Below are 47,024 nucleotides of genomic sequence, written 5' to 3' on the forward strand. Positions count from 1 at the left end.
AAAGAAATTCAAGCTGCTGAGTTCACATTTTCTAAATACACAGTAGTTTCAGCAATCATCATTTAGTAAAATCTAGGTGCTGTTGGTTTAGCAGTGCCTTTTGTAAAATATGCTTGGCGAAAAAGTTATAGTTTATCATCCCGAAAGTAACTGTTTTCTTGCGGTAGGAACTATCACACAAGAATTTGAAACTGGGGATATTAGCTTTGTAGTTGAAGGCGAAATATCTAACAAAATTACTACTTGGGATCTGAATGAATGTGGCGTAATTGGTGAAAATGATCCAGAATATCCTCAGAGTATGAAACATTTCCAGAGTAGCAAAAATAATAAATCCACAGTAATGATATTTGGGAGTAGAAGCATCAACACATTGCCTAAAGAAGCGATCGCCAGTCTAGACAAAATCATTGAACTTAAATTTAATGTAATTGTTGGTGATGCACCGGGTGTTGATGATTTGGTTCAGAGGTATTTGAAGTCTAGGAATTATCAAAGTGTGACTGTTTATTATGCAAAATTCAATGGTAATGGCGTAGCAAGAAACAATAATGGATTTCCTGTTATTGGAGTAATGGGAAATTATAATCAACGTGATGCCAAAATGAGAGCAATAGCTAATAATCATTATGGATTAGCGATTTGGGATGGTGTGAGCCGTGGAACTAAAACCAGTATTGATTTGATGAAATACTGTAAAGTGATAACGATTAAATAATTCTTAACCCTGAGTTCCCATAATTCGGGGTTTTTAGTAAATTGACGCTACCGCGAAAAGAATTTGGTTTTTGTTTTTTGTATTATTAGGAGTTTCAATCATGGCTATTAAATTGGTAACAAAATCAGAACAACAACTTATCGAAATTGCAAAGAAAAAGACTACTTTGTTAGATGCAATTAGAGTTATGTCTTGGAATCAATTTAAACTTGATAATCCAGATTATAACAAAGAGTATGATGATAATTTAAAGGCTTATGCAAATGAATTTGGTAATGACTGGAAAGCAGATCCGATACATGAAAAATCTCTTGATGAATTAGTTGAATTTATCAAAATAGATTTAGGGTTTACGATTGAAGAATTACTTGAATATCGTAAAATACATTATGGTGAGAAAGCTGAAATTAAAGCTAGAGTGGAAGCTAAGGGCAACTTTTCCGTATCTGTATCTAACTATCAAGAAGCTGAAAATGATGATGAGTTTGGTTATCCTCCATACTAAAATTTGATTTTACTTAAATAGCTCTAGTCCTTATGGGATTAGGGCTTTTTTTTAGTTGTTTAGGAGTTTGAATTATGGCTATCAAAATACCACGTAAATTTGGAAGTGCTTTACCCCCAGAAGAACCTAGAGAAAAAGGTGTCAATTTCCATAAAATAAACGAGAAATTTAGGTATGAAAGAGAGAATATTCAACCACATTTAGGAGATTTATACGGATTCTATGGCGATCGCTGCGTTATCTTTAACGGAAACTATTATGTTGGGAGAAATGGCTATAGTTTTCGCAGTGGTAAGAATGAAGATTACGACAAAGTTGGTAAAATTCTAGTTCAAATATAGCGTGAAGTTTAATAGATAGCTCTGATTCCTTCTGGAATTGGGGCTTTTTTTTAGAACGCTACCGCGAGAAGAAATTAGTAATATTTTCAGGTTAACTTTATGCTTCATCTTCAAAACTATCTTTCTGAGTCTCAACAGCGCGAGATTTTACATCATTGTAGAGAAATTGGTAAGCGAGCGCCTTTATTTATTCCTACAATGAAAAACCGATCTCCATTCAATTATCAAATGACGAACTGCGGTAAAGTTGGTTGGATCTCTGATCAGAATGGGTATCAGTATATTGAAAATCATCCTGTAACTAATAAACCTTGGCAACCAATTCCAGAGGTTATCAGAAATTTAACTAAATCCCTAGCAGCAAAAGTTGGAGATTATAACTTTACACCTGAAACTTGTTTGATTAATTATTACCAAAAGGAAAATAGTAAATTAGGTATTCATCAAGATAATACTGAGATTAATAAAGCCGCGCCAATTATCAGTATTAGTTTAGGTGATGATGGAATATTTCTGATTGGTGGTAAACGCAGAAAAGATCCGACTAAAGAGATCATCTTAAAAAGCGGTGATATCCTTATTTTGCATGATGAATCTAGGATGTTTTATCACGGCATTAAAGGGATAGTTCCAGGCACATCTAATTTATTAAATTCTGGAGGAAGATTGAATCTAACTATTCGACAAGTTTACTGAAATTTTAGTTAGCAATAGCGAAACACTCCGTATAAATCGCCTTTTTAAATAAGGGCGATCGTTATTTTTTATGTCAAACTGACAGATATCAATTTGTATTATTTGTTTTGAATAAGCAAACAAATTTATTTCAAAGATATTGCTACCGCTTATAGATATTGGTTGTTATAAAAACTGAAATGAGACACATTACCCAAACAATTGAAGCTCATGGTGTGCAGGTTGAAGAATCTAAATATGAGCCAAAATATCACGACTTAGATAGTGATAAAATAGCTTGTTTCACTGGACACAGAAAAATTTCTAATAATATTATTGGAGGCATAAAGCAAGGGATTGACAAAGCGTTAGAAATGGGTGTAAATCATTTTTTTGTTGGGATGGCAAAAGGGACAGATCAATTAGCAGCAACAATTTTAATTCAGAGAAACTTACCTTGGACTGCTGTAATTCCGTGTGGAGATCAATCAAAATTATGGAGTGAGAAAGAAAAAATAATTAGCGATCGCCTTCTGAGATACGCAGATAATCAGGTAATTCTCAGACCTAAGTATACAGTAGATTGTATGCACGTCAGAAATAGATACATGATTGATCATTCTGATGTCTGCATTGCAATTTACGATGGAAAACTTACGGGTGGAACTGCAAACACTTACAGATTAGCTTTGAAAAAGAAGTTGCCAATTATTCAAATTAATCCTAGTCTCCGAAGAGTTTCAGTTTATCAGCCACCAAAACCAAAGCATACTCAATTCAGTTTGTTTTAACTATTTCTAATTTTAATGCTCCTAATTCTATTCAGAACAGAGTTAGGGGTTTTATTATGCAAATCTATCAGGAGAAGTAAATGCTCAAATCAGCTAAACTCACAACCACTACAGGGTATACGTGGGAAACCTCGATCAGCGCAACGGCATCTTATGAATCAACGATTGAGTATTTTCTTAGAAAATATTTCGATGTAGGAATTTACCCTGTTGAAAACCTAGAAAAAGTTGTGAAAGTTGAGATATTTAACGGTAAAACAACGGTGGTATGTCAACTTTGATAGCTTACATCCTACTTTATTTTTTTCAGTGCTACCGCTTAGTGAGTTTGATTGTTTATTTGCAACAAAATGAATGAATTTCTTGCAGCACTTTTAAAAGCTTATTGGAATCTAGATTACTATGATTTCCTCTTTAGAACTGGGTTTGAAGACTGTCAACATTCATTGGAGAAATTTAAGTCCTTCCAATTGGGATGCCAAAAATTGATGGAATTTGACTCTGATACTTTGCAATCAATTGTTACTTTATCGGTGAAAGAGAATGCAGAAACTACAACAATTAATCAAAACTCGAAGGGAAATAGCCAAGTTGCAGCATGAGGCTGAAGCATTAATCGAAGATGCAATTTATGAAGCCATTGAAGTTTTAGGCAATGCTGAAGGCTCAAAGCAAACTGTTTACGAGGATGATAACGGGAAAATTGTTTTGGTATTCAAAAAACAATACGCTACTCCCCAAAACGATATTACTTTAGGGAAATTAGAGGATGATATCTGTAGGATTTCTGGGAAAGTATTTCAGGAAAACCACATTGAGATTGAACAATTACAGAAAGCGATCGCTGATCTCGAAAAGAAACGGGATAAATTGCTTTCTAACAGTTACATAACAAGATTGAGAAATGAATTTAAAAAGCATCGTGAAACAACTATGTCTTTGAAGCCAACACTTTCAGTTTACTTGTAGAATTAGTGTAGGGGTTTGGCTTAATTTTTGGCTAAATCTCTGCATTAATTGGTGCTACCGCTTGGTGATTTCGCTATTTATCTAGAATGTAATGGATCAGAAAAATTATCGTTTTAATAGAAAAGATGGGAACATTTATTTGGAAGTTGGTAAAGAACTCCAAAACATAGGTTCTAGCTTACAAATAATTGTATTGAGTTCCACGAAACCTAGTTGGGAACAACCTTTTCCAAATACACCGTTCCAGTATTGGGTAAGGTTAATTTTCCTAAATAACAATGGAGATTTGTGTAACGCTTTACTAAATAATGGTACAACTAATGCTCTCACTAATTGGATGAATTATGTGGCTCAAGTCCGAATGAAATATGAACTTTATGAAATGATCACTACTATTTCACTGGTTGAAAGTGATGGTGATTACTTTGATTATAGTTTTGCGGGGATTTCTGGAAAACCTGGACTAGGAGATAGGATGAAAAAGTTGATTTCATCTTTAGCACTTAATTGAGTTACAAAATTTCAATAATTAATGATTTACTAACAACAAGGAAACTAAATCAATGGTTGCAAAAAAGACTGTTAATAATGCTGAAACTGTTAAAACTGATATTGTTGATAACACATCTGAAGTTGAAAATGATATCAGTTCAGAGTTTGAACTTGATCCTTCTCTTTTAAGTGATGAGTTTAATTGTAGAAGGCAAAGACGTTTTGCTTATGGAATCGTCGTAAATAGCGAGACATCAGGGTTATTTATTCCTGAGAAAAATTTAGCTAAATGCGGATGGTTTGCAAATTATGAATTGGTTGAAAAAGACTTATCTGGAGGAGTGGAGAAAGGAATATTTATTACTAATGCCAGAATGATCATCTTAGGAGCTATTAAGCCTTATATCAGATATAAAACTGATAAAGATAAAAACGGTGATATGGCAGGTGTAATGGTCGGATGGTATTCTAGTCAAGAACAAATTGTTAAAGAAACTATGGATGTAGTATCAGAACATCTTGTAATGTTTTTAGATACTGCTAATAATTTCTTGCATGAATCACCGATCAGAATTAGATTTAAAAATGTGGCTCTTTGGAGTCTGGTAGAATGTTTAGAAACTATTTACACTCAGGCAGAATCATCTTTTGCAAGAATGATAAATGCGAGAAATAGTTCAAAGGATGATAGATGGCGATCGCTATGTGTAATTGATGTAGTGTTCAAAGGTGTGAAAGAAGGTAATGGAGCTAATAAATCATACTGTTGTAAAATCAATAATTTTATCAAACCAGATGAAGAAAATTTCTCCGGGTTATTTCTTGGTACAAAATTCAAAATGATTGCTGCTTTAGAAAAGTACGACATAGCAATTGGATTTGATGAAAATATCAAAGCATTAGTAGGTTCTAGCCAATTAGCTTTATCAGAAGGTGAAGACTAATTAATGACTGATTAATGGGCTGGGAGAAATCCCGGCTCTCTTTCTGACAAGAGGAAACTATGAAATTACTAACAGGATTTGCACCAAAAGCATTGTTAACTAACAGGTGCTATCGTCCAATATCACCAAAACAACGGTTATTACAGGTGATTGAATTACTAGATAATCATGGGGTTTTAACTGATTATAATTCAAGATTGTTGGAGGCGATCGCAACTGCACCATTATGGGATGAAAAGGCACACAATAAATTTGAATCTTTAGGTTTAGAGATCGCTAAAGAGCAATTTTATTGGAACTGCTATGAAAGTGAGGAATATTTAGCATCCCCAGACAACCCTGATAACTGGAGTAAATAACCTAAAACCGAGTTAGTTATTACTGGCTCGGTAAAAAAAGTTGTTTTTTTGATTTTAAAATAGCAAAATGAAACTTCTGATTATTGACACAGAAACCACCGACATTTCTAGCGGGATTGTCTGTGAAATTGCTGCAACTTTGTATAACGTTGGGGACACTCCAGAAACCACAGGAGCAATTTATTCTGTTTCTACACTCATTCCCATTGAAAATAACAAAGCAGAGGCGATTAATGGAATTTCACCTCAGTTAACCCAACTCACAAAAGAGTATTCCAACATTGGGATAAATATTTTGGATGCAATTATTGATATGACTGCGATCGCCGATTATAAAGTTGCATTTATCGCTGAATTTGATGCACCAATAGTAGACAGTCTTTTAAAGCTAGAATCAGGTAATTGGATTTGTGCCATGAAGGATATTAACTGGGGATATCCGGCTAAGGCTCATGGCAGCTACAAGCTAACTGATTTGTGCCTTTGGAGTGGGATTGGTATAAGTACGGCTCATCGTGCCGGGGATGATGTGCGGCTGTTAGTGGAGTGCTTTAATAGACGCAAAGAATCTCTACCTAAAATGCTGGATGATGCAATTAAACTTTCACAATCACCAATAGTTAAAATCAAGGCTAGAGTCGAATTTGAAGAGAAAGATTTAGCTAAAAATGCTGGATTTATTTGGGATAGCGATCGCAAGATATGGATCAAGGAAATTCGAGAATGCAAAGTTAAAGAATTTGTAGAGACTTTAGGATTCAAAGTAGTAATTATCTGATTTTGGCTAGGCAGACTAATAAGTTTGCCGATGCCTTTTTTTTTTATTGCTACCGCCTAGTAAGTTTGCTGTATTCACAAAAAAAGGAAGAAATGAGCAAAGATTCTAATATTGAATGGACAGGACACACATGGCCAATTGTTACAGGGTGTGACTTTGCGGGTGAAGGCTGCCCAAATTGCTATGCTCTCAAAGACAGTTGGAGGCTATCGCATAATCCAAATTCCAAAATATCTGAACCCTATAAAGACACCGTAATCAAAGCCGCTAATGGTAAATTGCAATGGTCAGGAGTAGTGAAAGTCCACATTGATAGATTGAATTGGGTTCTCAAGTGGAAAAAGCCCGCTAAAATCTTTGTTTGCAATATGGCAGATTTATTTCATGAAAAAGTCCCCGACGACTTTATTGATTTAGCCTTTGCATATATGGCGATCGCCCAACGACATACTTTCCAGATCCTGACTAAACGCCCAGAACGGATGCAATCTTATATGAGGAATTGTAAACAAAGAATCCGTCGCGCTGCTGTTGATTTGGGAAGGGAATTAAAACTACCTTACGAAACCTATGAACCCTACGAAACTTGTGAATTTGAATGGCCACTGCCTAATGGCTGGTTGGGAGTGTCGGTAGAAAACCAAAAAGCGGCTGATACTCGGATTCCAATACTCGTAGAAACCCCAGCAAAAGTAAAGTTTCTTAGTTGTGAGCCATTGCTTGAAGAACTTGATTTATCTGAGTTTCTGAACATTGATTATTACGTTTCTGCAATGGAAACACCTTGTGGAACAGGGATTAAATATTACAATGCTATTGATTGGATTATCGCAGGTGGTGAGTCTGGTCCCAATGCCCGTGTTTGTCACGTCGAACATTTGCGATCGCTGGTTCAAGACTGTCAAAGTGCTGAAATTCCAATATTCATTAAACAACTCGGTACAAAACCCATGTTGAACAACCAACCCTATAAAATCAGCGATAGCGAAGCGCTCCGTAGGAATCGCAAGGGTGGAATCTTAACAGAGTTCCCAGAAGATTTACAACTTAGGGAGTTTCCTACCAATTAGGGTACATGATTTAAACTAAATAATAACTCAAGGCTCTTTTCTTTATGGAGAGGGTCTTTTTTTATTGAAAGGCTTTTCTAGAATTTGAATAGGCTCAACTAAAAAATCAGCAAAATAGAAATATCTAATTCCTAAATCAATTATTATAATCCCTAGCAAGTTAAATAAAACAACAAACATAAATATAGTTTTTAAACCTCCGGGAACAGAAGATACTAAATTTGAAATCATAGCAAGTTTAGCGATCGCCTCTTTGTTATCCTCTAGTTCATCCCAATTCTGATGATCTTGGTCTTGATGGGTTTCCAAAACTTTTACCCTACTAATCAAAGCTGTGCCATTGAAAAACAGAGTTTTTTCTATTTGATCAATCTTTGTAGACAAGAGAATAATTTCAACTTGCATTCCTGCTAAAACTTCAATAATTTTCTTTTCTTCTTTATCGTTGGGCTGTTCAGAATTGATACTCATAAAAGCAACTATAAAATCTCATTATATTTTATCTTTTACGATTTTGCCTCCGAAAATCCCAAGGCATAACAGGGTTAGACTGATTCCAAAATCCTAGCTTCTTAGCTTTAGCGGTCGCCTCACCATTAATCAAATAATTTTCCGTATCAGAACAATTTTTTAAATATTGCCGATATACAACGGCTTGTCCTTCCTGAACCATAATTAGATTAATATTGCGATCGCCTAAAAATATCTCTGCAACAAATCTTCCATACCTGTCTTTTTGCTTGATAGAGAATTTAACCGGTTGTCCAATTGGCAATAAATTTTTGAGCCTATCCCGTGACTTTTTCCCCCAAGGGATCTGTTTCATCTCCGGCGCATCTATGCAAGCCAATCGGATAGTTGCTTGTTGAGTACCAAACTGGGCTTTGACCGTATCTCCATCAGAAACTCTCAGTATTTTCCCTATAAGTATTGTGTTTTGGGCTGAAACCGTTGCTGTGCCTAGAGTTAAAGCTAATAAAAAAATAATTGCAGAAATAACTTTTTGATTTATAATTAAACTTGGTAATGTAAATTCGTCCAGAAAAAGTATACCTCGGTGGGACAAAGATATCTCTCCAGGACGGGGGAAAGTACCACCACCAACGAGAGAAGGACCCGATGCTGAATGGTGAGGACTACGAAAAGGGCGATCGCGCACCAAAGAACCGCGATTTTTCAACAACCCAGCCACTGAATGAATGCGAGTTACTTCCAAAGACTCAGAAAACTCTAGAGGTGGCAAAATGCCCGATAAACGCCTTGCCAACATAGTTTTTCCACTACCAGGGGGACCCACAAAAATTAAATTATGTCCCCCAGCCGCAGCAATTTCCAAAGCCCGACGGGCATGATTTTGACCCTTCACATCTTGCAAATCTGCACCATGATTAAGTATTCCTACTGTCTCCACGGATTCTTGAAATTTGACAGGTTTGTAACGTTCTGGATGATTCAGTAAATCTACTACATCAGAAATATGTTTGCAAGCATAAACCGCCAAACCTTGGACAACAGCAGCTTCCTGGGCATTATCGGCAGGTACAACTAAAGCCGAAATTCCCATTTTTTCCGCCGCCGCAGCAATAGGAAGTACACCAGCCACAGCCCTAAGAGTTCCATCTAAAGAAACCTCGCCCAAGAATAGAAAATCTCCTAATAAATCGGCGTTAACTTGTTCAGAAGCCGCCAAAATGCCCACGCTAATCGGCAAATCAAAAGACGGTCCTTCCTTGCGTAAATCTGCGGGAGTCAGATTAATTACAATCTTTCGCATCGGAAACGCAAAACCCGCATTTTTCAGCGTAGCTTTTACCCGTTCTTTAGATTCTTGAATAGCTGAATCTGGTAAACCCAAAATCACGATTCCCGGTAAACCCCCAGAAACATCTACTTCCACACCAACTTTAACCGCATCTATACCAACAATTGATGCACTCCAGACTCTAGCCAGCATTTTTTATATATGAATAAACCTTGAGAATATCAAAGCAGATTACTAGGTGGATTAACAATAAGTGAAATTACGCAAGAAACCTGTTAAACCGAAAATCCTATAATTTGCATACCATCAATGAATGTGATTCTTGTGGGGTCGCCATGATTACGCCTTCCTTAGCCTCCTTTACGTCTATCCCTACTGAGACCTACGGGAATGTAGTTCATTCAGGGCAAACGCATCTAAATTTTGTAATCCATACCCAGTAAGGATTTTAAATTTCCGTTACAAAAATAAAAAATCTCACTTAGACAAGCTCAGTGACCACTCAAATCCTCCTTCCTCTGCGTTCTCCGCGCCTCTGCGGTTAGTTAATCTGGATAATTTATTTTTTGAAAATCCCTAATCTTGCCTAAATCCTAGCTTAATTTTTCGCTGGATATCAATTGTGGAAAACAGGAAAAGTATTAAATTAAAATTGGAAATACATCTCAAATTTATTAAATAAATTAACAACGTCGCAACTGACTTAATAAAACCACAATTTCATCCATTGCTTTTCTAATAACACTTACAGGTTGTTCAGATTGATTCACCATTATACTAAAAACTAAAGGTTGATAATTAGAAACATTCACATATCCAGATAGAGAAACCACACCCATCATTGAACCCGTTTTAGCTGCTACAATTCCCTCCGCAGTGGTATTACGAAAGCGATATTTTAAAGTTCCACTTTTACCACTAACAGGTAAAGAAGCACGAAATACTTCCGATTTTGCCATGGTTTGTAAAAGTTGTACCAAAGCTTCTGGACTGATTAAATTTTTGCGCGATAACCCAGAACCATCTACTATAATATAACTATTTGGTTCAACTCCCAATTTAGTTAAAGTAGATTTTAAAACTTCTAAACCTGCATCAGCAGTAGATTGATTTTTTTCTAATTGCAGTTTATCAGCTAAACTCCTGAGTAAGGCTTCTGCATACAAATTATTACTATTTATATTTGTCTCCAGCAACAACTCACCTATGGAAGGAGATTCAACTGCGGCTAGTTCTTGTTCATTTTTACCACCATTAATATTTAAAGTCTGTTTAACAGAAATTCCTGCTGTTATTAAATTTTGACGAAACCGAGTTAAGAAATTTTCAACTGGATCAAAAACAGCTAAAGCAGTGATATCAGGTTTTGCATTTACAGCCAAATTTCCTTTAATTTTGATTATCTGTCCTTTTACATCCCGGTTAACTTCTACAAAACTCGGTTGATCTGCTTGAATTGTGATAGAATTATTTTCAATTTTCCAACGATATGTTTCTGTAGGCTCACTCCACTTAATTTGTAATGGTTTACCTAAAGTTTGCGGTAACAAAGTTAATATAGAAGCATTTTCATTGACAATTAAACTATTAACTGGTGCGCCATAATAGTATTGTACATCTTCCCATTGCCAACTAGGATGAATAACGTCACCTTGAAAATAACTATCATCAGCAATTAATTGGTTAATTTGACTAATACCTTTTTGGCGTAATTGCTTGGCTAATTCGGCTAATTGAGCATCTTTTAAACTCGGATCTCCTCTACCAACAACACGCAAAATACCATCACCATCTTGATAAATTGAAGTACGAATCCGAAAATTTGCTCCCAATTTTTCTAATGCAGCCGCAGTTGTAAATAGTTTAACATTAGATGCAGGAATAAAGTATTTTTTGGCATCTTGGCTGTAAAGAGTTTCTTGAGAAGATAAGGGTTTTACTAAAACTCCCCACCGCGCTCGACTAAATAACGGACGATTAATTACAGCATCTAGAGATGATTGGAGTTGAGCAGGACAAATTGATTTTTTACTGGTTTTTGGTAAGGTTAGAGTTTGGGCTGTGGCTATTTTCTGAAAAGTTACAATTTCCGTGGTACAAAATAATAACATTAAGCCAAGATAAATTTTTCGGTACATCATATTAATTAAATAGTTTCAAATTTGTAAATTGTTTGATAAACATCATACTTCATAGTAAATGGTGAAAAAATCCTTTCCTTCTCGGTCTATCCCGCCAGATATATGTCCCAATATTTTAGTATTAATTTTTCTATAGAGTAAATTAAAAGTCTCTATTGGTATTGAATAATGCTGACATATTTGACATAAAAAAGGATAAATCTCCCTAATTTCTAAATTGGCTTTATAGAAATTTAAATCAAAGGAGATTCTAGAATTATTTTCTTCACGGACTTCGAGATAGACTAATGAACTATCATTAATCATCTTATTGGCGACATAATTGATTATATTTTCAATTATTTGTAAAGTATTTAGATGATGATGCTCATAAATTCTTGATAGTTTGTGAAGAATCATTTTTACAGAAAGTAAAGGATAGCAAATGTATCTAGATACTACTCCCTGGGTATTATCTAAAGGATTCCATTTAAAACCTAACAGTGAAACCACAGGTTCTAATTTATTAGATTTATGATGCAGTTCATTTGTGATTTTATCCCAAAAATCTAAATAGACTTTATAATAGCAACCATTTTCATTACCTTCAAAACCAAAACCAACCATGTTAGCATCAGATAAATTGTCTTTATAAACTGCTAATAGTTGATCTGGTATATCCATTTGCTTACAGATATTTAGAAATGTTTGTTCTGTTTGTGTTTTTTTATCTATTCCGAATGTAAAGCGATTTTGAAGTAATTTTTTGTGACTGATTTTAAAAGACGCTTCAAAACTTAATTCCCTATTGATATTTTCTAGAAGATGAAAAATCAAGTTAGCTTTTTCATCTATTATTTTTTGTTGCATTATATCATTTCCTGGTCTAATGAAATACAAAATTAGCTGTGTTTAATTATTACTGCTTCTACTTAGTAACGTAAGTTGCTAGGTAGATGAAATAAGGTGCGTCAGAAACTTAAAATTAGTGATTTTAGTCTAAATTATTCTGTCTGACGCACCCTACAGGCTACCGTGTTTACATGTATCAAATTATTGCTACTTGTACTTAGTATGTTGATTTTGTCTGTTTTGGAAGGATTGTCTCGAAAATTATGGGTGTTACCGTATGATAACTAAAAAATAAAAAATGCAGTTTTGTATAATTTTTAATTATTGTATACCATAAATCTATAAATAATGCTGATTTATTTTGTATAAATCGTAGCAAAGGAAAATTTATGATCTGGGTTAAGGTTGTAACCTGAGCGATCGCTATACTAAATACATTTTCTAATATCCTTCAGTATTTTAAGTAATCCTCATCCAAAACAGTATAATCCATAACTTTCGTTCAATCATTGGCAGGGTAAAAACTTGCATAAACTTAGACAAGGATGAATAAAACCTCGATGAAAGCCAACTTAGTATTTCAAGACCTGAGCATTATTATTGCTACTAGGAATCATAACCCTCGTATTCTTACTTATGATTTTCTCAAGTGTAGTGATATTATTCCTATGGATTGGGAATTAGCACAAGAGCCGATAGTGAGTGAACAAGGGTCGCAGGTGATTTTCAGTAATGCGTTGAGTTTAGTAGCGCAACCAGAACGATTATTTTTCGTAGAAGTATTTAAAGATAAAGGGATTACGGATTTACAAGTTCCAGCGATCGCGCACAAATACGTCAAAGCATTACCTAACGTAGAATACCAAGCAGTAGGCATTAATTTACGCGCCTACGTCAGTCCCACTCAAGCAGACGGTGAAGCCGAAGTGCAGAACTATATGCAAAACTTACTAGCTCCCGGTGCTTGGCAAACAGTAGGTGATGCACCAGTCCAGCCATCTATTAAATTAACCTTCACCCTCAAACACTGCCAGTTCAACTTGAGTATTAACGAAGGTGTATTTCACCAGCAAGATCAAGAAACAAGTCCCATTATCTTATTCTCTGGCAACTTTAGCTACAACATCGAAGGTAATAACAAAGACGAAAGATTTAAATCACTCCATCAATCTTTAGATAACTGGAAAACAGATTTAGAAACCTATCAAGAAATTATCCAAACTAAATTTCTTGCCCCTCCAATACCAATTTTACAAGATGCTCCAGAAACCCTAGAGCGGGAAGTAATCAAAGCTAGATAAAGTGTTTTAGATAATATCAAAAATTCAAAAGGTTAATATATCCCCTGACTATAGGGGATTTTAGAATTTTTATTGTCAAGCTCATTATCTGAAAAATATCAAAACCAGTCCATCCAACTCTTGCCGTCAACACACAAAAAAGGAACAAACCCATGCTAGAAAATAACATTAACGAATCTTTGATTAATCCGGCTGATCTCAATTCTAACCCTTTAGACTTGGGCAATAAATCTGGAATCATCGAACCTTTAAACTTAAATACCAAAGAGATCCTTTTCATTGCTCCTGACATTGATAACTATCAGAGTTTAATAGATGGAATTAATTCCAATGTTGAAGTAATTACATTAGACCTAACCCAAGATGGGGTCTTTCAAATTAGCGAAGTTTTAAAAAGACATCAAGGAATAGATGCAGTTCACATTGCTACCCACGGTAGTGAAGGAAATTTACAATTGGGTTCTACCAATTTGAACTTCGATACACTGCAAAATTATCAAAATAACTTAGCAGCATGGGGTAGTTCCTTAACTGAAAATGCCGATATTCTCCTTTATGGATGTGACTTTGCTGCAAACGAACAGGGTATAAACCTAGTTCAACATTTGAGTCAAATTACAGGAGCAGATGTAGCTGCATCTGATGATTTAACAGGTGGTAAAAATCAAGGTGGAGATTGGGAATTAGAAGTTACAACTGGTGATATTGAAGCCATTCTCCCTTGGCAAAATCCAACCCTGGCGAATTTTGATTCTGTTTTTCACACCATTAATACCGATACCACAATTAGCGGTGAAAAAACCTATAGTGATGGGTTGATAATTTCTGGTGGCGACTTAATAATTAGTGGAGATGTCAAACTCAAAATTGATGGAGATTTCATCCTTGAAACTGGTAGAAAAATCAAAGGTGATAATGCAGGTGGTACTGATAGTTTAACCATTGAATTAACCAGACCCGGCTTTATATTAGGCGAAGATTTACTTTTAGATGACCTAGAGTATCTAGATAATGTCACCATTAAAGGTGTAATTGGTGGACTAGGACTAAACGCTATTAATATTACGGCTAAGAATATCAGCATCACTGATAGTGCCACATTACTGACTCGCCAAATTAGTGCGACAGATTTTAATGCTGGCAATTATATTTCTGCCAGTTCCATAGGCAAATCTGGTGATATCACCATGAAAGCCAGAAATATTACCATTGGTGATACAAGTACAACTGTCGTGAACGGTGCTAAGTTACTAGCTCAAGTAGAAAGTGGTAGTAACTATACAGCAGGTAATATTAAACTCGAAACCTATGACCAAGACACTCGTTTAGCTTTAGCCTTTGGTGGAACTTCTCAGCTATCGAAAATTACCCTAGATGAAGCAACTCTTAGAGGTGGAACTATTGAGATTAAATCTGCCGCTAAAGATGTTGCCTACACCAAAGATATTCCTCAAGCTGTAACAGAGGCTTTTGGGTTTTTCAACTTAGATGACTCTGTATTTTATCAACTCCAAAGCTTAGGTATACCCCTGGCTGTACAAATTCGTAAATCAGAGTCCTATATTACCGTCAATGACTCAACCATCACCAGTAGTGGAAGCATAACTATTCTTGCTGACGCGGAGGTTAATAGCTCCGTAGAAGCAATTAGTATGTTAGGCAGCGTTTCTGAGTTAGCATTATCAAGAGCGCTAGGTAAACAAATCAGATTTGCCGGTGCTGGAGGTAATGCTAAGGGTGTAGCTGAAACTTCTATTAATGGCAATACAGTCATCACTGCCGGTGGTAGTGTTAGCGTCAAATCCAATGTTAAAACAACTGCAAAAGTAGAAGCTAACGTCTTTGCGAATGCCAATACACTTCTAACTCCGAGTACAATATATAAAAAACTGGGTGATACTAAACCACCCGCAGATATTGTTGAACAGGGGTATGCTGTAGCAGTAGCAGTTACTGACACCACATCTAAAGCAAGCCTTGGTAAAGACGCGACAATCAATGCAACTGGTAATGTTAAGATTGATGCTGTTGGTTCTGTTGATAGTCAAGCCAAAGCCAAAACCTCTGTTTGGGTGAATGGAAAAGTAGGGGTTGGTGTTGCTACTAACGTAGATGAAACTGATATTACTACTACAATAAATGGCAATATCAATGCAGGTGGATTGATTACCGCCAAGGAAAAAAACAGCATTGACAAGAATAAGATTGGGATCAATACCATTGGTTTTGACAGTGATCACAATTTCAAAACAGGTGATAAATTCGTTTATAGTAATGATTTAGATCCGGCAGGATTACTCACCAAGGGAGCAATTTATGATGTTTTGGTTTTAGATAATAAAACTATTGCCCTAACTCCAGAAAATGCTTTGGATGGTGTAATTGATATTGATAATAGTCAAGTTAATAGTGGAGTTACACAAGGTTTTAGTCGTCTTGATTCAGTGACTTTTGATGGGTCTAACACTAATGAAGATGCTAACGGTAATACTATTAAGACTGTAGATGATAATGCGAATACCATTACTATCAACAATCATGGATTAGTACAGGGTCAACAAGTTATTTACTACGCTGATCAGCAGACCACTGAAGATGAAGAAATTGGTGATCTGCAAACTGGTGGTACATACTTTGTTATTGTCAAAGACAGTAATACAATTCAATTAGCGGAAACCCAAGATAGTATTGTTAGCGGGACTCCAGTTGATTTAACAGTCACTATAGGAAAAGAACATTTACTATCATTTTACAATCGCCAGCAAGTAGAAACACCCCAATTTAATGGTGCAACAGCAGTAAATATTGCTAATGATACTATTACTATTGCTAACCATGGCTTATATACTGGTCAACTTGTTACCTACAATAATAATGGTGGGACTTCCATTAGCGTTTTAGGTGGTAGTGCGAATGTTGCTCTCAGGAATGGTGATAGTTATTTTGTGATTAAGGAAGACAACAACACCATTAAACTAGCCACCACTTACCAAGATGCGATCGGATATGATACTGATACTGATACAGGAACTATTGTTAATATCAGTGCCGTCGGTTCAGGTAATCATAAATTCAGCTATGAAACTGCTGCCTTTACCTTTGATCCTCAAAATAGCAGTATTATTGATAGTGATAAGAATATTTTTACTGTTACCAACCATGGTTTCAGTACGGGCGATCGCATTCTTTATGAAGCTGATCCCACCGTAGCAGATCCAGTAGAAACATTAACTTATATCACCTTTGAACCAAAAGACCAAACGGATTTAAGTAGCTTTGCTAATGCTATAGATAACTCAATTACCGTTAATAATAACAGCTACACTAATGCTCAAGCAATTACTTACAAAGAACTGGTTGACTTGGGAATCCCCACCAACACACTCTACACAGACAGAACAACTTCTGAATTTACGCTAAATACAAATAGTCAATATTATGTAATTAAAAATAGTGATGACTCATTCAAATTGGCACTTACCCAAGATGATGCAAATAAAGGTATTGCCATCAACCTAACTAAAACCCAAGCTAGTAATGTTGTAGATATCACTACAGATCTCATTACCAAAACTGCCCACGGTTATACTACTGGAAATTCGATTAATCTGAGTGATTTAGGAAATATCGTTAATACTACCACCACAAGCTATGGTGGAGTGTTTAAAGACATATCTCTCAATCAAAATAGCCAGTATTATGTGATTGTTGTTAACAAAAATACGATTAAACTGGCGCTTACTCCCAACGATGCCAATTATGGTGTTGCTATCAACCTTAACAATACAAAATCTAGCAACGTCAATTTGCTCTCCGATGCCATTACCGTCTTAAACCACGGCTACAAAACTGGCAATACCATTAATTTAGGTGCCTTAGAAAATCTCCTCAACTCTGGTACTCCCCTCAACAAAAACAGCCAGTATTATGTCATTAAAACTGGTGATGATACCTTTAAACTGGCACTTACTCAAGCTGATGCCACTAACGGCAATGCTATTGATTTGATTGATACAAAATCAGTTAATGAAGTTAATACCAGTACAGATATCATTACTAAAACCGCTCACGGTTATAACACTGGAACTGCTATTGACCTGACTACTTTAGCTGCTCTTTTAGATACAACCACAACAACCTATAAAGACTCTTCCCAACATATTACTACAACCAGCTATAGTAAGGCTGTCACAGACTTAGCCCTCAATCAAAATAGCCAATACTATGTCATTAAAACTGATGACAACTCCCTGAAACTGGCACTTACCCAAGAAAACGCCACCAACGGTATTGCCATCAACCTAATCAATACCCAATCTAGTAATGTTAACTTAACCACAGATATCATTACTAAAACCGCTCACGGTTATACCACTGGAACTGCTATTGATCAGGCTACATTAGCAACTCTACTTAACCCTGCCACCACCACCTACAGCGCGGATTTCCTAGCACCACTCTTTAAAAATCAGACTTACTACATTATCAAAGATGTTGCTACTCCTAACAAAATTAAACTGGCATTGTCCGCGGCTGATGCTGCTGGTGGGATAGCAATTGATTTTGTCATTCCTACCCAATCAGGATTGATAGATGTCACCAATAATAAAATTACTGTTGGCAGTAATAACTATCAAACTAAGGATGAAATCACCTTTAATCAACTAGCTGATTTAGGAGTCTCTTCCAATACCCTATATGCAGTTCCCACAAATCTAGGTTTAACCCTGGATCAAAATACCCAGTATTATGCAATTCGTTTAGACGACAATTCAATTAAACTGGCACTGACCCAAGCTGATGCCACCAATGGTATTGCTGTTGATATCAGTGATACTTTTGCTAATAATATCAACACAGGTACAGATACCATTACCAGAAGTAGTCACGGTTATCAAACTGGAGCGGTAATCAACCAAGCCGCTTTAAAAGCTCTGCTAGATATCAGTTTAGATGCAAGCGATAGATACTATGTAATTCGCACGGACGATAATACAATTAAACTAGCACTGACCCAAGCTGATGCCAATAATGGCATTGCTATTGATATTGCATCCACACAAAATAGTAATGTCAACACATCTACAAACACCATTACAAAAACCGCCCATGGTTATCAAACTGGAGCGACAATTAATCGCACTGATTTAAATGCTCTGCTAGATATCAGTTTGTCCACAAACAACCAATACTATGTCATTAAAAATGATGACGACTCTATTTATCTAGCAATTTCTTCAGCCGATGCCAACAATGGCATTGCCCTTGATTTAACTGGGACGAAATCGAATAATGTTAATACCAAGACCAATACCATCATCAAAACTGCTCATGGTTATAGCACTGGAAATGTAATTGATCAGAATGCTTTAAGTGCTTTATTAGAAAGTGTCACCCTTGATCAAAATAGCCAGTATTATGTAATTAATAATGGGGATAATTCCATTAAACTGGCACTAACCTTAGCTGATGCAACTAACGGCATTGCCATTGATTTGGTTAGTACCCAATCTAGTAATGTTGATGTTAGTACGAACATTATTACTAAATCTAGTCACGGCTATCAAACTGGTGCAGCAATCAATCTCACTACCTTAGCTACAATATTGGGTACTACTGATACTACTTACAATGGTGCTAATACAACTAGCTACAGTGGTGCAGGAACAACAATTTTCCATGGTGGTGAAGATACGACAACATACAGTGCTGGATTCCTGGATATCAGCCTAGACACCAACAATGAATATTTTGTAATTGTTCATGATAGCAATTCCTTCAAACTGGCTCTGAATCGTACTGATGCTAACAATAGCATTGCCATTAATTTAATTAGTACGGCAAATAGTAGTGCTGTTAATTTGACGGATAATCTAATTACCAAAACTAACCACGGTTATAAGACTGGAGATACAATTACTTTAGCCGGGTTACAAACTGCGATCGCTCCCTCCACAACGATTTACAGAGATTCTTTCTATCTCAATTCCCCACTGTACAAAAACGAAAAATACTACATTATTAAGGATGGGAATGAGGGAATTAAACTCGCGCTATCGGAAACTGATGCTCAAAATGGTGTGGCAATTGATTTAGTTGTATCCTCTGACCTGGACTTAAAAAATGATACAATTTATCTAGCTGGTCATGGTCTAAAAACAAAAGATAAAATCACTTATCAGACAGACTTTTTGGGAGTTGAGGGAACACCAATTAAATATGATAGTAATGGCATTGATACTCCATTGGTTGCAGGTCAAGATTACTGGGCAATAGTTGAAGATAGTAATCGCATTAAACTGGCTCTGAGTGAAAGTGATGCAGAAATTGGGAAATATGTAAATTTAACTGTGGCTTCCTCCGATGTGTTGCACAGTTTTGCTGTCACAGATAAATTGACATCTGGAGATAATCCAATTCAGGGACTTTTGGATGGTCGTTATTATTATGCGATCGCTATTGATGCCAATCGCTTCATGTTGGCAGAAACTGATAATGCAGCCCTGGAAGCAGAACCAATTAAATTAAAGGGTGATGCCATTGATATTAGTACCACTGGATTAACGAGTGGTAATCATGGTTTCAGTCCAGAGAAGTTTTTAACCTTTGATGGTTCTAGTACCGCAGTTGTTAATCAAAGTAATGGAACTTTAACTATTCCTAATCACGGGTTAGTTAACGGTCAAATTGTCACCTATACCAGCGATCCCAATGGCAAAACCAGTATTGGTGAATTGACCCATAAAGAAGAGTATTTCGTCATTGTTGTTGACAGTAATACGATTAAATTGGCAGATACCATTGATGATGCAGCCATAGGTAACGCCTTAGATGTAAATACGGCGGTGGGAACTGGTCATCAATTAGCCTATGAAAAATTCATTCAGACCACAAAAGATGCTACCAATGTCAATACTGGCAGTGACACGATTACCATAACTGGCCATGGTTTATCCACTGGAGACTTTGTTACTTACAACCTTGGTAGTGGCGGTACAGCAATTAGTACAGCAAATGGTGATCTAGTTGATAAAACTGGTTATTTTGTGATTCGGGACAGCGAAAATACGATCAAGCTTGCAAACAGCTTTGCCAATGCGATCGCTGATAATCCCACAGCTATAGATTTAACTGGTGCGGGTACAGGAACTCAATCCTTCGCCTACGGTACCAGTTCCATAGCTTTTGATCCCACTAACACCCAAATAGTTGATCCGACCAAAGAAACCTTCACAATTACCGATAACGGACTCAAAACAGGCGATCGCGTCCTCTATCAAGGCAATAATCAGGTAAGCACACCCCAAACTATTGGCAATCTTACCTCTGGCGATTATTACTATGTAGTTAATCTTGGCAAAGACTTTAGAAGTGATAATCTCCGGGAATTGAAATTCAATAGTGCCAGTGAAAGCGTACTTAACTTAGACAATAACACAATTACCTTAACCAATCACGGGCTATATACCGGGCAAAAAATCACCTACAAACTCAATGGTCCGACTAGCGTTGGTAATTTAGCAGATGGAACAGATTACTATGCGATCGTTGTCGATGCCAATACTATTAAATTAGCGACAGATTACAATAGTGCAATCACTGGGAATCCGACTTCTAACCCTGCACTTGATTATCTCTATAACATCATAGATTTAAACGCCTTGGGTGATGGTAATCATAGTTTTGCGGCAACGAGAGAGTTTAATAGTGGTGATGCCAGCGTAGTTAATTTAAATGATAATAAAATCACCCTAGTAGGTCATGGGTTCTTTACTGGACAAAGAATCACCTACAAAGTGACTGGCACAAAAATTGGTGGGCTAGATGATGGAACGACCTATTTTGCCATTGTGGATGATGCCAACACTATTAGATTGGCGGCAACCTACAGTGATGCCACAGCATCTACTCCCATAGTCAAAGATCTAACTAGCTTGGGTAGTGGCGCTCATACCTTCTATAGCGTTGTTGACCCATCTCAAGACACGATTACCCTAAAAGATCATGGACTTTCCACAGGACAGAGCGTTACCTACAAACTCAATAGTGGTGGTACAGATGTTAGTGGTTTGACCAACAAGGGTAAATATTATGTGGTTGTGGTTGATGTCAATACAATTAAATTGGCGGAAACTAAAGCTAATGCTACAGCCTCTACTCCTGTAACCATAAATATCGCAGATTTAGGTATTGGTACTCACGCCTTCATCTATAACGACATCTTCAAACTAGCAGCAACCCAAGAAGAGGCCTTCTTAGCAGAACCAATCATTGGCAAACATACCTTAACAGAAGTCTCCACCGATTCTGCGGGCATATTTATCAAGGCTGACTTGAAAAAATCAACGGATGTGGCCGACTCTAAAGGTGCATTAGGTTCTAACCCCAAATGGAGAGACTTAATTAGAAATGCTCCTTTAGGCTTAATGGCTGCTGCTGGGGCAGGTTTCTTAAACATCTTCAATCCCAATAAATCCAAAGATGCCTTAAAAGGTGGTCTGGGCAAAATTGATAGCAAAGATCAAAATGCTTTGGGTTTATCTGTCAGTGTCAATATAGTTGACCACGATATTGATGCGATCGTCTCTGGTCGTTTAAATTCCGGTGCAGATATTCTAGTTAGTGCTTCAGGCAGTCAATTCTACCAAAACTTAGCTGAGGGTTCGACCAGCTTAGATGAAGGTAAACGCAATGTTGCCGTGGCCTTTTCCCTGAGTATGTTAACCAATAACGTCCAAGCCACCATTGCCGATAATGCCATTATTGATGCCGTCGGTAAACTACAAGTTACCTCTGTCTTAACTTATCCCTTCGCACCGAAAAGCTGGGCAGAAGATACCAACTCCACAGACCAAAAAACCAGATCAAAGGCGATCGGTAAATGGGCGGATTTAGCCTTTGACATTCTTTTGGGTGGCAAACTGGGATTAGATAACTTCTTCAATACTTTTGTTACGACCAAAAATAAGGGTAAGGTCAAATACACTAAAGATAAAGCAACCAAGGCCGTAACTGGTAATTCTCAAGGGGTTGACTTCGCATTGGCTCTTACCTTGGCGATGAACTTATTTGATAATGACTCAAGAGCAATCATTGGTTCTGGCGCGCAAATTAATCAAAATGTCCAAAACGACACCCAATCTGTTGCGGTAAATGCTACCACTGATATCACCCTTCTAAATATGGCAGGGATTATCAACCTGGATTTAGCCCTTGATGTTGCTTATAAAGGTGGAACAAGAAATCCTGTTGAAAAGGGAGGAAGAAAGCAGTGGGAAGAAATATTTAATATCTATGGTAATCGGGCGAAAAGTGGCTTTGGTGCATCGGTACTGTTGCAAGGCATGACAAATAAAACCATTGCCCAAATCAGTGATGCCGCTAAAGTGCATACAGGAGCATTAGGTGATGGACTGGAAGTTACAGCTCAAGAAAACGTATTTGTCCTAGACCTCAACCAAGCTGGAGGACAAGCGGATGAAAAGGGAGTAACTGGTACAGGAGGCTGGACACTACACGCCAGTGAGACGATCGCTCAAATTGGTAGTGGTGCAACTATTACTGGTGGTCCAATCTACTTGGATGCCAATAGTGATGTGAGAAGAATCAATTACTTTGGTGCTCATCAAGCCTCGGCTGGTAGTTTGGGTATAGGTGCAACAGTGGCGGTGAATAAGGTCATTCGCAACACCTTGGCAGTAATTGGCAATGAAGCCCAACTTAAAGACAGTGTGGATGTTGAAACCATTAATGATCTGTTTGCCTATCTACAAGCTGCTGCGTTCCTAGATATCTTTAACAAAACGGGAGAAATTCAAAACTTTAATACAGGTTCTAATCTCAATATTGACATTACGGGAGATAGTACCCTTCTCAATGAAAAAGGTCGTAATGTCCTAGATTTGAATGCTCGCAACAGTGGCTATATCGTTTCAGCCACCTTAGCGGGATATGTCTCCAGAGAAGCTGATGATGAAAATAATGGTGTTACATCAGGTACAAATGCGACTACTGCCCCCACTGGATTTGGTTTAGGGATTGCAGGTAGTGTATCTGTTACAGATGCCGATGAAAAAGCCCAGGCATATATCAATAGCACAGGTACGGTGAGAGTTTCCGCACCTAGTCAATCTCTGGGAGCAATTGACCTTTACAGCGTAAATGACACAGCCTTTGGGGCTGGTTCTGGGGCGACATCATTAATTAAATATCAAAAACAGACCACCAAGGTGGGATTAGCCGGTGCGGTGAGTACCAATGATGTTGAACACAACACCCGCTCCTTTATTAATGGAGCAACGGTGATCACGACCAAAGATGCCACCCTCAAAGCCGAAGAAAAGAGCCGGATTATTAGTGTGGCCGCTGGCTTGGCTGGGGCAAGAGTGCAACAAGACCCAACGTCAACAGGAGCAGCTAGCGCAAGCTTAAATACCTTCTCTGGTGTGGGTTCTGTAACTTGGAGTTTGTTTGACAATATTGTTGAAGCCTTTGCTAAAGATGCCACAATTACCTTGACCAGTGGTGATTTATCTTTAACAGCCACAGATGATTCTGAGGTAATTGGAGTGGCAGGAGCAGTTAATCTTTCCTTGGTAAGAGGGAATTTGAGTAATGCTGCTTCCGGGGCTTTTGGTCTAGCCGTGGTTGTCAACGAAATAAATAACGATGTCCGCACCTATTTGAGTAATGCGATCGTTCAAGCAGCTAGTGTGAGTTTAGATGCCACATCCACCGCCGAATTATATGCTGTGAGCATTGGTGGTACGGCTTCTGACGCTTCGTCAATGACTGGTAGTGCCTTTAGCATTAGTGGCACTGGTGCCGGTTCACAAAATAAAATTGATAGCACCATTGAGGCCTTAATCCAGGCAGATAGTAGTGTGGTGACTACAGGTGCGGTGGCACTCAGTGCCGTTGATGATAGTTATATTTTAGCGATCGCCGGTGGGTTAGCGATCGCCTCAGCCCGTGCTACGACATTATCCGGCACAGCCATTGGCTTTGGTGCATCGGCTTCCAACAATTCAATTACGACTAAAGTCAAGGCCAAGATTGATGATGCCAGGGTAACTGCTGGTGGCAATATTACCCTCAACAGCAAATCCACAGCCAAAATCGAGGCTATCAGCATCTCGTTGGCAGGTGCTGGTAGTTCATCCACAACCACCAGTGCCTTTAGTTTTGCCGGGGCTGGGGCAGGTTCTGGTAACAACATCAACCAGACCATTGAATCTATGATCCTCAATGGTAGTGAGGTAAGTGGTAACAAAGTAGAATTAATCGCCTTAAATGACAGTGAAATAGATGCCGACGCTGGTGGAATTGCCGTCGCCGTAGCCCTGGGGCAAACCAGTGGGACATCTATTTCCGTCGGTATATCCGTTGCCGATAATCAATTCGACTCAGACACCCGCGCCGAAATTGACAATTCTCAAGTTACCTCCGCCGGAGATGTCACCCTTGACGCTGAATCAACTACCCATATTAGTGCAGTGGCTTGGACTGGAGCAGTGGCCATTGGCTCATCAAGTACATCCACAGGTTTAGCCTTCACTGGTGCTGGCGTAGGAACAGGTAACAACATTGACAACATCATAGAAGCCAGAATTGATAACAATTCCATAGTGACAAGCGGTGGCAACATTACTTTAAGTGCTGTAGATGATAGCAAAATAGATGCCGATGCCGGAGCGATCGCCCTAGCTTTCTCCTTTGGTAAAGCGGGTGGTTCAGGTTCCATTGGTATCGCCATCTCCAACAACGACATCACCAACAACATCAACGCCACCATTGATGATGCCAAAGTTAGTACCACCAACGGCAAAATTGACCTTTTAGCTAAATCAACAGCCACAGTGGAGGCTCTGAGCTTGAGTGGTGGTGGTTCACTTGCTAGTAACACCACAGGATTAACTGGCACTTTTGCTGGAACTGGTTCTGGTTCAGAAAACACCATTAGAAATAGCATCACTGCCAAGATTCGCAACACCGCCGATGTTGATGCCACGGCAAATATTACAGTCCAAGCCATTGATATTTCCACAATTACCGCCGATGCCGGTGGATTTGCGATCGCTGTTTCCTTGGGTACTGGATCTAGTGGTGCTGCTAGTATTGGGGCATCCATCGCCAACAACGACATAGACAACACCATTGAGGCCTTGATTGAAGGGGCAAGTACCACAGTTGATACTACCTCTGGTGGAGTTACTGTCAAAGCCACATCCGATGCCACCATTGATAACTTCGTTTTAGCTGGTTCAATTGTTGGTGCTAAAGGGGGAAGTACATCAGTAACCTTAGCGGGAAATGGGGCTGCTAGTGATAACAAAATCGACAACATCATTACAGCCGCCATTAAAGATCAAGCCCTGGTGACAGGTAGTGGCAAAATCGAAATTACAGCCATAGATATTTCCGATATCACTTCCGAATCAGGTGGTGGGACTCTAGCAGTTTCCGGTGGTGGCAGCAGTTCAGTAGCGATCGCCATTGGGGTGGCACAGGCAACCAACACCATCAATAACCAGGTTTCCGCCTACATTGACAATGCCAAAGCCTCATCTACCAGCAACAACATAGATATCACCGCCGACTCCGATGCCACCATTACCGCTCGGAGTGTAGCCATATCCATTGCGATCGCCATTGGTAGTAGCCTAGCTTGGGGACTGAGTGGAGGGGGAGCAGATGCTAAAAACTATATCCTCACCGATACCAACGCATATATCAAAGATAGCACCATTGATAACGTCACTGATGTAACCATAACTGCCGAAAATACTGCTAAGATTACCGCTGCGGTGGTGGCTATATCAGGAGCAACAGGAGCAGCAATTGGTGTATCCGTAGCCAAAAACTTCATTGGTTACGACCAAGATGGGAATAAATCAGCCACAGATATTAGAGCCTACATTGAAAATTCCACAATTACCGCCCGTGGCAACCTCACACAAACAGCCACCGCAGGTAAGGCAGGTGTGGAAACCATTACAGCCAGAGTCGGCGCGGGAGCTTTGGCGATATCAGCCAAAGCTGAGACCTCCTTTAACGGCAGTATTGCCGGTGTTTCCGCCGAAAACAAAATTGCCGCCAATGTCCAAGCCTTCATCGCAGTAGATGGGACAAAGACGATCACAGCCAACAGCATTGTCCTCAAAGCCAATGATATTAACGTCATCAATGCCTACGTCGGTTCAGCCGCAGTAGCCGTATCATTTGCCGGTTCTCTGGGGATAGCCGCATCCATTGGCATCAGCTTGGCTCGCAACACCATAGAGAACGTCGTTGAGGCTTATATCGCTGGTGCTAATAAAAATACAGTTACAGCCAGCACCGGAGAAGTCACCTTAGAAGCCATATCCAACGCCACCATTGACACCGATTCCGTAGCCGTATCTGTCAGTGGAGTAATTGGTGGTAGTACCGCCGTAGCCTTGAGTGGTGCAGGAGCAGAAGCCACCAACAAGATTAAAAATACCGTTCAGGCGTACATTGACAATATTACCTTAGTAGCCAACGCCGGATTAACCACCATCAAAGCCAAAGACACCTCCAAAATTACCGCCGATGCCGGTGGTGGGTCATTAGGCTTCACCTTTGGGGGTGGAACAGCCGTAGCGATTTCCGTGGGTGTCTCCTTAGCCAGAAATACCATTGATAACGACATTAACGCCTACATCAATAACGCCAACGCCTCATCCACTGGCAATAACATCACTATCACCGCCGAATCAGCAGCTACGATTACTGCCATTTCCGCCGCAGTGTCCATCTCCGTAGCCATTGGCAGTAGCACTGGTGTAGCCCTGGGTGGTGGGGGAGCAGAAGCCACCAATGTCATCCTCACTAATACCAACGCTTACATTAAAGGCAGTACGATTAGTGATGTAGGTGATGTAACCATAACCGCCACAGGGGATAACACAATAGATGCCGACGTAGTAGCGATCGCTGGTGGTGTGGCTGGAACTGGAGGTGGAGGAGCAGGATCAGCAGCCATCGGTGGATCTTTAGCCAGAAATTACATCGGCTATGACATTAACTTCCTCACATCGGGAACGACAAAATCACCTTCTCAGGTCAGAGCCTACATCGAAAATTCCAGCATTACTGCTAGGGGAGCATTAACTCAAACCGCCACCACTACGAAAAATAAAATTACTGCCGATGTGGGTGCAGGGGCATTAGGGATAGCGGCCAGTGGAGACTTTGCCCTGACTGTCGTTGGTGCTGGTGCAGTAGCTGAAAACAAAGTTGCGGCGGAGATTAAAGCATTTATTAATGGAGATGGCACAGGAATTTCTGCTAACAGCATCGCCTTAAAAGCCCAAGACACCACAGACATTACCGCCAGAGTCGGGGCTGCATCGGTAGGAGTATCCTTTACTGGCACATTGGCGATCGCTGCTGCCATTGGGTTAAGTATAGCTCGTAACGACATTGACAACGATGTTCATGCTTACATTCAAAGTGCCAACGACAAAGTAGAAGCCAAAAATGGTTCACTGTCATTAACAGCCATTGAAAGCTCAACCATCACCTCCAATGCCGTAGCCGTATCCGTAGCGATCGCCGTTGCTCCCTCCTTAGCCGGTTCATTAGCTCTGGCTGGGGTCGGTTCAGAATCCACGAACATTATTAACAACAGCGTCAAAACCTATATTGATAGCAGTGTTGTCGAAACCAAAGGTGGGAATAGCAACGATATCAAACTAGATGCCCAAAGCACCTCACACATCTCGGCATTGGCTGGGGCAGTGGGAGTAGCTGGTTCTGGCTCATTAATAGCAGCATCAGGAGCGATTGGTGTTTCCCTGGCTAGAAACTTAATTGGTTACGACTCCATCACTGATAGCTCAGGTTATGGCAACGAGACTCTAGCATACATCGCCAACTCCACCGCCACATCATCTGGAGGTATCAAAGTCTATGCCACCAACAAAGACACAATTGAAACCGTCTCCTTCGCCGGTTCAGTAGCGATCGCCGTAGGCATTGGTCTAGCTCTAGCCGGGGCTGGGGCAGAATCCACCAGCAAAATAGCCAGCAATATCCATGCTTACTTAGAAAATACGGGAGCTACAGCCGGGGCTAATATAGAAATCAAAGCCAAATCCGATAGCCAAGTGACCAAAGCTCATACCATCGGAACTGCGATCGCAGGTGTCTGGGGAGGAGGAGCAATATCCGTAGCCGCATCTAATGTAATTAACAAAATCGAAAATAGCGTCCAAGCATACATTAAGAGCAACACAGCCAAAACCATTGAATCTACCAATGGCAACATCTTAATCTCCGCCGATGTTGACCGCGCCCGCATCAGCAACGTCACCGGAGTGGCAGTTTCCGTTGCCGTTGATGTCAGTGGCGGTGGATTTGCCTTCGCTGGTGGTGGTGTGGGCTTATACGGCACTATTAATAACGATGTTGACGCATACATCTCAGGACCAGTTACCATTACCAGTGGCAAAAATGTAGATGTCCTAGCTAGTGAAAACGCATACCTATCCAGTGATGCCACAGTGGTGAGTATAGCTGCATCTATCATCAGTGCTGCCTTGGGTGTAGCCATAGTTAAGAATGAAATTAACAGCACCATCCAAGCCTGGATTGACAATGATGCAGTGGCAGATAATTGGACAAGTGGCAATCTGACCACAACTATTAATTCAGTCAATACCACAATCCATGCAGATTCTATTGCCAACATAGATAAAACCCTCACCGCTGGAGTTTCCGGTGGTGCAGTGGGAGTGGCCGGTAACGGTGCCACAGGCAATATTGGTATCTTACTCAAAGCCTATGTAGAGGGAACAAAACTGGCATCCACCGGCGATATAGACATTAAATCAACCGCCGATAACAGAAGCAGAACTTCTTCCAATGGTGGGGCGATCGGACTGGCAGCCTTGGGAGCAATGGAGTCTAACATCACTCTAGGTAAGGGAAATAACGTTGACGAAGTACAAGCAACCATAGGCCACGGAACCCAAGTCACCGCGAACGCCCTGAGAATCGCCGCCCTCAGCACTGATGACCTATTAGCAGAAAGTGTAGCCGCCTCCGGTGGTGCGATCGCCGTAGCAGGCGCTCAGTCCAACGTCACCACTGACTTTGCCACCTTAGCTAAAATTGGCAACAATGCCAAAATAACCGTAGATACCCTCTACATCACATCTAGCCACGACCAAGATGTAGATTCCTCCGCCGACAGTTTTACCTTAGCGGCCTTAGCTGGGACTGGTGCAGGCACAAAGAACCTGATTACCAGTAAAGCCAATGTGGATATTGGCACTAACACCAATGTCGTTGCCGATAACGTCATCATCAATGCTATCAACAGAGTATCCAAAGACGAAACCGCCGATCAAGGTTCTACCATTGAAAGAACCATTGAACTAGCAAATGTCAATAGTGCCGAAGAAAAAATTACTATCCTTGATCACGGATTTGAAAATGATAAGGAAGTTGTTTATAACAATGGTGCTGGCAGCAGTATTGGTGGTCTTTTAGCTGGACAGACTTACTTTGTATCTGTAATTGACAAAGACACAATTAAACTTAAAGAAAAAGAAAGTGATGGAGACATAGGCGCAGTTATTAACCTTGACGCTAGTGTTGCCAGCGTTCCCACCGGTTCTAAACAAACCCTCACCCAAGCCTTACCCCCATCAGGAACTGGTGGTTACGGCAAACCAAGCCTCATCGCCGCCTCTGCTTCTCTTGGAAACGTCACCGTATTAACAAGCGGTACAGACATTGGCACATCCAGTAATCCTTTTGAGGCTGTAGTTGATATTGGTAGCGGTACTAACATTACAGTCAACGGCACAAATGCCAACCCTGGAGTTCTGAGAATTGAAACCTTAAACGAAGCCACTGCCGTTGATAATGTGCGGATTGAAACTGTGGGTGGATATAGTTTAGCGGTAGGTTTATCTAGAATTGATGCAGAAACCAATGCAGCGATTAATATTAACAATGCCACTTTAGAAAACAAATCCGGGGATGTTTACCTAACTACCCGCAGCGATACAGGACTAAGACCAAGCGCCAATCTACTCTCTGTCACTGCGTTTGGCGGAGTTGCTGCCGGAGATGCCAGCACAACCACCAACGCTAAAAACCAAATCACCGTAGATAATGCCACCATCAAGGGAAGTGATATTTATCTATTTACAGGCAGAGATAGTTTTGCTGTTCCCAACTTGTTAGATAGTTCCGCCAATGCAGAGATCACCACTGTGTCCTTTGGTCCGGGCTTGAGTATTCCCGTGTTGGAAGCCAAGATCAACGAAACCAATAAAATTGATATCAAAGGCACATCGAAAATTAGGGCATTGGAAGATGTTAGTTTGGTAGCCAAAGAAGGATTGGGAGGAGGCGATCGCGCTGCCACTGATGGTCTAGTATTAAATATCTCCCTCTTGCCTTACGGATTTAACATCCCAGACGGTAGTTCTGTGACCAGCAGTAATCAAATTGAAATTGGTGGTAGTGTCAGCATTGAAGCCGGGATTAACAACAAAACAGTTGTACAAATTAAGCCTATAACCGTAGGTGGTACTCAGCAGCTAGACCCAGCCAAATTAGGACAAGAATTAACTGCTACTGAAAAGACCGATCTTCAACTGGATCAAGATACTAATTATGAATACGCTAAATTGGATTTAGATAGCATTCCCTTTAGTATTTCCACTGGAACAGTAATTGAGGTAGTAGCTAATGCTTATCAAGGTGGTACTGTAGGCAATTACTACAAATACAAACCTCTGACCACCGGATCTGCTGACTCAATCATTTTAGAAACAGAAGATTACTCCAATAGTTTACGATGGGAAAACCTTGGTAATAATCCAAATCTAGCCGATTTGACAGTTTATACTAGCGATGCCACGGTTGAGTTAAAGAATACTCTGAAAGATAAATTCTATGTGGTCAAACCCACGGAATTAGATGATGTAACAATCTCCTACGCTGGCTTAGGCAACCTCCTATTAGAGCAAAAAGAAAAAATTGAAGGTTGGATTAACAGTCATACAGGCAATCCAGAAGCCGTAGCTCGTTATCAAGTACAACTAGATGCCATCAATGACGCGATCGCCGATTCTGGTCTGATCGACCCACAAACAGGTAGGGTACAGCAAGAGGTAGACCTTTTATTTATCAATCTCCCCAACATTTACGCAGCCCCAGGTTCTATCTTTATTGAAGCAGATGGAATTACTTCCAGTACGATCACACCATTAATTACCAATAAACAACTGGTGGCCAGAGCCGGCGCAGAAATCAAGATCACTAACCAGTCACCATTTACCCTCAACGTCAACGACGCAGTAGTTCGGGATAACAAACGAGTCAGGATCATTGATGGTCAATACACGGTTCTGCAACCCGGAAACGTTTATCTCAACAACGTCCTAATTGGTAATCAGGTTAACAATACCGATGACAAAAACATCTCCATTGTTCAAGATGCCTATCCTAACAGTCAATACGACACAGGCGGTTTTGACCTCCCCTCCGTTGACCAGGATATTTACATCCTTGGTGATGTCATTAACGAATCTGGCAACCTGTTAATTGATAACAAAGAAGGTAGTATTAACGTTTCTGGAGAAATCAGAGCCGAAAACATCACCATTAACGCCGCCAGCAACTTTAACCTGAATACAGACGACTGGTTCCATAGTAATCAAGACCCCCGCCAATATCTCAACTACGATCTACTACGCCAAGCAGTCTACAATGCCAATGGTACAGCAGATAAAGACACCTATGCTGATGCTACCAACGTTAACGGTCAGAACTTACAAACCGCCATTAACCGCAACCAATCCCGCATCCTTGCCCAAGGACCAATTAATATCACCGCTCGTTATTTAAACGTCAACGGGCTAATTCAAAGTGGTGTGAGTACAATTGAACTGGATATTGCTGCTACCTTTAACCCTGGTAATCAAACTAGAAATTTTGTTGATGATAATGGCAATGTCTTATCAGGTATTAGTTTCGGCACAGAAAATGTACCTGTAGATGGTTACTTTGATGCCAATCAACGGGCAATTATCCTGGATGACATCGTTCCCAAGGGCGGAGAAATTACCTTGGCTGGGCAAATTTTCAGCACAGGTAACGGTCAATTAAAAGTTGCCAATGGTTATACCAACGTTGATATTAACAACCAGAGTATTTATCAACTGATCCTTAACCGCATTGACACCACCACTAATAGAGAAGGTAAAATTACCATCATCGACACCGAAACTCTCAAGAAAGTAGAGTACACCGTTGATGCCAATAACATCAAAACCACAAACTTTAATGGAATTTACAATGTAGTTAATTCAAGCAATAGTACAATCACCCTAGCGAATCATCAATTATCCACGGGACAAGCAATCACTTACAAAGCAACCGGGACAGAAATTGGCAACCTAGATCATAATGTTACTTATTATGCTATTGTCGTCGATGCCAATACCATCAAGTTAGCGACAACCTACAATAATGCGATCGCTCCTACTCCCACTGCCATTAATTTAACAGCTGTAGGTAGTGGTACTCATACCTTTAGCACTGCCAACAATGTCAAGGAGTTTACTCTTAATACCATTACTTATATCTCAACCGGAACTCCAGGCACAAATAGCTTCACAGATGATATCAAGTACCAAACCAAACCAGGTCGTCAGTATGTGTGGACAGAGGGACAGGAAAAAACCCAGGTTGAAGTTAGAAAATATGAGAAAAAGAGCTTTAACCTCTTTGGTTTTGATTGGGATGCTTTAGTTGCAGATGATAGTTATACCTGGAAAACCGTAGAATTCCGTGATGAAAAGCCACTGTTGGAATCAGAGTCCCTAACACCGAATAGTACAACTCCATTACCAGCCTACACAATCGAATATCAACAGGTAAACGACAATAGCATAGACTTGATCCAAAATGTTTCCCAAGTCAGAAATGTTGCAAATAACAAGGTCTATCGTTATATCGGCGATAACGCAGACTTAGTTCTATCTAGCCAAGATTTCACTGACACCAACAAATGGACAGAGATTGGAACTAACTCATCAAGCATTACAGATAGAGTTAATAACAAGTTTGATAGCAACTACGTCAATTCCTCTACCAACGTTGAAAGTTGGACTACAGGTGGTGGTTGGCTGAGAAAGAAAACCTTTCACACCCAAACTACAACCATCACCGGTCTCAAAGACTTCTACACCAATACCCTAAAAGCCGACTATCCAATAGATATAGATTTCATTCAAGGACCGAATAAAAACTCCGCTCAGATATCTATCATCAGCAAACAAGCCCTTTATCTGCAAGGTGACATCGAATCTCCTAATAGCAAAGTGTCATTAACGGGTAGTTCCATTGATAGTAATACTTCAAGTGTTGTCTACGCCAATACCATAAATAACGCCGATGTGCAAAACGGACTTCAAGCCTTGAATTTTACTGCCCAATCCGGTGATATTGACTTAAAAGTTCAAGGTGGTCTACAACCAGTCAACGCTACAGCGGTAGGTGATATCAATTTAACAATTGTTTCTCTCGATAACATTAATAGCAACCTGGTGGTTGGGAATATTGCCTCCAGCAATGGTACTATCACCTTAAATGCACCCCAAGGCATCACAGCAGAAAATTCCACTTCATTAATCAGTGGTAAAGAAATTAAACTTGAGACCTCTGCTGGAGCATTAGGAAGTACAACAGAATGGTTACGAGTAGACAGCGGTACAGGTGGTGTAGGGGCTAACGCACAAGGTAATATTTACATTCGTGAAATAGCAGGAGACTTGAATCTGAATGCAATTGTGACCCAGGCAGATATCTACTTAGAATCTGCCCAGGGTTCAATTTTTGATCATCTTGTGGAAGGAAGTTCTATTAGTTCATCAGAAGTTAGTGAGAGAGCGCAAGAACTATTTGATGCAGATTCCTTAAAATATCCCTTGTCTGCTGGTTTATATAGCTTCCTCTATCCCAATGCCGACTTATTAGGGACTACACCAACTGCTGGTAACACAGAAGGTGCTAACATTATTGGTCGCAACGTCACCCTAACAGCCCAAGGACAGTTAGGACAAGTCAGTAACATGGTTGCTATTGACCTATCTGGGGGCTTTAACAACTTAGCAACTGATAAAAAGAAAACCCTCTCCAGTGCCTCTGTGAGTGATGTAGTAGGCGTGAGTTATGCCACCTACAAATATTTAGGTAGCAACGCCACAGGTGTTGATCTCTCAGAGGCAAATTTCAGCAATACTTCCTTGTGGGAGAAATTACAAGCCAATTTTGTTACCGAAACCAATAAGTCTATTGAGCAAGAAGTAGCCTTAGTAACAGGTCAAACTGTTCTGGTGCAGTACAACGCTGTTGAATATGGACTTTATAAATATTTAGGCCAAAATCAGACCCTGGATTTAGGTAAGCAAATCTATGGTGATACAACCATTTGGCAAAAACTAACAGCAAATCATGCGTCAGACGGAGTAGGGAATGTCAACCTAATTCAAGGAGAATTAGTACAGGATAAGTCTGTAGTAGAATCCCTAACTCTGCAATTAATTGATGATATTGACATAGAGATTACCAACATTACCACTATTGATGCTGGTGATGCCGTTGCAGTACAGGCAGCCGGAACCTTGAATATCAATCATGTCAATGCTGGTGGGGATGTACGACTCCAGGCAGGTGGTAGCATCATTGATAATTACACCGCAGGAAATACAGCAGCTATTACCACTATCGGTAATTTATTAGTGGTGTCTCAAGGTACTATTGCTGGGGCAACGACTAATACTCCGTTCCGTATTGAGTTGTCTGGTACTGATAGCCAATTAAGTGCAGAATCACTAACTAATACTTACATTCGTCAAGTTGCTAACACTTCCTTATCTATTGATAAGATTAACGCTGGTAGTGACGTAACCATTGAAGTTCCTGCTGGCGATATATTCGTCAATAGTATTCTTGCCAATGGTTCTGTAGATTTACAAGCTCAAGGTTCAATTTCCGATATTAATAAAAATCTGCTGAATATTCGTGGTTCGGCAATCGATCTACAATCAACACAAGGTTCTATTGGCGAATATACCAACTACCTTGATATTGATTTATTGTTAGACGGTGCTATTAATATCACGGCTCAACAAGGTGATATTTACATTAACTCCCTAGATCATGACTTAAAAGTTGGCGTAATTGAAACTCAATTTGATGTCGGTCTACGGGCATTAACCTCGATTGTAGACACAGGAGATACAACGGCTGATGTCATTGGTAGAAACATCACATTAGAAGCGGTGGGTAGTATTGGTACTGCTGCCGATGTTTTAGAAATCAATACTAATTCCGTAACTGATGGAGAATTAACCGTTGTCAGTGGAGGCAACGTTTATGTTCAGGAGACAACAGACGACCTATTTGTGAACCAAGTAGACGCAGGAGGTCATGCAGACATCGAAGTTATTTCCGGTGATATGCGTGTGGGTTCAATTACCTCAGATACCCTAGATTTAACAGCAAATAATGGTCTGTTTATCAGGGGAGCAATTACCACCGAAAATCAAATCAACATGGTGGCTGGAACTTCTCGTTTAGCGAACTATGATGATTATTTGGAAGTAGGATTACCCGATGAACTCTACCTGAAACCCCTACAACCAGATGCTTTCTCCCTCTTCCTAACTGGAACTATCACCAATAACGCAGACAATGCAGCAGTTAATTTAGAATTTGTCGATGATGTAATTCTCCGAGGTAATATCAACGTCAATGGTCAAAACTCTGACCTGAAGATTCGTTCCGAAGGTTGGGTATATATTGAAAGCTTCTTAACCGTTGAAGATAGAATTGACATCTTGGGTGGTTATCTAGCCAATGGAACTAGCACAAACACGGCAAACAGTCTAGGTTCTAGCGTTTATGTTCACACCACATCCAGAGTTAATACCAGACAAGCTGGTAGTGCTATCAACCTCCAAGGTGCAAAAGACGTTGATATTTTAGGTGCAGTGGTTGCGGGTGGAGTAATTGGTGCAAACGGTGTCACCTGGGCTGGAAACGATTCTACTGTCACGGTTACAGCCGGTGAACAAGTTTTCCTAGATACTGGTTTATTAGCCTCCAAAGCTGTCACCATTAATGGTGGTGTAGCTGGTGCAGATGATAATAATTTATCTGTGTTAGTGACAACTGCCGGTGGTGCAACAGCAGCCGGTCTGACTTCCGATAACTCCGGTGGTTTGTTGACTATCAACAGCAACGGTAATTTAGAAATGATGGGAACCTTGGTAGCTGGTGGTCAGTTAGATCAAACCTTTGATAGCAATGGTAATCTGCTTACTCAAACGGTTACTTGGTCAGGTAATTACGGCGAAATTGATATTAACGCCCAAGGTCAAGCATTCATTGGTGGTAATACAGTTAACGAACAAGGTGCAGCTATTCAAACCGGTGGTTACTTATTCGCCAATGACCACATTGAAATTGATGGTGGTACACACAGTTCAGGAACAGGTGTATATGTCCATGCTGCTAGTGAATTAGTTACCAATGATGCAGATGGTTCTATTGAAATCAATTCTACTCAAGATGCAGATATCCAAGGTTTATTGTTACCTGGTGGTGAAGTTACCCAAGTTAGAGACAGCAATGGCAAATACATGGGTCGTTATAACAATAACTTTGGTGGCGATTCAACCATCAAGATTACCGCAGGAGATCAAATCCGCATTGGTCAAACTCTGAAAGCTGGTAAAACAATTGACCTGATTGGTGGTATAGACCCTGTAGAACCAAACGCCGCCGACGACCCACAAGGAATATATAATTATTCTGGCAAAGGCATAGTTTTATATGGTTCAACTCAGTTAGAAACTTGGAAAGCTAACAGTGAAATCAACTTGAATGCAGCCGGAGAGGTCGCCATCCTTGCCCCTGCACATACCAACGAAATTGAAGCGGCTGGTTTCCATGAGTTAGCGACGGGTGTTGTCAGTCAAGATGTGACCTTGAGATTACGCATTGATAAAGTTGGCTTTGAGATTGAATCTAATGTCACTTTACCGAACTCAGTAACAGCCAATAATACTAAACTTGATGATTTGGTAGCTGATCTCGACAATGCAATCAAAAATGCTAGTTGGAAGGTGGTAACGTCTCAAGACACTATTGCTCGTCCTCTTAATAGTGACTACACTGGTTTCGATGACGCAGACATGGAAGTGAAGATCCGAGAAGGTCGGTTAATGTTGACCAGTTCTTACGGATTTAACTTAATTCAAGGCGGTTCTAGTAATGCGAATCTGCTAGGGTTCACCAACTTAACCAGCAATTTAACTTCCAGTCTGCCTTACGCAGTCAAAGCGGTTGGGACTGGTTCAGTAGTCAGTATTGGTTCACCCACAGAAACCAACGGTAAATTATATATAGCAGGAAAAGTGATCGGGGAAAGTGCGATCGCTCTTCACAGTGGTACATCTCCAGACGGTATAGATATCGACCTCGATTGGACAGGGCTACTGGAAACCGTCAATGGTTCAATCAACCTCAACATCGGCGAATATGGCATAGTCAAAGGTGACATCATCGCTGGTGGTACAGGTTCAGATATTAGCCTCACTGCCAACAACACCATAGAACTACACGGTAGCTTGACCGCAAATGATCAAGTTCAATTCAGCGCTGGAGAAAATGTAGTTCTTGGACAAACCAGTGTTCACACCTTCGGAACCAGCAAAATAGATGCTCGTTCCCTCAACATCACAGGTTTGAATGATGTGATCATAGACAGTACCATTGGTGAAAACAGTGCCAATATGACCACCATTGGTATCACTGCTACATCTGGAGATTTGACCCTAGCTCGCACCTCTGGACGGATATTAACAGATGGTGATATTTCCCTCACAGGTAAAAACGTCAACATTGAAGGGGTGCTGCGTCAAAACCAAGGTGATGGTAATGCTAACACCAAAGAACTCCTGATTTCCGCCACAGATACAGCCACCTTGATGACCGACATAATTAGTCAAGGGTCAGTGAGTATTACCGCAGGAGATAGCATTTGGGCTTACAACGGTCAAATCTTAGTCGAAGGAACAGGTGAAGTTCTCACACTCAATCAAACCAACGCCAACGGTAGTATTAACCTGGGTCGGACAATTCTGGTAGATGGTAATTATCAACAGCAAGGCTTCGATTCAGCCGCAGTCAATAATCTGACCATCAATAGTACAGGCACAGTTAATATAAATTCTGCCGTCCGTCTGCTCACCAGTGCCAATAACAGCACCATTAATGTTACAGGGAATATCATCAACGTAGTTGGTTCTCTCTTGGCAGGTGCGGATCTGATTGATAATACTCTCACATGGACAGGCAAAGCAGCCACTATTAACCTTACCGCCGCAGATATAGTTACCTTTGGTGGAGCAGGAGCAGATGGTAGCAATACATTGGTAACTCGTGGCGGTTCAGCCAAGGCAACTGGCAACATCAACATCAACGTTAATGGTGGTGTAAATCAACTAGACTTCCGCATGAATAGTCTCAGTTCAATTAAGAGTGACACCACCGCCCGCTTTGGTGAAACGGAAGTTGTAAGTTTTGCCAATGACACCGATACTAGCATTAATATTAATGCCCAAGGTCAGATAGAAATTGATGGCTTAATTCAGGCTTATGACAACAATGCAGACATCACCATTGATAGTGCAGGTTTATTGTTAGTCAATGGCTACCTCAAAGCTGAACGCAATCTTAATTTAGATGGTGGTACAAACGCCGATGGTTATGGATTAATGCTCACAGCATTGGTTTATGAAGATAGCCAAGGACGTTCACTTAATAGTTCCGGTTTCTACATCAATGCCAATGGGGAATATGTAGATGAAAACGGAACTTTATTAGCCGTAGGTACAGCCCCCGTTTCCAGCACAGAAGACCTTGATAGTCTCACCCGTGTGAGCGGTGGTATCCTAGAAACCGGAGTTGGTGGTTTCATTAATATTTCTGCCGAAGCAGGAATTGTGATTAGTGGTCAAGTTGCTCCCGTAACGGTTGTTGATAATTCCTCCACTGTTAGACCAGAAAAAGTCACTATTATTAGTGAAAACAATGCTGGTGACATCTTCATTGACAGCACCGTGGGAGCGAGAAGCCAGGTCATAATTCAGGGTGACAACCTCTACCTGGTTGACTACGAAGAAAGTAATCCTAAAGCATCCATTCTTCCCAACAATGCTCTCATTCAAACCTATGGTAATGGCAGTCTATCTTTAACCGACCCAGCAATTCAAATTCATGGAACAGGTGAAGTGGTGATTGCCCGTAGCGCAGCACCGCTAACTAGAGCGCTGGTAGACTCTGATCAAGATATAGAAGTAATTGCTGATAGTCTTTGGGTACAAGGGTATTTATATAGTGGTGCGAATAGTGATATCACCATCAATGTAGTCTCCGAAGCCGAAATTAACGGTTTAGTCACAGCCGAACGTAATTTATTAGTCCGGGCTGGCATTGACCCCAATTGGTCACTTGGTACACTACGTGGCAACATCACCCGTTCTCAGTTAAGTGGTGGTAATATTCTGATCGACGGTACAGGAACATTAGCAGCTACCACAGGTGAAGTAACGATATTGGCTGGTGGTACTGTTACTGTTGATGCTGAATCTACGGAGGGAATCGGTACTAAACCAGTACCCGTCCCTACTATTAATCAATATGCTGTTACTGTCCCTGTTGTTACAGGTACAATTCAGGTTGCTGATGGTACGATTCAGGTAGAAGTGGTCAACTGGATACCTACCACAGTTACCGAACAGGTAGGAACTGAGTCTGTGAGAGTAGGGAATAAGTTCTATTCTATGAACACCACCCTCACTCAAGATAGTTACTGGAATCCTGTTACACAAACTGAACGTGAATGGTTTGTGAACAAGGTTGATTACACGAATTCTAATATCAACTGGAGTGGGGTAACTACACCTAGTGTTGACCACAGCTTTAATCAATTGAGTCCGGCACAAAAAGACGCGGTAATCAAGTCTTTGGGTTATTACAAACTCTATGATTTCAGCTTTAGTAACCTCAAGCAGAATCAAACAATCAATGGTAATGCCACAGTTATAGATTGGAATCCCAGTTGGAAGTCTACCACTAGCAAAGAGATTATTAATATTCAGGTAGACAACTGGAGTGATAAATATATTCGTCTACCTGTGGGTGCCCAAGCTGACGTTAAAAATGATGTGTTGCGAGTGGTTCAAAGCACTAGCCCCACAGACTGGAGTGAAAATGTTGGTTACTACTGGGATACGGCAAGGGCTAAGTACACTCAAGATAAATCAACTTTAACAGCCTATGTTAAAAATGGTGTTTGGATTAATGATTATGATAATAGCCCTGCGCGTTGGGATGTAAGTTACTACGACAGTGGTAATCGTAATTATTCGATTATTGAACGCGGTGGCACTCCGGTTCATGGTCAAACTCCAGTTTGGAATGGTCAGGGTAAAACACAAAGTTATGATCTTCTTAGCAGATACACTTACGCTCCCTATGAGGCTTACATCCTAAATACTGCCAGTCTTTCTGGTCAATCGACTTTTGCAACCCGTAATAATGTCCTTGTTGGTTACGATTCCAGAAGTTATCAAGTATATGACTGGGTATTTGATTACGATGGTTCACCATTGACTGCATCAAATAGTGTCTTACTTCGTCAACATAAAGACTATGGTGGAGATGGAACCCGTTATTCAGTTGGCGCACATCCCACCGTGCGATTAAATGATACCTACAGTTCAATGCAACTTCCTTCTGGGTATAAAATCATATTGTACACGGATGCTTACTTTGGCGGTAATGCTTATCAGGGTGTTGGTCCTTTGAACTATGGACTGTTTGCTTTACCCCCCAACGACACTATTTCTTCTCTCAAACTCTATCACTGGGGCTTAGATTGGAGAGGTGATTCTTTATACGAAACCCAGTATGACTACCTCTACAACTGGACATCAAAAAATGCAACCATTTACGACACACGCCAAACTATCAACTATCAATGGGTAAGTAATGCAGAGGATATTTACGATAACCGTCCAAAATACGAAACCCGCGATATTCTGATTAAGAATGTAGAAATTAAGACTGAGAATAGATACCGCACAGAGAACATTACCGAAGATCAAACCATTTGGATAGTTGAACGCTCCGATCCTGGTAATGAAAAGCCCTTTGGTCAATTTGGTAATCGTTCTATTCAAGCAGTAAATGGTATTACTATTGACGCAGGTGGCAAGGTTAGTATTACTGGGGAAATTGCGACAACTGGTATTAATGCAAATATCAATATCCTCAGTGGTAATGATGTAGAAGTGAAGGGTAAATTACCAACTGGAACTAACGCCAACGATACCCTAGCTGCACCTTCCATTATTAACACTCAAAATAACCTCAATATTACAGCCGCCAATATCATTGTTTCTGACTTTAGTGAATTACGTGCTGCTGGCAATAGTGGACAAATTAACCTGATTACGAATACTGCTACTGGTGATATTGATTTTGGTGGGAATGCGATCGCTGGAACAATTGGTAATAATGGTAGTAATGTTCAGTTCAATGCCGGAAATAATCTGAATTTAGCTGGTTTCGTTAGTGCGAACAATAGTATCACCGCTAGAGTCGGTCAAGTTGGTGGTAACGGCAATGTGACTGGAGATGCCTTTACTTACCTGCAAACAGGCGCAACAGGTAGCATTACTGTTACAGCAGGTACAACCACTGGTAATATAGACCTACCTTCTGGTTGGCTGGACACGGGTACTGTCACCATGACTGCCGATGAGGGAAGTATTAATAACTACAAATTTGCCCAAAATGGCGATCGCCAACACGGCTTAATCAGTGCCAATACTACCACACTGACAGCGAAATCTGGCATTAGCACCAACGTCAAAGCCACCACCCTCAATGTTAGCAACAGCAATACAGGCAACATTGACCTCACCGTAGATAAGAAGGCTAGTAGTGATGTTGATACCACAGTAACTTCCACTAATGGCAACATCATTATTAACGCCATTAATGGTATTCGTCTAAAAAATGTCAGAGCTTTAGGAACAGGTAATGATATTGCAGTTCTAGGCACAGGAGCAGTTACCGTTGACAGATTACAAGCACCTGATAACTTAACCTTAAATGCCAACGGTGTATTAACCCTTGACCTAGATGCAGCAGCTTACTTATCAGCAGGAAATATCAACATCTCCGCTGGTAGCATTACTCGCAATAATACCAACCGCATCATTGCCAATACCTTAGCTGTAAATACTGTTAACGGTAATTTTGACCTCTACACTCAAGTTAGTAACCTGAGTCTAGTCGCTGGTGGTGCTGGTAACGCCACAATTAACAATAATGCTACTAACCTCAACTTAACTTCCGCGAACATTGGTAACGGCAACTTTACCCTCACAACAACAGGAAGCCTGACTGCTACCTCAGTCAAACTGATTGACAATAGCCAAGCTCGCACCTTTAGCCTCACCTCTAATGGCGACATGACCATTGGACAAATTGATGCTGGTCTATACAGTAACTATGATGACAATAGCTTCAGCCAAATCAACCTCACGGCCAATTCAGGCGGTGATATTCTCGCCATTAACGAAAATGATGGCATTGCTGAACTTATTTCCGCCAAAGCCCATCTCACAACTAACGCCAACACTGGCAACATTGGTTTAATTGAGGTGAATGTAGGCGAAATCAGTGCTAACGCCTATGGTGATGTGAAGATTCAAGGTGTAGGTATAGTAGGCAATACCAATCGCGCCCTTTCTGTCTCTAGCATTAATTCCACCACTGGTGATATCATCCTTTCTAACATCGGTACTCTCAGAACATCAGCCCAACTCACGGCCGGTGGCGGTACTATTGACCTCAACAGTGACACCGAAGATTTGGTGATTGACCTGCTGAATACTGCCGATACAGACAAACTTTTGAGCAGTCAAACCTTGATTCTCTCAGCAGCTAAACAGCTTGATGTCAATTCAGCTATCGTCCTAGAAGCAGAAAATCTGATTTTAGAGTTTGGTAAATCTGGATTAATTCAAGGAAGTATTAAACTACCTACCATTAAGACAGACAATCTATCCCTAGAAGTGGGATCAGGTAACATAGTTATCTCTTCCCAAACCTTTAGTAATCTGACCCCGAAAACAAACGGAGAAACGAGTATTAACTTGGTAGCACGGGGTAATCAAGTCGTTGAAGGAGATTTCGTTGGTTATTATCGCTATCGTGATTACGCCACCCGTGTTGATTACTATTTAGATAAAGCAGAAGAGTCCGCACAGACAAAAACCTACAAAGTTGTCAATAATGCGTTAGTGGAACTGACGACACAGGAAAAGGAAAATCTGATTTTAGTTCCTGTATTAAACACCATCCAAACCCAAATTCGAGACAATTTAAGCGGAAAATATGTCTTTACTGGTAATGATGGCAGAGATTACTACAAAGATCTGCCCACAGATACAGTAGTTTATACTCGTCAACGTACTGATGGACAGTATGCTTATGCTGTATTGAGAGATGTAAGTGGCATTCCTACTCCTGACATAGTTTATTCAACTGAATCGGATGTTACAGTGTTTACTGCTAACAACCCCAGCTATAGTGACGTACAGGTGAAGTTCACTACAGTTAGTAACCCCAGTAGCTTGAATCTTCAAGCCAAGATGTACACAGAATTAGCTGGAGCAATTCAACTAGGAGCATCAGAGGGAGAATCTGCAACCTTTAATGTCAACGCTGACAAGATTATTCTCAAAGCTCAAAGGGATTTAGGCAATTTGAGCTTCCAGCAAATGCTCACCACAGCCGGAACAGTGGAAATTTCTACTGGGTCTGACATGATCTTTAATGGTGCGCCAAGCACCAGTCAGTTAGTTGTAGCATCCACTGGCTATTTCACCACCACCAATAACAATTTAATCGGTGGTAATGTTAGCACCGCATCAGGAACAGTCTTGTCTTCTGGAAATATTCAAGTGGCTGCCCTGAGAGACATTAACATAGCTACAGGTGCAACTACCCTGACTGCTGAATCTAAAGCAGCCGGAAGTGTGAACGTGAATGCCAGTGGTGCTATTGTGGCTGAAAGCATTAAAACCGCTGGGAATGTGAGTATTAATTCTGGCGGCACTATTACAACTAATTCCATTCAAAATGCAGGAACAGTCATTTTATCAGGAACACAGATTATTAGCGGTTCCGGTTTACGGGATATTGAAGCAAGTTCTGTCACACTCAAAGCAACTAGCGGTGGTATTGGTAGCAGTTCTAACCGCTTCCAGATGTCTGTTGATAGCCTGACGATTAATCCTAGCAGCGGCTCAGTTTATATAGACAACTATGGAGCCTTAACTGTTAATAATGTAAGTGTCAATGGTGGTGTAATTGATATTGACACTTACAGCCCATTAAACATTGCTGGTTATGTTAGTGCTAGTGGCAATATTTTTCTTACAGCCAATGATTCGGCTGCTAATGGAGATAACCTGTCGATTAACAATAACGCAACCATTCAATCTAGTGGCAATATTACCCTCGAAGCTGGTGATGATATCATACTTAACTCCTCGGCGTGGATTATCGCTGGCGGTCAGGTGACGGTGAATGCAGACATTGGTATTGTAGATCCAGGAGTAGGTAGTACAGTTGCATTAAATGGAAACATCAACAGTAGTAGCTTGACAATCAACACTGGAAATGACGCAGATATTGTCACTGTGTTAGATGGTAGTCAAAATACAACCATTAATACTCAAGGTGGTAGCGATGTAATTAATCTAGGGGATAATAGTCATCGTTACAGTAGCTTTACTGGAGAATTTACAGTCAACGGTGGCATAGGCACTAATAACCTGAATATAGATAACAGTGCCGATTCAATTGGTCGTTCAGTTGTGTTTACAGCAACTCAGATATTGGGTTTAGGAACTACTATTAACTACAACCAAATCCAAAATATCTCTCTGCAACTGGGTTCTGGTAATGATGCTGTTACGGCTGGCAATGGTGTTACTGCCACACTCACCTTAGATGGTAATGGTGGTTCTGATGTCTTTGGTGAAGATTACTCTGCTCGTACAGATGATTTGGACATCACCATAGATTTAGCCGACTTTATTGCTGGTGGTAATGTTAACTACATTGACTTTGAGGGATTAGGTATTATTCTGGGTTCTGGCAATGATACCGTGACTTTGAATAATCCTAACATCATTGGTGTTAGTAGCGGATTTAACTTCTCCATTCAAGGTAATGCTGGAAGCGATCGCCTGAAAATTGATCACTCTAACAGCCCTGGTTTCAATGAATCTACAACGATATACAACGACTACATTGATGGATTAGGTCTTTCCAGTATTCTCCAATACAACACCATAGAAGCATTAGAAATTCAATTAAGTTCTCATGTTGACAACATCAACCTTACCAACCTATTTACTGGCATTGTTGACTTTAAGACTGGAGCCGGTAATGATACCTTGATCCTCAACAACGCTGAAGGTGAGACAAATATCAGTACCCAAGAGGGCAATGATACAATTCGGGTTAAAGGGATTAATGCAGCAACTACCATTGACACTGGTGCTAACAACGATACAGTTCAGATTTATGACGACAGCAACACCATCAATAACATTGCTGCACAATTAACCATTATTGGTGATACAGGAAATGACAATATTACAGTTACTGATGTAGACGGTGGCAGCAGTAGTGGCGGCTCACAGCAAGGTGTTGGTGACGAGACCGGCAACGGTGCAGTAGTCGGTGATGTTAACACTGGAATCTTAACTAGCACTCAGTTGATAGGACTGGGTATGGTGGGAGTTATCACTTACAGCGCAGAAGCCCTAACTGTTAATCTAAGTACAGGTGATGATACCTTTACAATAGACAGCACCCACAGTGGACAAACTACTGTCAACAGTGGTTTAGGTAAGGATGTAGTAACCGTGAATAATGCTGTTGGCAACCTGGAGATTAACACTGGTGATAATAATGATGCTGTATTAGTGAATGCAACACAGGCTATTACCAACATTAATACTGGTTCTGGAGAAGATAACATTCGCATCAAGTCAATTAATGCCGCCACAACAGTTAACGCTGGTGCAGACAATGACATCATTGACGTATTTGATAATACTAATGATGGTACAGAAAATGACCTGATAGAGAACAACACTCTTAACAGCATTGCCGCTTTATTAACAATAAGTGGAGAT

At 40.2% G+C, this 47,024-nt stretch carries 17 protein-coding genes and 1 pseudogene; 14 read left to right on the top strand and 4 right to left on the bottom strand.

All coding sequences use genetic code 11. From position 1 onward, the window contains the following. Positions 1 to 109 precede the first annotated feature (109 nt). The 12 genes from VB711_RS19070 to VB711_RS19125 all read left to right on the top strand — a co-directional run bounded on the left by VB711_RS19070 (position 110) and on the right by VB711_RS19125 (position 7,642). The gene (locus VB711_RS19070) at positions 110 to 718 is read left to right on the top strand and encodes a hypothetical protein (protein ID WP_323287812.1); all 609 of its coding nucleotides are present in this window, start codon (positions 110 to 112) and stop codon (positions 716 to 718) included. Between the two features lie 100 nt (positions 719 to 818). Then, a complete protein-coding gene (locus tag VB711_RS19075) occupies positions 819 to 1,223 on the top strand; it encodes a hypothetical protein (RefSeq protein ID WP_323287813.1) in 405 nt (134 codons plus the stop codon). 74 nt (positions 1,224 to 1,297) lie between these two features. After that, on the top strand, positions 1,298 to 1,564 hold the full coding sequence (locus tag VB711_RS19080; RefSeq protein WP_323287814.1) for a hypothetical protein: 267 nt from the start codon (positions 1,298 to 1,300) through the stop codon (positions 1,562 to 1,564). A gap of 99 nt (positions 1,565 to 1,663) precedes the next feature. Further along, positions 1,664 to 2,260, top strand: coding sequence for an alpha-ketoglutarate-dependent dioxygenase AlkB (locus VB711_RS19085; protein WP_323287815.1), 597 nt, complete (start codon positions 1,664 to 1,666; stop codon positions 2,258 to 2,260). 179 nt (positions 2,261 to 2,439) lie between these two features. After that, entirely contained in the window at positions 2,440 to 3,030 is a 591-nt protein-coding gene (locus VB711_RS19090) for an SLOG family protein (RefSeq protein ID WP_323287817.1), read from the top strand. Between the two features lie 80 nt (positions 3,031 to 3,110). Further along, the gene (locus VB711_RS19095) at positions 3,111 to 3,311 is read left to right on the top strand and encodes a hypothetical protein (protein WP_323287818.1); all 201 of its coding nucleotides are present in this window, start codon (positions 3,111 to 3,113) and stop codon (positions 3,309 to 3,311) included. Between the two features lie 262 nt (positions 3,312 to 3,573). Beyond that, positions 3,574 to 3,999 carry a hypothetical protein gene (locus VB711_RS19100; protein WP_323287819.1) on the top strand — a complete coding sequence of 142 codons (426 nt, stop codon included), beginning with the start codon at positions 3,574 to 3,576 and terminating at the stop codon, positions 3,997 to 3,999. Between the two features lie 91 nt (positions 4,000 to 4,090). Then, positions 4,091 to 4,510 carry a hypothetical protein gene (locus VB711_RS19105; RefSeq protein WP_323287820.1) on the top strand — a complete coding sequence of 140 codons (420 nt, stop codon included), beginning with the start codon at positions 4,091 to 4,093 and terminating at the stop codon, positions 4,508 to 4,510. Positions 4,511 to 4,562: 52 nt separating this feature from the next. Beyond that, positions 4,563 to 5,435 carry a DUF5895 domain-containing protein gene (locus tag VB711_RS19110; RefSeq protein WP_323287821.1) on the top strand — a complete coding sequence of 291 codons (873 nt, stop codon included), beginning with the start codon at positions 4,563 to 4,565 and terminating at the stop codon, positions 5,433 to 5,435. A 59-nt stretch (positions 5,436 to 5,494) separates the two neighbouring features. Next, positions 5,495 to 5,794: a hypothetical protein gene (locus tag VB711_RS19115; RefSeq protein ID WP_323287822.1), complete on the top strand. Its 300-nt coding sequence runs from the start codon at positions 5,495 to 5,497 to the stop codon at positions 5,792 to 5,794. A 67-nt stretch (positions 5,795 to 5,861) separates the two neighbouring features. After that, complete coding sequence (locus tag VB711_RS19120) at positions 5,862 to 6,572, top strand: 3'-5' exonuclease (protein WP_323287823.1); 711 nt, start codon at positions 5,862 to 5,864, stop codon at positions 6,570 to 6,572. Between the two features lie 92 nt (positions 6,573 to 6,664). After that, positions 6,665 to 7,642: a DUF5131 family protein gene (locus VB711_RS19125; protein ID WP_323287824.1), complete on the top strand. Its 978-nt coding sequence runs from the start codon at positions 6,665 to 6,667 to the stop codon at positions 7,640 to 7,642. 42 nt (positions 7,643 to 7,684) lie between these two features. Here VB711_RS19125 and VB711_RS19130 read toward each other — a convergent pair whose 3' ends face one another. The 4 genes and pseudogenes from VB711_RS19130 to VB711_RS19145 form a co-directional block, all read right to left on the bottom strand. Next, positions 7,685 to 8,113, bottom strand: coding sequence for a hypothetical protein (locus VB711_RS19130; protein WP_323287826.1), 429 nt, complete (start codon positions 8,111 to 8,113; stop codon positions 7,685 to 7,687). A 91-nt stretch (positions 8,114 to 8,204) separates the two neighbouring features. Then, positions 8,205 to 9,596: pseudogene (locus VB711_RS19135) on the bottom strand (YifB family Mg chelatase-like AAA ATPase); the annotation flags it as partial. A gap of 491 nt (positions 9,597 to 10,087) precedes the next feature. Further along, complete coding sequence (dacB, locus tag VB711_RS19140; protein WP_323287830.1) at positions 10,088 to 11,542, bottom strand: D-alanyl-D-alanine carboxypeptidase/D-alanyl-D-alanine-endopeptidase; 1,455 nt, start codon at positions 11,540 to 11,542, stop codon at positions 10,088 to 10,090. Between the two features lie 45 nt (positions 11,543 to 11,587). Beyond that, positions 11,588 to 12,394, bottom strand: coding sequence for a hypothetical protein (locus tag VB711_RS19145; RefSeq protein WP_323287827.1), 807 nt, complete (start codon positions 12,392 to 12,394; stop codon positions 11,588 to 11,590). A 542-nt stretch (positions 12,395 to 12,936) separates the two neighbouring features. Here VB711_RS19145 and VB711_RS19150 point away from each other — a divergent pair. Further along, a complete protein-coding gene (locus tag VB711_RS19150; RefSeq protein ID WP_323287828.1) occupies positions 12,937 to 13,677 on the top strand; it encodes a hypothetical protein in 741 nt (246 codons plus the stop codon). Positions 13,678 to 13,829: 152 nt separating this feature from the next. Beyond that, a partial coding sequence (locus tag VB711_RS19155; RefSeq protein ID WP_323287829.1) for a DUF4347 domain-containing protein occupies positions 13,830 to 47,024 on the top strand: 33,195 nt, incomplete at its 3' end.

This window comes from Cronbergia sp. UHCC 0137, from assembly GCF_034932285.1.
GTDB lineage: Bacteria > Cyanobacteriota > Cyanobacteriia > Cyanobacteriales > Nostocaceae > Cronbergia.

Bases quoted from the DNA above. Each gene is read 5' to 3' on its own strand.
- VB711_RS19095 (WP_323287818.1), top strand. From the start codon at position 3,111: ATGCTCAAATCAGCTAAACTCACAACCACTACAGGGTATACGTGGGAA.
- VB711_RS19125 (WP_323287824.1), top strand. From the start codon at position 6,665: ATGAGCAAAGATTCTAATATTGAATGGACAGGACACACATGGCCAATT.
- VB711_RS19130 (WP_323287826.1), bottom strand. From the start codon at position 8,113: ATGAGTATCAATTCTGAACAGCCCAACGATAAAGAAGAAAAGAAAATT.
- VB711_RS19115 (WP_323287822.1), top strand. From the start codon at position 5,495: ATGAAATTACTAACAGGATTTGCACCAAAAGCATTGTTAACTAACAGG.
- VB711_RS19100 (WP_323287819.1), top strand. From the start codon at position 3,574: ATGCAGAAACTACAACAATTAATCAAAACTCGAAGGGAAATAGCCAAG.
- VB711_RS19075 (WP_323287813.1), top strand. From the start codon at position 819: ATGGCTATTAAATTGGTAACAAAATCAGAACAACAACTTATCGAAATT.
- VB711_RS19150 (WP_323287828.1), top strand. From the start codon at position 12,937: ATGAAAGCCAACTTAGTATTTCAAGACCTGAGCATTATTATTGCTACT.
- VB711_RS19085 (WP_323287815.1), top strand. From the start codon at position 1,664: ATGCTTCATCTTCAAAACTATCTTTCTGAGTCTCAACAGCGCGAGATT.
- VB711_RS19120 (WP_323287823.1), top strand. From the start codon at position 5,862: ATGAAACTTCTGATTATTGACACAGAAACCACCGACATTTCTAGCGGG.
- dacB (WP_323287830.1), bottom strand. From the start codon at position 11,542: ATGTACCGAAAAATTTATCTTGGCTTAATGTTATTATTTTGTACCACG.
- VB711_RS19145 (WP_323287827.1), bottom strand. From the start codon at position 12,394: ATGCAACAAAAAATAATAGATGAAAAAGCTAACTTGATTTTTCATCTT.
- VB711_RS19110 (WP_323287821.1), top strand. From the start codon at position 4,563: ATGGTTGCAAAAAAGACTGTTAATAATGCTGAAACTGTTAAAACTGAT.
- VB711_RS19080 (WP_323287814.1), top strand. From the start codon at position 1,298: ATGGCTATCAAAATACCACGTAAATTTGGAAGTGCTTTACCCCCAGAA.
- VB711_RS19070 (WP_323287812.1), top strand. From the start codon at position 110: ATGCTTGGCGAAAAAGTTATAGTTTATCATCCCGAAAGTAACTGTTTT.
- VB711_RS19090 (WP_323287817.1), top strand. From the start codon at position 2,440: ATGAGACACATTACCCAAACAATTGAAGCTCATGGTGTGCAGGTTGAA.
- VB711_RS19105 (WP_323287820.1), top strand. From the start codon at position 4,091: ATGGATCAGAAAAATTATCGTTTTAATAGAAAAGATGGGAACATTTAT.